Here is a 57,671-nt window from a genome sequence, read left to right as displayed (position 1 = left end):
CGTGGTCCCGTCTCGTCGGTGCCCGCGCACGGGCTCATCGTCCCGGCCCCGCACCGGTCGCGCCCGCGTCGGCGGCGAAGGCCCGCCGCGCCAGGCGGCGAGCGAGCACCCCCACCGCGTGGCGGCGGTAGTCGGCGCTCGAGCGGTGGTCCGTGATCGGTCGGCTGGCCGCGCCGACGTCGGCCGCGAAGCGCTCCAGCGCGGCGGGCGGCACCGACGTGTCGTCCCAGTCGACGGCCGACGCGAGGGCGCTCTCGGCCCCCTCGCAGCGCAGCACCGTCGGACCGACCGAGCCGAGCGCGATCGCGACACGTCTCGCCGGTGCGTCGACGACGAGGCACGCGCTGGCGACGGCGATGACCATCGCGTTGCGCACCCCCACCTTCGAGTAGCCCTGGAAGCCCTCGCGCACCGGGACGACGATCTCCGCGATCACCTCGCCCTCGGCGAGCGCCGTCCGCTTCGGACCGACCATGAACTCGCCGACCGCCAGGGTGCGCTCGGACGACCCCGAGACGAGGCGCACGGTGGAGTCCGTCGCGCGGAGAACGGGCAGGCCGTCACCGGCTGGGGAGCAGGTCCCCAGGTTCCCGCCGAGGGTCCCGGCGTTGCGGATCTGCGGCGAGCCGACGGTGCGCGACGCCTCGGCGAGGGCGGGGAGCAGCTCGGCGAGCGGCTCGGCCATCAGCTCGGTGTAGGTGACGCCCGCCCCGATCGTGACGGTGCCGGCGGCGGGGTCGTGGCGCCACGCGCGCAGGTCGCTGACGCGGTTCAGCGCGATGACCAGCTCACCGGGGCGACGGTGGCCGTCGTTGACCTCGACCATCGCGTCGGTGCCGCCCGCGAGCAGCGTCGCATCGGGGTCGTCGCGCAGCAGGCGGACGACCTCGTCGAGCGAGGTGGGAACGGCGACGGGCATCGCCCGGGAGTGTAGGAACGTCGGCTCGCGCTCGGGGACGACGTCGAGCAATTCACACGCCCGCAACGTGGCGCCACGTTGCGGGCCCCGGCGGATCCCGGCCGGATCGGGCCGCGACCGGTGGCCTCTCGCGACCTCGCGGCGCTAGACGAAGGGGCAGTGGCGGCAACCCGACTCGCAGCACGTGCCCCGGGCGGCGAGGACGTCGGCGGTGAACACCCGGTAGCCGGTGGCGGGGTCGGCGTAGGTCTGCTCACCGCTCTCCAGGGCCGCCGAGTGGCGAGCGAGGATCTCGTCGCGGCGCGCGACGCCCGGTCGCAACCGCTCGGGCGACGGCTCCCGGCGCCGATCGCGCCCCGTGGTGCCGTCCGCCATCGGGTGAGGATACGAGCGCCGTCCTCACGCCGGGCGGGCGGTGACGCCCGGCGGCACGGTCGAGGTGGTGCCGACGGCTCCGGGCGGTGTCCTCGAGCCGCCGGGCGCGGCTGGTACGGTCGCCGCCGATGGCGGTCCTGGAGCACGAACCGGCGACGATCGCGACGGCCCGGGCCCGGTCGGGAGCCGACGAGCACCCCGATCGACGGATCCGCCCCTCGGGGACCGATGTCGGCGCGTCGCTCGCGTGGTACCCGCACGGACGACGCGACCCGACCACCCGGCTGGAGCGCCACGGGCGCGGCGTCGCGTCCGGCGGGACCTTCGTGCGCGCCACGCTCACCCCCGAGGGGCCCGGAACGGTCCTCGTCCGATGGGGTGCGAGCGGTCGGCTCGACGTGGAGACGTGGGGCCCCGGGGGGGCGTGGCTGGAGGCCTCGGTCCCCGATCTCGTCGGCGCGCACGACCCCGGGGCGCCCGAGCTCGCCCGCGACACCCACCCGGTCGTCGCGGCGACCTGCCGGGCCGCGTCCGCGCTGCGCCACGGCCGGAGCTCGACGCTGTACCACGAGCTGCTCCCGACGATCATCGAGCAGCGGATCACCGGGATCGAGGCGAAGCGGCAGTGGGGCCGCCTGTGCGAGGCCCTCGGCGACCCCGCGCCCGGGCCCTTCGCCGACCTGCGGCTCCCTCCGCGACCCGAGGTCCTCAGCCGTCAGCCGAGCTGGTGGTTCCACCCCCTCGGCATCGAGCGCTCCCGCGCCCGGCCCCTGATCGAGGTCGCCCGCCACGCGTCGAAGCTGTGGGGCTGGGCGGACCTCCCGCCGGTGGAGGCGGGCGCGAAGCTGCGCCTGATCGGGGGGATCGGGGTGTGGACCGTCGGGTGCGTCCTCGGACCCGCTCTCGGCGACACCGACGCGGTGCCGGTCGGCGACTACCACGTGAAGAACGTCATCGGCTGGAACCTGGCGCGCGAGGCGCGCGCCACCGACGATCGGATGCTCGAGCTCCTCGAGCCCTACGCCGGGCAGCGCGGGCGCGTGGTGCGGGCCGTGTCCACCCACGGGGACGGCGCGCCGAAGTTTGGGCCCCGTCAGCGCATCCTGCCGATGTCGCGGTGGTGAGCCGGCCCGACGCCCGACCGACGCCGGGCGATGCCGCCCCCGTGCGCCGGCGCCCGCCTCACGACCCCCCGGGCGACGACCTCGGTGACGCCCGTGCGGACGAGCGCGTCGGAGCGGGCGCCGATCCGACGAACGCCACGACCGCCACGACCGCCACGACCGAGGGGTCGACCACCTGGCGCCGGGCGGTCGGCGTGGGGCTCGTGGCGTACGCCGTGTCGCGGTTGTGCGTGCTCTCCGGGGCGGCGGTGCGGGCGATGCAGGTCACGGTCGATCGCCGCGAGGACGGCGAGGTGGCGCAGGGCGCGGTCGAGATCATGACCGGCGTCTTCACCCAGTGGGACGGAGCCTGGTACCTCGAGCTCGCCCGACGGGGCTACCCCGAGTCCGTCCCCGCGGACATCACCTTCAACCAGCTCGAGGCCCGGGCCGCCTTCTTCCCCCTGTTCCCCAGCGCCGTGCGCGTGGTCGACGCCGTCCTGCCGGGAGGCGACACGATGGCGGCGCTCGGGCTGAACCTGGTCCTCGGCGCGGTGTCGGTGGTCCTGGTCGGGCTGCTCGCCGCTCGGGTGTTCGACGACGCGGTCGCGGCGCGGGCGATGGTCCTCTACGCCGTGTTCCCGGGCTCGTTCGTGCTCTCGTTCGCCTACTCCGAGGCCCTGTTCGTCGTGCTCGCGGCGGCCTGCCTGCTGTTCCTGCTCGACGAGCGATGGCTCCTCGCCGGCCTCGCCGCCGCCCTCGCCACCGCCACCCGTCCGAACGGCGTCGCGATCGCCGTCGCGTGCCTCGTCGCCGCGATCGTCGCGATCCGTCGGCGCCGGGACTGGTCGTCGTTGGTCGCGGTCGCGCTCGCCCCCCTCGGGTTCGTGCTCTTCCAACTCGACGTCGACCGGATCGCCGGGGAGCGCGGCATCTGGTTCCGGGTCCAGACCGAGGCGTGGTCGGAGGGCACGAGCTACGGCATGACCGCGATCGGCAACTCGGTCGGGTTCCTGACCAGCCCGTTCGACTCCCCCGCCGACGCGCTCACGGTGCTGTCGCTGGTCGCCCTCGCGATCATGGTCGTCGCGGCCGTGCGCCGTCCGCTGCCGTGGCCGTGGGTCGCCTTCAGCGCCGTCGTCGTCGTGCTGATGCTCCTCCCCGAGACCGTCACCGCACGTCCGCGCTTCGTGTTCACCGCCTTCCCCCTGTTCATCGCCGTCGCCGCGTGGTGGCCGCGCCCGCGAGTCGGGACCGACGGCGTCGGCTGGGCGCGCACGAGCTGGGACCTCGTGCTCGTGATGTGCGGTGCCGGCCTCGTCGTGCTCACCTCCGCCTACGCGGTCTTCGCCGCGATCCCCTGACGCCGTGCGCACCCTGGTGGTCGTCCCGACCCACAACGAGGCGGACAACATCGCCGAGCTGCTCGACCGGCTCGCGCGCACCGAGGCCGACGTCGACGTCCTGGTGGTCGACGACGCGTCCGGGGACGGGACCCCCGACGCCGTGCTCGCTCGCGTCGCCGACGATCCGCGCCTGCGCCTGGTCCAGCGAGCCGACAAGCGCGGGCTCGGCGACGCCTACCTCCACGCGTTCTCGATCGCGCTCCACGACGGCTACGACGCGGTCGTCCAGATCGACGCCGACCTGTCCCACGCCCCCGAGGTGCTGCCCACGATGCTCGACCTGACCGCACGCGGGATCGACGTGGTGATGGGGTCGCGCTACGTCCCCGGAGGGGCGGTCGTGGGCTGGCCGCGCCGGCGGACGTGGTTGTCGCGCTGGGGCAACCGCTACGCGGCGATCGCGCTCGGGCTCGCGCTCAACGACGCCACCGCGGGGTACCGGGTGTACCGGTCCGACGCGCTGCGTCGCATCGACCTCGGCTCGGTCCGTGCCGAGGGGTACGTGTTCCAGGTCGAGATGACCTACCGGGCGGTCCTGGCCGGGTGCAGCGTCGTCGAGGTCCCGATCACCTTCCGCGACCGGGTCGCGGGGTCGTCGAAGATGTCGGGCGGGATCGTCCGCGAGGCGTTCGCCCGGGTGACGTGGTGGTCGCTCACCGATGCCGTCTCGCTGCGCCGTCGCCGCCGCGCCTACCAGCGGCACCGACCGACGTGACGTCGCGACGCGATCCCACGCGCCGATCGTGCGCACGCCGCCGATGACGTCGATGGCCCGGCACCGGGCGAACGCTGGCATCCTGGGCGCCATGTCCGCTGCGCCGAGCACCCGGCAGGCGCTGTCGCGCTTCGCCGACGGTCTCCTCGCGGGCGATCTCCCCGGTCTCGACGACGCCCGGCGCGCCGCCACCGTCGACTTCGTCCTGCGGCGCGTCGAGGCGCTCCCCTCGGTGACGCGTGCCGGCGTCGTCGCGATCGGTGCAGCGGTCGACGTCACCGGCCGCGCCCTCGGCCACGAGCGCACCCGCGGCCTCGTGCTGCGCAGCCGGCTGCCGCTGCTGTCGGAGTACCCGCGCCTGGTGCGCTCCCTCGCCTACGCGCACGTCTGGGAGACGTGGCCCGACACGGAGGTCGACGGATCGTCGGCCGCCCTCGAGCCGGGACCCGGTACGGCCACGACCGGATCCGCAGCCCACGGTGGCGCACCGTGACCCGCCACGACTGCGACGTCCTGGTCGTCGGATCGGGAGCGGGGGGCGCGACGACCGCCGCGGTGCTCGCCGAGGCGGGGCACGACGTGATCGTCGTCGAGGAGGGTCCGTGGGTCGAGCAGGGCGAGGTCGTCCCCTTCTCGCTCGAGCAGATGGAGCGCCAGTACCGATCGGGCGGGGTCACGGTCGCGCTCGGGCTCCCCTCGATCGCGTACACCGAGGGCCGGTGCGCGGGCGGCGGCACGGAGGTCAACAGCGGTCTCTACTGGCGGCCGCCGGAGGAGACACTGGAGCGGTGGCGGGACCGCTACCGCATCCGCGACTTCGACAGCGCCGACCTGCTCGGGATCTGCGAGGAGGTCGAGGAGGTGCTCAGCGTGCAGCCGGTGCCCGGTGAGCACACCGAGGCCAGCCGGATCCTGCGTCGGGGCGCCGACCGCCTCGGATGGCGCAACGAGGAGATCCCGCGCTGGATGACCTACCCGGAGGGCGGCGGCGCGACCGAGGGACGACGCCAGAGCATGACGCGCACCTTCCTGCCCCGGGCGACCGCCGCGGGGGCGCGCGTGCTGTGCGAGCACCGCCTCAATCGGATCGTCCGCGACGGGCGGCGCGCGACGCGCGCCGAGCTCACCGTCGGGACGGAGGCGGTGACGATCGGGTTCCGCGACGTCGTGGTGTGCGGCGGAGCGATCCAGACCCCGGCGATCCTGCAGCGCGCCGGTCTGCGGCACCGCGTCGGGCGGACCCTCGCCGTCCACCCGACCGTCAAGCTGGCCGCCCGGTTCGATCCGGCGGCGGCCGGCGGCGTCCCGGTCAACACCCCCGACGACGTGTCGGTGTTCCAGGTGCGCCAGTTCGCGCCGAACATGTCCTTCGGCGGCTCCGCGAGCCACCCCGGCCTGGTGGCCCTCGCGCTCAGCGACAACTGGCGCCGGTTCGGCGACGCGGTCACCTCGTGGCCGGACCTCGCGATCTACTACGCGGCGATCACCAGCGAGGGTCGTGGCATCGTCCAGGCGATCCCCGGGGTCCGCGACCCGGTCGTCACGTACCGCCTGACCCGGCGCGACCGTGCCCTGCTCGGCCAGGCGCTCGGTCGGCTCGCGGTCGTGATGCTCGAGGCCGGCGCGATCGAGGTGTTCCCCTCGTTCCGCGACGCGCCGATCGTGCGCGACCGCGCCGACCTCGCGACCATGACGTCGTCGTTCTCCGCGTCGAAGGCGAGCGTGATGACGGTCCACCTGTGCTCGACCGCGCCGATGGGCGACGACGAGGCCCGCTGCGCGACGGACAGCCACGGCCGGGTCCACGGGACCGACAACGTGTTCGTCAACGACGCCGCCCTGCTGCCCGAGGCTCCCGGGGTCAACCCGCAGGCGACGGTGATGGCGGTCGCGATCCGCAACGCCCGCCGCTACTGCGACGAGCGGTCGGGGTGAGCGTGGGCGCGGCGCCGACGAGGCAGCGGCTCGACCCGCCGGCGACGACCGTGGTCACGGGCGCGACCGGGTGGCTCGGCACCGCCCTGGTGAGCACCCTGCTGGGCGACGGGCCGCACGCTCGCGCCGGGGCGGTGCGCGCCCTGGTGCGCCCCGGGGAGGCCGTCGATCGCCTCCCCGCGACGGTCGAGGTCGTGCGCGGCGACGTCACCGACCCCGCGTCCCTCGACGCCCTCTTCACCGGGGCTGCCGGGCCGATCGACGTGATCCACGCGGCGGGGGTGATCCACCCCGGCTCGGTCGCCGAGTTCGAGGCGGTGAACCACCTCGGCACGCTCGAGGTGATGGGCGCGTGCCGACGCCACGGCGCCCGGCGCGTCGTCCACGTCTCGTCCAACAGCCCGTTCGGCACCAACGCGGCCCGCGACGACCGCTTCGTCAACGACGAGCCCTACCGCCCCGCCCTCGGCTACGGGACCTCCAAGATGCGTGGCGAGCTCGCCGTCTTCGACGCCGTCGACGCGGGCCTCGACGCCGTGGTGGTCCGTCCGCCGTGGTTCTACGGCCCGCACCAACCGGCGCGCCAGACGACCTTCTTCACGCTGGTCCGGCGCGGGCGGTTCCCGATCGTCGGCGACGGCGGTCAGGTCCGCTCGATGACCTACGTCGACGACCTCGTGCAGGGCATCGTGCTTGCGGAGCTGGTGGTCACGCCGCCCGGTTCGGCGTGGTGGATCGCCGACGCCCGTCCGTACACCGTCGTCGAGATCGTCGAGACCGTCGGGGGTGCGCTGCGTGCCGAGGGCTACGAGGTCTCACCGAACCGGTTCCGTCTCCCGGCGGTGGCCGGCATCGTCGCCGAGCGGCTCGACGCCGCCGTCCAGCGGACGGGGCGATACGTGACCGGGCTCCACGTGCTCGGCGAGATGGGCGCGACGATCGCCGTCGACGTCTCCGCCGCTCGGCGCGACCTCGGTCACGAGCCCCGGGTCGGCCTCGCCGAGGGGATGCGCCGGAGCATCCGGTGGTGCCGCGACCAGGGGATCGAGCTGTGACCGCCTACCTGGTCACCGGCGGCAGCGGGTACTTCGGCTCGCTGGTCGTGCAGCGCCTCGCCGCCTCCGGGCACCGGGTGCGGGTCCTCGACCTGAACGACGCCGACGACCGCCCCGGCGGAGTCGAGCTCGTCGTCGGCGACGTGCGCGACCGGCGCGTGGTGCGCGAGGCGGTCGAGGGCATCGACGTCGTGCTCAACGACGTCGCCCAGGTCCCCCTCGCGAAGGACCCGGATCTGCTGCGATCGGTCAACGTGGACGGGACGGTCAACCTGCTGATCGCCGCGCACGAGGCGGGGGTCGCGAAGGTGGTGCACACCTCGTCGAGCGCGGTGTTCGGTGCGCCGGAGTCGAACCCGGTCCGTCCCGACACCGTCCCGGCGCCGATGGAGGCGTACGGCCACGCGAAGCTGGCGGCCGAGTGGGCCTGCCTCGCCGCGGTCCGCGACGGCCTCGACGTGTCGATCGTGCGACCGCGCACGATCCTCGGGCACGGGCGGCTGGGGATCTTCGGGATCCTCTTCGACTGGATCGCGGACGGCCGGGACCCGATCGTGCTCGGTGACGGCACGAACCGGTACCAGTTCGTGCACTCCGACGACCTCGCCGAGGTGTGCGTGCGCGCCGGCGACCGAGCGGGACCGTCGGTGCTCAACGTCGGGACCGACCGGTTCTCGACGATGCGCGAGACGCTCCAGGCCCTGTGCGACCACGCGGGGACCGGCGCCCGCGTGCGCTCCCTGCCGGTCGGCCCGGCGTCGCTCGCGATGGAGGTGGGGGCCCGGCTCGGGCTCGCGCCGTTCGCTCCGTACCACTGGAAGATGTACTCGAGGTCGATGTGGTTCGACGTCGAGCACCTCGACGAAGAGCTGGGCTTCACCCCGCGCTGGTCGACCGACGAGATGTTCGCGCAGAGCTACGACTGGTTCGTCGCCAACCGGGACCGCAGCACGGACGCCTCGGCGTCGCACCACCGGCGCAGCGCCGAGCAGGGTGCCCTGCGGGTGGCCAAGCGGCTCTCCGGGCTGCTGCCCGTCGCCCGGTGACGTGGCGGTGACGTGACGGCGATCGGACGGTTCCTCTCGGACCTGCGTCGCCACCGTGACCGCCAGGTCGCCGCGATCACCGTGGCGGTCCTCGCGGTGCTCGCCTACGCCCCGTCGCTGCGCTCGGCTCCGGGGCTCGTGCCCGCGGACTCGAAGCTGTACGTCTACCTCGACCCCGGTCGCTTCCTCGCCGACACCCTCACCACCTTCGACCCGCGCCAGTTCGGGGGGTGGGTCCCCCACCAGCACATCGCGTACCTGTGGCCGACGGGCCCGTGGTTCTGGGTGCTCGAGCGGACCGGCGTCGCCGACTGGGTCGCGCACCGCCTGTGGATCGGGAGCCTGCTGCTCGCCGCCGGGCTCGGGGTGCGCTGGTGCGCTCGCGTGCTGGGCTCCGGACCGCTGGCGGCCTTCGCCGCCGGGCTCGTGTACCAGCTCTCGCCCTACGTCCTGGCCTACCTGTCGCGCACCTCGGTCCTCCTGCTGCCGTGGGCCGGTCTCGGGTGGATCGTGGGGTGCACGATCCTCGCCGCGCAGCGTGGCAGGTGGCGCTACCCGGCGCTCGTCGCGCTGATCGTGGCGACGGTCGGGGCCGTCAACGCCACCGCCCTCGCGATGATCGTCCCCGCCCCCGTGCTGTGGCTGGTGCACGCGACGTGGGGCGGCGCGATCGGTGTCCGCCGGGCGCTGGCGACGGTGGCACGGATCGCGGCGCTGTGCGTCGCCGTGTCGCTGTGGTGGGTCGTGATGCTCGTGATCCAGGGGCGCCACGGGGCCGAGGTGCTCGCGTTCTCCGAGTCGCTCGCGGCCGTGTCGTTCACCTCGACCTCGACGGAGGTGGTGCGCGGCCTGGGCTACTGGCTGTTCTACGTCCGCGACGCCTGGGCACCGACGACCGCCGCGTCGTTCGAGCACCTCGTCCGGGTGCGCACCGTCGTGGAGAACCACCTCGTGATCCTCCTCGGGATGGTCGGGATCGTCGCCACCCGGTGGGAGCACCGTCGCTTCGCCGCGCTGCTCGTCGGGGCCGGGGTGGTCCTCGGGGTCGGGGTGCACCCGATCGACGATCCTTCGCCGCTGATGTCGCTCCTCGTCGGCGACGGCGAGGGCGGCGTCGCGCTCGCGCTGCGCAGCAGCACCCGTGCGGTCCCGGTGCTGCTCCTCGGCGCCGCCCTCGGGGTCGCCGCCCTCGTCGGCGCCGTACCGGCGGCGCGCCGGCCGGGTCGCACCGGCCGCGCGGGCGCTCCGTGGGCGCGCCTCGCCGCGGTGGCGGTGATCGCCGTGGTCGCGATCGACGGCCTGCCCGCGCTGCGCGGAGGGCGCTTCGTCGACCCGTTCCTGGTGCGCGATCAGGACCCGCCGGCGGCGTGGCTGAACGCCGCGGCCGACCTCGACGCCCGTCCGGACGGGTACCGCGTGCTGCAGGTGCCGGGGGCGGAGTTCGGCGCGTTCGGGTGGGGGTACACCGTCGACCAGCCGCTTCCGGCGCTCACCGAGCGGCCGCTGCTCACCCGCGACCTGCTCCCCCTCGGGTCCCCGGCGGCGATGGACCTCCTGTTCGCGCTCGACGACCGCATCCAGAGCGGCGCGATCGAGCCGGCCGCCGTGGCCGGGGTGTCGCGGTTCCTCGGCGTCGACACGGTGTGGATCGCGGGCGACGTCGACTTCGGGCGGTTCCGCCTCGCCCGACCCGAGGTCGTCACCGACGAGCTCACCTCGCCGGCGGCCGCCGCGGCGGGCCTGGTCGATCCCGTGGCGTACGGCGACCCGGCGGTGATGTCCTCGCGACTCCCCGTCGTCGACGCCGAGTCGGTGAGCGATCCGCGCGTCGGGGCCCCGGTCGCACCGGTCACCCTCGTCGACGTGGCGGACCCCGTCCCGATCGAGCGCGTCAAGGACACGCTCGTGGTCCTCGCCGGCAGCGGAGACGGGATCGTCGACGCGACCGCCGCGGGGGTGCTCGACGGGAGCGAGGCCGTGCTCTACTCGGCGACGGCGGCGGGGTCGGATCCGCCGCGCGCACCGGACCGGTTCGTCATCACCGACTCCAACCGCGACCGCGCCCACCACTGGCGCAGCTCCCAGGACGTCACCGGGTTCACCGAGTCCGGCGAGCCCGGATCCGACCTCGGGACCTTCGAGAGCGGGGATCAGCGCCTCGACGTGTTCGGGGACCGTTCGTCCGCCGAGCGCGGGGCCCGGGACCGCTCCGACAGCCAGACGGTCTCGATCCAGGAGGGCCCGGTCACGGCCCGTGCGAGCGGCTACGGCGAACCCTTCGCGTACCTCCCCGAGCATCGACCGGTGATGGCGATCGACGGCGACCCGGCGACGGCGTGGGTCGTCGCCGACCGCTCGGATCCCGTCGGGGAGTGGATCGAGCTCGACGTGGCCGAGGGCATCGACCACGTCGACCTGCTGCAGCCGACGGCGCCGGCCGGGGGGCGCTCGATCACCCGCGTCGCGCTCGGCGTCGGTGGTGCCGACCCCGTCGCGGTCGACCTCGACGGCGCGTCGCTCGACGGACCCGGCCAGCGGGTGCCGATCGAGCCGACGGCGGGGCCGACGACGATCCGGGTGACGATCCTCGACGTGTCCCGACCGCAGCCGCCGATCGGCGACGCGATCGGCGCCGTCGGGTTCTCCGAGATCGGCACCGGCCTCGCCCCGACGGTCGAGATCATCCGCGCCCCCGTCGACGGCGCGGAGGCGATGGCGAGCGCCGGGGCCGTCGACGTGGTGCTCACGCGCCTGCGCGCCGAGCCGACCGACCGGTGGCGCGACGACCCCGAACCCGTCCTGCGGCGGGAGTTCGCCCTCGCGTCCGATCGGGCCCTCGATCCCACGGTCACGCTCCGCCTCGACCGGCGACTCGACGGTGAGTCGCTCGCCGGTCTCCTCGACGAGCGGGCGGTCGCCACGGAGCACCTGACGGGCGCTCCGGCGGCGCGTGGCGCCGCCGCGGTCGACGACGACCCGGCGACCGCGTGGACGACCCCCTTCGATCGCGTCGTCGGCCAGTCGGTCGTCGTCGACGGCGAGGGGACGGCCGACGAGCTGACGGTGGTCCAGCCCGTGGGTGAGCACTCCCCCGTCACCGCGCTGCGCGTGGTCGACGAGGCGGGGCCCATCGAGATCGACCTCGAACCCGCGCCGGCCGGGTCCGACGTCGTCGTCGAGCTCCCCCGCACGATCTCGCTCGATCGGGTCGCCATCGAGATCGTCGCGATCAACCCGGTCGAGGTGCGCGAACGTCGCTTCGACGAACCGACCGTGCTCCCCGCAGCGATCGCCGAGCTCCGCTTCGACGGCCGCAGCCCGGCGATCCGCCCCGTCGAGCGGCTCGTCGCGACGTGTCGGGACGACCTGGTCTCGCTCGACGGGCGAGCGCTCCCCCTGTCGTGGGACGTCTCCACCGCCGACGCGCTGGCCGGGACGGCCGTCGACGCGACCCCCTGCGCGCCGACCGGGACCCTGGCAGCCGGCGACCACAGGATCGCGTCGTCGCCCGGCGCTGCGTTCGAGGTCGACCGGGTCGTCCTGTCGAGCGAGGCGGCCGACCCGTCATCGGGCTCGACCGTCGACCCCGGGGCGGTGGTCGTCACCGACGCGTCGCGCCGTCACCGCAGGATCGAGGTGCCGGCGTGCCCACGCGGCTGCTGGGTCATCCACGGGGAGGGCTGGAACGTCGCCTGGACGGCCTCGATCGACGGACGGAGCCTCGGCGAGCCCACCCTCGTCGACGGGAACGCCAACGGGTGGTGGATCGAGCCGTCGTCGGATCCGGTGGTCGTCGACGTCGACTGGCCGGTCCAGCGCAGCCTCGACCTCGCGCTGCTGGCGAGCGCGCTGGCCGTCCTGGCGTGCATCGGGCTCGTGGCGTGGGATCGCCGGCGCGACGGGGAGCGGCGACGCTCGGTCGCGACGGTCGCGGTGCCGACCGGCCGGCGCACGCTGATCGGGGCCGCCGCGGCGACGGTGGTCGGTGTCGCCGTGCTGGTCGACCCGCTGACGGCGGTGCCCGCGGCGCTGGCCTGGACCGCCGCGTGCGCTCTCGGGCGACCGCGGCTCGTCGGGTGGGTCGGCGTCGCGACGCTCGCCGTGACGGCGCTCGTGGTCGCCGAGGTCGTGCGGACCGACGAGCCGTTCCCGAACGCCGGTTGGCCCGTGCGCTTCGAGTACCTGCACCCGTGGTCGCTGCTCGGCGTCCTGCTGGTGACCGCGTCGTGCCTGGTCGGTCGCGAGCGCCCGATGCCCGACGGCGAGGGTGGCGGCGACGCACGGGGCGATCCGGCGGACGGGGTCGCCGTCGCACCGCGACCGACCGAGGCCACCTCGACGGCATCTCGATCCACGTCCGCGCGCTCGACGCCATCGACGTGAGCCCGGCGCGCCGCTGTCACGGTGTCGGGTCGATGTCGTCCAGGGTGTAGGCGACCGGCGGCTGCCCGTCGACGAACACGACGGTGCCGGGGTCCGCTCTGCGGGCCACCGCCTCGTCGTTCGCCCAGATCGTCAGCCGCTGCCTCTCGGTCCCGTCGCTGCGGCGACCGTCACCGAAGCGGCGGAACTGGATCTCCGACTCGAAGCGGAACTCGACGCCACGCTCGAGGAGCACGACGAGGGTCGGGTAGGTGTAGGGGTGCCCGAAGTACATGTTCGAGTCGTCGACGAGGACCGGCCCCGACAGCTCGACGTCGCGGAGCGCGTCGACGACCGCTGCGACCGATCCCGTGAGCTCGTCGTGGACGTCGGCGTCGCGCACCTGCGACGTCGCCGGCACGTTCGCGACCGCGAGCGCCACCAGGCCGGCTGCGAGGGTCGCGTCGACGACGTGGCGAGCCGCGCGCCCGCCGGCCCGCGTCGCGAGCGCGACGGCGGCGCACGCGGCCCCGAGCACCCCGAACGCGGCGGTCCCCCACAGCACCCGGTAGTTGCCGTCGAAGAGCCCGAAGCTGGAGCTGAGGGGGAGCGACGCCGCGTCGACCACCGCGGCGACCAGCGCGGTCGCAGCGACGAGCGACCCGGTCGCGGCACGCACGTGACCCCGCCACCAGGCCAGCACCGCCGACGCCACGGCGCCGGCGATCACGACGACGAGCAGCGCCACCCGGGCGTCGCCGCCGAGCGCGTCGGCCGGCACGTAGTCGGCGTACCCCGGCCGCAGGTACCCGCGCGGTGACACCACGACCCCGGCGACCAATCGCAGACCCGTGACGAACCCGGGGCTCTCGGGCCCCCCGCCGGAGGAGAGCACCCCGCCGAGGTTGCCCGATCCCGCCACCTGGTCGACGATGGTCTGCGCCCATAGCACGATCGCGACGGCCGACGCGACGACGATCGGGAGCCGCCACGACGACGCGTCGGTGGACGATCCCGCCGATGCCGTGGCACCGGAGCAGCGGCGCAGCGCGATCACCCCGACGACGGCGACGGGGACCGCCAGGGCCGCCACGGGGATCGGGTAGCTGAGGTGGGTCTGGGTCAGCAGGCTCCCCAGCACGACCACCGGGACGAGCGCCCACCGGATCCCCGTGATCGTGGCCCAGATCGCGACGAGCAGCCCGACCCAGGCGATCAGGAGGTACTGGTGCTGGGTCGGGGTGATCAGCAGTAGAGAGCCGAGCTGCCACGTCAGCAGGCTCACGGCCGCCATCGCGGGCAGCACGTGCGCGACGCCGGCGAGGCGTCGGATCAGCCAGGCGATCGTCACGATCACCGCGGCGTGGACGGCGACCGTCCCGATCGCCGTCCCCCCCATCGGCGCGATCCGGGTGAACGGCGCCAGCAGGTCGAGCTGCATCGGTCCGAGGTTGTTCACCGATCGACCGACGTCGAGCGACCCCGACGACCACGCGCCGAGGAGGGGGTGGTCCTCGGTGCCCACGTCGAGCGATCGCGCGGTGAAGTAGGCGGCGTCGCCGATCGGGACCCACGGGCCGAGCGCGGCGCGCACCCCCGCGACGACGACCGGGACGAGCGCGACGACGACCGGCACGACCACGCGCAGCCACCACGAGACGGTGCGCTCGGACCCGTCCGCGGCGTGCCGTCGGGCTCCGACCCTCGACCGCTCGTGCCCTGCCCGCCGACCCGCTGCCCGCCCGCGCCCCGGCGGCTCGTCCGCGGTGTCGTGGGCGGCGCCGTCGACCGCCGGGCCGACGTCGGGTCGATCCGGGCGCTCGGAGGTCAACGACGGGCCTCCGCGAGGAGCGCGACGGGCCGGGGCGACAGCAGCAGGTCCGCGCTCAGCGCCTGGGCCCTCTCCGAGATCCGCGGGTCGGACGTGACCGCGAAGAGGTTCTCGTCGACGGCCGCGACCAGGTCGTCGAGGCCGTCGGCGCGGAGGTCCGCGATCAACGCCGCCCGCCGCCCGTCGTCGATCGCCCGCTCCTCGGGTGATCGCACGTCGGCCGATGCCACCACCTCGACGTCCGCGTCCGCCCGGCCCCGTTCGACGAACACCCCGGTCACCAGCCGCAGCTCGCGCGCCGGAGCTCCTTCGGCGACGGTCAGGTCCGGGGTGATCGGCACCTCCCAGAACTCGTCCATCCGGGCGTCGAAGCCGGCTCGCCGCAGCTCGCTCACCAGCCCGAACGCCTGGCTCCCGAAGAACGAGGCGTCCTGGAAGCGGACGACGTGGGTGGCGCGCGGGTCCAGCGCGGCGGTCGCCTCGTCGAGGATCACGCCGACCGGCTCACCCAGGTGCGCCTCGGGGTGGTCCGTCGCCGGAGCGCGCGCGCACGACACGACCGTCACGACGCCGATCACGGCGACCGCCGCCGCGGACAGGCGCTCGGGAGCCAGCGCGGACGCCGCCGCCCCGCCCGATCCGCGCAGCGCCGCGACCGTCGTCCAGGCGATCGCGACCAGCACCAGCGTCGTGGTGATCCACGCCCACAGCGTGAGGTAGAACCAGCGGACCCCGAAGATCCGCGACATCGACACCACCGTCGCCCCGAGCGCGACGGCGAGCACGAGGTGCAGGTGGACGAGCGACCGGTGCCCGAGGCGGACAGCGACGACGAAGGAGGCGACGAACGCCACGAGGACCGCGATCGCGCTCCACACCGGGCCGTCGGAGTCGGACGACGCCTCCACGAACCGCCCTCCGCCGGTGAGGAGGGGGACGAACCCGGACGCGACGTCCAGGTGGCGCAGCGCGAGGCGCGCCCCCGCGACCCATCCGATGGCGTCCTCCGAGGGCGATCCGAAGTGGTCGAGGAGGCGGACGAGGTTGCCGTCGTCACCGCCCCGGATCTGCTCGACGACCGGAGCCGCCCACAGCGCGACGAAGGCGCCGGCGGTGACGATCGGCCACCGCCACGACGCTCCCCCGCCACGGCGGCCACCGTCGATCGCACCCGTCGCGCCGCCCTCGCCCGTCCGGTGCGCCCCGCGCGGGTCACCGCCGCGGATCCGGGCCGATCGCAGCCGGCGCACGACGGCGACGCACAGCGCGAGCACGCCGAGCCCGCCGGCCATCGACAGGTACGGGATGTGGGTGCCCGCCGCGTACGAGGCCGCGACGACGAGCGGGACGAGCATGGCGTCGTCGCCGTCGAGCACGGACCACGTCGACAGCAGCACGACCAGCCACGCGAGCAGCGGCAGGTACGGGTTCCACGGTTGGGTCAGCACCGACGCCCCGTAGCCGGCGACGGCGATGGCGACGACGGCGGCGACGACGAGGGCGCCCCCGAGCCCCGCCCGCCGACGCCCGATCCAGATCGCGACCGCCGCCCACCCGAGCGCCAGGACCACCGTCGAGGCCTCCATCGCCCAGGCCGACCCGCCGAGGAGGCGGTACCCGGGAGCGAGGGCCCAGAAGCTCAGCGGCCCGGGGTGGCTCCCCTGGTCGGGGAGCTCGCCGATCCGGCCCGGCAGCCCGACGAGCGGGGTCGACCCCGTCCCCACGTCGCGCAGGCGGATCTCGGTCATCGCGAGATCGAGCACCGGGTACCACCGGCGCTGCGCCAGGGCGACGACCGCGACGATCAGCGGGAGGGCGACCACGACGGCGAGCGCGCCGGTGGCGAGCGGAGCCGGGACCCGCCCGAGGCGGTCCCTCATCGGCGGGTGAGGCGTCGCGCTCGGTCGCCCAGGCCCCAGCGCGTGACCAGCAGCATCGACTCGACGATGATCCGGCCCGACATCTTGGAGCGGCCCTGGGTCCGGTCGCGGAAGATGATCGGCGTCTCCACGATCGTCGACCCCGCGACCGTCAGACGTCGGACCAGCTCGGTCATGAACGCGTACCCCTCGGCGGAGGTCGACGTGGGGTCGATCTCGGCGAGGGCCGTCGCGCGGTACGCCCGGTAGCCGCCGGTGCAGTCACGCGGCGCGACCCCGAGGATCCACCGGGTGTACGCGTTGCCCCACCGCGACAGGAGCTGGCGACGGATCGGCCAGTCGGTGGTCCCACCCCCGGTCACGTAGCGGGATCCGATCACGAGGTCCGCGCCGTCGTCGACGAGCTCGAGCATGTGGCCGATGCGCGTCGGGTCGTGGGAGAGGTCGGCGTCCATCGTGACGACCACGTCGTAGCCCTCGACGACGCGTGCGAACCCGTCGCGGTAGGCGCTTCCGAGACCGCTCTTGCCCGGTCGGCTGAGCACCTCGATCCCCCCGAGCTCCCGTCCCACGCGCTCGGCGATCAGCGCGGTCCCGTCGGGGCTCCCGTCGTCGACCACGAGCACGTCGGTCTCCGGGGCCGCGTCACGGACCCGGCGCAGGAAGGTCTCGATGTTCTCGGCCTCGTCATAGGTCGGGAGCACCACCACGCTGCGCATACGGCTCACGACGGTACCCGTCCGCCGCGATGGCGCCGAACCGCCTCGTGGAGCACCTCGATGACCCCCAGCGCCGAGGCGTCCCAGCTCATCGAGCTCGTCCGGCTCCGTGCCGCGTCGCCGAGCCGGCGCCGCAGCCCCTCGTCGCGCAGCACGCGCACGATCGCCGGCGCGAGCTCACCGGGGGGCGCCAGCAGCCCCGTGACGCCGTCGACGACCGAGCTGCGGTGACCGCGGATGTCGGTCGCGACGGCGGGGGTGGCGCAGCCGGCCGCCTCGGTCAGGCTGAGGCCCCACCCCTCGGCGAGCGAGGCGCTGGCGACCACCCACGCGCGCCGGTAGATCGCGACGAGCTCGTCGGCGTGGAGGCGACCGGTGAAGCGGATCCACCCCTGCGCTCCGAGCTCGGCGACGCGGGCCTCGAGCAGGGCTCGCTCCGGACCCTCGCCGACGACGGTGAGGGTGACGTCGTCGACCTCGGCGCGCACCCGGGCGACGGCGTCGAGCAGGAGCCCGAACCGCTTGACCGGAGCGAGTCGCCCGACCGCGACGATCGAGGGTCGAGGGCTGCGCTCGCCCCCCGGGGAGAAGCGGGGGTCGGTTCCGTTGGGGACGGCGCGCACGCGCGCCGGGTCGAACCCGATCTCGATCAGCTCCTGGCGCGTCGCCTCCGACGGGGTCGCCGTGAGGCCGCGTCGGTACACCCGCGGCGCGATCCGGCTCTCCAGCACCCGCCCGGCCGCGGCGATGGGCCCGGGGAGGATCTGGTCCCACATCGGGCCGTGCACGTGGTGCAGGAACAGCATCCGGGGGTGGCGGCACCACAGCGGGGTGAGGAACGGCACGGCGTTCATCACCTCGACGATCGCGTCGTGGGGGCCCATCCTCCCGGTGAGCTCGGACGCGATCGCCCGGGGGAACACCGAGTAGCGGCTGCCCCGACGCACGACGCGGTACCCCGCCCGCTCGGCGACCGGGGCGCGTCCCGCCGCCGCCGAGGTCCGGTGGGTCACCTCCAGCCCCGCGGCGGCGAACCGGCGCTCGAACTCGTCGGCGTGGACCTCGGACCCGCCGGCGTCGGGGTCGTCGAGGTCACGCCAGGCCAGCACGTGGACGCGACGCACGTCGGCGCGCACCAGGTCGTCGGCGCGACGCCGCAACTCGTCGATCTCGTCGGCGGACACCGGGGCGACGATACGCACCGCGGCCCCCGGACCGATGGACCGCCCCGGGACGACACGGCCACTACGATCCACCCGCTTGCAGGACGTGACCGACAGCCCGACGCGGCGGACCGACCCCGCTGCGTCGCACGACGCGACGACGCGCGCCGACGAGGTGACCCCGTTCGTGCTCGGCGGCGCCGTGCGCCCGTCGGTGCGTGGCGCCGTGGCGCTCGCCACCCTGCTCGCGTTCTGCGCCCTGCCGGTGCGCGGCCTCTACCGCGCCACCGGTTCGTCGATGGAGGAGGGCTTCATGCTCGTCTTCCCCCGCCTGGTGCAGCAGGGCCGGGTCCCGAACGTCGACTTCCTCCACCTGTACGGACCGGGCTCGCTCGACGTCCTGTCGGTCTGGTACCGGGTGTTCGGGTACACCCTGGAGGCGCAGCGGACGTTCGGCCTCGTGCAGAACCTCGGGATCGTGCTCGCCGCCTACGCCCTCGCCCGCGTCGCGGGTCGCACGGCCGCCGTCGGAGCCGGGGGTGTCGCGGCGCTGCTGATCATGACCCCGATCGGTCTCTCCGCGCTCGCGTGGCACGGGGGCGTGGCGCTCTCGATGTGGAGCGTCGTCGTCGCGCTGCGGGCGCGTCGCACCGGGCACCGGATCGACTGGGCGGGCGCGGGAGCGCTCGCGGGCTCGGCGCTGACCTTCCGACCCGATCTGACCGTCGCCGTCGCGCTGGCGCTCGCGTTCTGCGTGTGGGCCCACCGTCGCTCCGGGTGGCGACCCCTGGTGTGCGGGGCCGCGGTCGGCCTCGTGCCGATGTGGGTCCACCTCGTGGTCGCCGGCATCGGACCGTCGATCGACGGGATGGTGATCGACCCCGTCGTGCGGCTGCGGCCGGGCCGCGAGCTCCCCCGGCCGCCGTCGTGGGGCAACCTCGACGGCACCCTGCAGATCGTCGCCGAGACGTTCCCGCCGTGGTGGGGACTCCCGGCGCCGGCCGCCGAGAAGCAGATCTTCACCTGGTTCTTCCTCGTGTGCGCCGTCGCCGTCGGCGTCCCCGCGTGGGCGTGGATCCGTCGCCGTCGCGGCGATCGCTCGCCGGTGACGACCGTGCTCGTCGGAGCGGGCCTGCTCGGGCTCGGGATCCTCCCCCAGGCTCTCCAGCGGCCCGACTCCACCCACCTGGCCTGGGTCGCGGTGGCGTCGTGGCCGCTCGTCGTCGTCCTCCTCGCCGACGTCGTCGCACGGCGGCGGTCGGTCGACCGGGAGCGGGGCGGCGGCCGCCCGGACGGACCGAGCTGGTGGCCGGGCCTCGCGGGGACGCTCACCGTGGGCCTGGTGATGCTGGTCGTGTGCCCGTTCTTCACCTACCGCCACTACGTGCTGCACGCGCGCGTGTCGGCGGGCGACCTCCCGCTGCCGTTCCTGGTCGAACGAGACGGTCGTCGGTTCTGGTTCGGCGACCCCGTCGCAGCGGGGGCGCTCGGCGAGATGGTCGTCGAGCTCGACCGCCGCAGCGAACCCGGGGATCGACTGGTGGTGGGCCCGGCCGACCTCAGCCGGGCGGTGTACAGCGACGTCTCGGTCTACTACCTGTTCCCCGAGCTCGAACCCGCCACCTACTTCGTGGAGATGGACCCCGGTCTCGCCGACGTCGCCGGTTCGGGCCTCGCGCAGGACATCGCGTCGGCCGACTTCGTGGTGCTCACCAACCTGTGGACCGGGTGGCGCGAGCCGAACGCGTCGTCGGAGTTCCGGTCCCAGGAGCACAACCGCGCGGTCGCCGACGGGTTCTGCCTCGTCGGGCGGTACGCGGAGAACATGGTGCTGCTGTTCGAACGGTGCGAGGGTGGGGGTGGCGTCCTCCCCCAGGAGGTGCCCGGGCCCTACCCGCTGCCGGAGGACCCGCTGCCCGCCGCGCCCGACCCGCCCGAGCGCGACTCGCCCGAGGCGGGTGCGGCGAGCGGGGGTTCGCACGACGCACGGGACGACGAGGTCGCGACGATGGAGGAAGCGCCACGATGAGCCACGAGACGACGACCGAGACGGGTGCGACGGAGGTGCCGACCGGCAACACCTACGACAAGTACGCCTCGACGAACCCGGTCGAGCGGCGGATGATGGAGGGCTTCTTCTCGGCCTTCGACGCCGCCCTCGACGGCCCCGTGCCGACCAGCATCCTCGAGGTCGGCGTCGGCGAGGGGATCGTCACGGCGAGGGTGCACGAGCGGTTCCCCGATGCGTCGGTGGTGGGGATCGACCTCCCCGACGACGACCTCGCCGAGCACTGGCGCGAGGCGCACCTGGCGTGCGCGTTCGGCGACATCACCGCTCTGCCCCTCCCCGACGGCTGCGTCGACCTGGTGCTCGCGATCGAGGTCTTCGAGCACGTCGATGACCCGTCCGCTGCGCTCGACGAGGTCGCCCGGGTCTGCGGGGGCACCCTCGTCGCCTCGGTGCCGCGCGAGCCGATGTGGCGGATCGGCAACATGGCCCGCGGCCGCTACCTGCGCGACCTGGGCAACACCCCGGGGCACGTCAACCACTGGGGCCGGAGGACCTTCGAGCGCTTCGTCGACCAGCGCTTCGACGTGATGGACGTGGCCACCCCGCCGCCCTGGACGATGATCCGCGCCCGTGCGCGCTGATCCCCGGTGACCCCCGCCGACGGAACCGGATCGGCGCCGCCTCGCTCGGATCGGCGCCGCCACCGCGGGCGCGGACGGTGATCGACCGCCAGCGGCTCGTGTCGTTGCTCGGGCTGCTGATCGGCGTCGCCGGCGTCGCGTTCGTGGTGGCCAAGGTCGTGCGCGACCGCAACGAGTTCGCGGACGCCCTCGCGCAGGCGAACCCCGGGTGGACCCTGGCGGCGCTCGCGGCGGGCGCGGGTGCCATCTCGTCGATCGCGCTGAACTGGGTCGCGCTCCTGCGCCGGCACCACCCGGTCCCCCGGGCGCGGGCGGTGGGGTGGTTCTACGTCGGCCAGCTGGGCAAGTACGTCCCCGGTGGCATCTGGCCGGTGATCGGTCAGGCCGAGCTCGCCCGCCGCGGCGGGGTGGACCGCCCCGGAGCGTACGCGGCGACGGCGATCTCGATGATCGGCACCCTGCTCGGAGCCGTCACGGTCGCCGCGGCGACCGGCCTGGCCACGGAGGGTCGGCGGCTCCTCGGCGCCGCCCTCGCCGCCGGGATCCTCGCAGGGCTGCTCGTCGCCGCCGACGGCCGGATCCGCGCGGCGGTCGGATCGCTGCTGGCCCGGGTCGCGCGCCGCTCGATCGAGCTGCCGACCGCCCGTGTCCTCGCCCGCCAGGCGGCGCTCCACGTCCCGGTGTGGGTCGCGTTCTCCGCCTGCCACGTCGGCGTCGCCGTCGCCCTCGGATCCCGACCGGGCGCGTCCGCGATCTCCGAGCTGGCGTTCGCGACCTGCGTCGCGTGGGTCGCGGGCTTCGTGATCGTCGGCCTCCCGGGGGGCATCGGCGTGCGCGAGGCGGTCCTCGTGTCGCTGACCACGCCGCTGCTGGGCGCGGGGGCGGCGGTGTCGTTCGCCGTCGTGTCGCGCCTCGTCACGATCGCCGTCGACCTGCTGCTCGCGGCGGTCGCGGTCGTCGGATCACGATCCGGGCGATTCGTGGCCGCTGACGGCGGAGCGGGCTGAGCACGTCGGGCCAGTACGCTCCCCACCACATGTCCCGGCCGGTCAAGTTGGTCATCCAGATCCCGTGCTTCAACGAGGAGGAGACGCTGCCGATGACCGTCGCCGACCTCCCGCGCCGGGTCCCGGGGATCGACGTCGTCGAGTGGCTGGTCGTCGACGACGGGAGCACCGACCGGACCGTCGAGGTGGCGCGCGAGCTCGGGGTCGACCACGTCGTCTCGCACCAGCGCAACCGAGGGCTCGCCGCCGCGTTCACGACCGGTCTGGATGCCGCTCTGCGGGCGGGCGCGGACGTCATCGTCAACACCGACGCCGACAACCAGTACGACGGCCGCTCGATCCCCGACCTGGTGGCCCCGGTGGTCGACGGCACGGCCGACATGGTCGTCGGCGAGCGCCCGATCGAGGGGATCGACGACTTCTCCCGGTCGAAGAAGGCGCTGCAGCGCATCGGCAGCTCGGTCGTCCGCCGCTTCTCGGCGACGGGGGTGCGCGACGCCGCGAGCGGCTTCCGTGCCTACAGCCGCGACGCCGCGATGCGGGTGCAGGTCTTCGGCCGCTACTCCTACACGATGGAGACGATCATCCAGGCGGGGTGGAACTCGATGACGGTCGTCTCGGTCCCCGTCGGCGTCAACCCCAAGACGCGCGAATCGCGCCTCGTGCGCAGCGTCCCGCAGTACGTGTCGCGCTCGGGACAGTCGATCGTGCGCAGCTTCGCGCTGTACAAGCCGTTCCGCTTCTTCTTCGCGGTCGGCCTCGTCCCGTTCGTCGCCGGGGCCGCCCTGCTCCTGCGCTGGCTGGTGCTGTACGCCGTGAGCGACGTGTACACCAGCCGCCTCCCGAGCCTGCTCACCGGTCTCGGGCTGGTCCTCGTCGCCGTCCAGATCTGGAGCGTCGGGTTCCTCGCCGATCTCCAGGCGGCGAACCGTCGGGTCCTCGAGGAGCTGCGGGTGCGACAGCGGGCGGTCGACCTCGAGCGGCCGTCGGATCCGCCCCGCCACGAGCGCGACCGGGCGTGAGCGCCCTCCCGGGCTCCTCCGGGTCGCGTCGGGTCGACGGGCGTCGATGAGCGCCCACGTCGACCCGTCCGACGAGGCCGAGCACATCTCGCGCCGCGCCCGACTCGATGCGCTCGTCGAGCAGCACCCGATCGTCGACCGGCTGTTCCGCGCCGGCTGGCTCGCCCGGGGCGTGGTGTACACCACCGTCGGTCTGACGGCGATCCCCGTCGCCCTGCAGCAGGCGCCACGATCGTCGGACGCGTCGCCGACCGGCGCGCTCGGGCGGATCGCGGACCTCCCCGGCGGGCGGGTGCTGTTGGGTGCGCTGGTGGTGGGGATGGTCCTCTACGTGATGTTCCAGCTCATGAGCCTCGCCCTGATCCGCGGGACCGGGTTCTTCCGGTGGTGGCGGCGTGCCGGGCACCTGGTCGCCTCCGTGCTCTACTCGCTGTTCACCTGGAGCGCGGCGGAGGTGGCGCTCTCGGGGGATCGACCGAACCGGTCGAGCCTGCTCGAGCGCGTCTCGAGGGCGGTGCTGGAGAACACCGGTGGCCGGTGGCTCGTCGGCGTCGCCGGGCTGGTCACGATGGGCGTCGCCGGCTACTTCGCCCACCGCCACGTCGTGCAGCGCGGGTTCGCCGACGGCCTGTCCGACATCGAGAGCGCTCCGACCGACAACGGCGTGCGCGCCGGGACGATCGTGGTGCTCGGGATGGTGGGGTGGATCGGGCGGTCGACCGTGATCTCGCTGATCGGGTTCTTCGTGCTGCGCGCCGCGATGACGTTCGATCCCCGCGAGGCGCGCGGGTTCGACCGGGCGCTGCGCGCCACGGCGGGGTCGACCGTCGGGTCGATCCTGGTCCTGCTGGCGGCGCTGGGGTTGCTCGCGTACGGCGTGTTCTGCATCGTCAGCCACCGAGCCCGCACGATCCACGACATCGAGTCCGAGCTGGAGGCGGCGGAGTCCCCCTGAAGCGGCGGGGTCCCCGGGTCGACCGCGATCTGCCACGGCCGCAGCGGGCGCCCGCTCAGCGGCGAGGTCAGCGGTCGAGGCGTCGCCAGAGGGGGCCGGGCAGGGCGCGAAGCCCGGCGAACACGAAGCGCAGGATCCCCGGCGCCCACACCACGGAGCGGCGCGAGCGCAACCCCGCCACCACCGCGGCGGCGACGTCGTCGGGATCGCAGGCGAACGGCGCCTCCTCCATCCCCTCCGTTATCGAGGAGCGCACGAAGCCGGGGCGCACCGTGAGCACGCGCACCCCCGAGCCGTCGAGCGCGTGGCCGAGCCCGGTGGCGAACGCGTCCTGGCCGGCCTTGGTGGCGCCGTAGACGAAGTTCGACGGTCGGGTGCGGACCCCGGCGACGCTGGAGAGCACGACGAGCACGCCGTGGCCCTGCTGCCGCAGCCGGTCGGCGACGGCGATCCCCGAGCTGATCGCGCCGGCGACGTTCACGTCGACGAGGCGAGCGGCCGCGACCGGGTCGGATCCGGTCTCGGCGTCACCGAGCTGTCCGAACGCCTGGACGACCACGTCGAGGTCCCCGTGCTCCGCGGCGATCCGTTCGATGGTCTCCACGTGGGCGGAGTGGTCGGTGGCGTCGAAGTCGACCTCGGTGACCGTGACGCCGGCGGCGAGCCCGTCGACGGTCACCGGCGCTCCCCCGGAGCCGCCCCGGTGGGCGAGCACGACCGTGGTCAGCGCCGGCGAGCTCAGGGCACGGACGATCGCGTGCGCGATGTCGCTGCGCCCTCCGAGGACGAGGACGGTCTGGGGTTGGTCGAACGCGTTCATCATCGTGGGTCCCTCCGCGGGTGGGTCGTCGATCGCCTCGTCGTCGATCGCATCGGCGTGGCGTTCGTCGGGGTCGACGGTGCGCGGCCGGAGCCTCGTCCGGTCACAGCAGGTCGAGCCTCCTCGCCTGGTCGCTCGCCCACGCTCCGTCGGGGTCGACGGAGCGCCGCACGGCCTTCCACTCCTCGAGGCGCGGGTAGCCGCAGGCGACGACCTCGGGGGTGGCGAACGCGTCCTTGGCCAGGTAGTGGCGCCCGCCGACGCCGAGCACGAGGTCGTCGAGCTCGCCGAGCAGGCTCCCGAGGCCGTCGACCCCGGCGGGCAGGTCGAGCGTGAGCGTCCATCCGGGCCGGGGGAAGCTGAGCATCCCCCCGCTCTCGTCGCCGAACCGCTTGAGCACGGCGAGGAAGCTCGCGTGACCCTCGCCCGCGATGGTCTCGACGATGCGGCGCAGGGTGTCGACGGCGGAGAACGGGACGACGAACTGGTATTGGAGGAACCCGTGACGCCCGTACAGCCGGCTCCACTGGCCGACCATGTCGAGGGGGTGGAAGAACCCCGTGAGCGACTCGGTGCCGTGGTGCCGGCGGGGGGTCTTGCGGTACCAGAGCTCGTTGAACGCACGCACGGCGAGCCGGTTGAGCACGTTCGGGACGCCGGCGGGGACGTCGGGGAGCACGGGCGGGTCGAAGTCGAGGGGGGAGCTCAGCGCGGACGGGTCGAGCTCGGTCAGTTCGTCGAGGGTGGCGTGGTTCCCCATCGACAGCACCGAGCGGCCGAGGTGGCGTCCCGTCGCGACCAGGTCGATCCAGGCGACGCTGTAGCGGTACAGGTGGTCGCTCGCCTCCATCTTCTCGATCAGCGCGTCGAGGTTCGGGACCCGCTCGGTGTCGACCACGCAGTGCCGGCTCTCGATGGGGATCAGGTCGAAGGTGACCTCGGTGATCAGGCCGGTGAGGCCCATGCCACCAATCGTCGCCCACCACAGGTCGGGGTCGGACTCGGCCGTGATCGACCGCTGCGAGCCGTCGGCCATGAGCATCCCGAGTCGCCGGACGTGGGCTCCGAACGATCCGTCGGCGTGGTGGTTCTTGCCGTGGATGTCGCTCGCCACCGCCCCGCCGACCGTCACGAAGCGCGTGCCGGGGGTGACCGGCACGAACCAGCCGACCGGGACGATCGCACGCAGCAGCTGGTCGAAGCTGACGCCCGCATCGACGCTCGCCGTCCCCGCGACGGCGTCGACGCGGATCGGGTCGTCGCCGGGCTCCAGCTCGACCACCACCCCTCCCCCGTTCTGCGCCGGGTCCCCGTAGGAGCGGCCGAGGCCGCGCGCGATGGCGCCGCGGGAGTCGGTGAGCGCGTCGAGCCCGCCGGCGCTCAGCTCGTCGAGCGTCGCCGAGACGAGTGCGGAGACGCTGGGAGCCGTCCGGCCCCAGCCGGTCAGTGATCGCCGCTCGATCTCCACGAGCCATCGAGGCTACTGGTCGACCGGCATCGACACCCGGACCCCGCCGTTCGACCGGGTCCCCCGTCGCAGCCGGGGTCCGACCCCACGTGCGATGCCGAGGCGGGCGGCGGCGTCGGTCGCCGCCGGCGGGGCGCTCAGTACGGCCACTCGGGAGGGGTGCGACCGGTCCGCTCGAGCGCTCGGCCGAGGCCGAGGGTCAGCAGCACCTTGAGCCCGAGGTTGCGCGCGAACCACGGGATCTGGGCGAGCTGGCGCGCCGCGTTGCGTCCGCGGGCGGCGGCGCCGGGTTCGAGGTCGGCGCGGTAGATCGCCATCGACCGCGAGCGGCCGACGTAGCGGAACCGCCCGCCGAGCACCAGCGACCGGGCGATCGCGAGGGTGACGCCCACCGAGGAGAACGAGTCGTGGATCAGCAGCGTCCCGTCGTCGGCCACGCGATCCCCCCACGACTCGATGTCGGCGAGCGCCGGGCGGTAGCGGTGGGCGCCGTCGACGTACAGCACGTCCACCGCGCCGTCGACCGAGGCGTACGCGGTGTCGGAGAACTGGCGCAGGTGCCGCACCCGGTCGCGCACCCCCGCCGCCTCGAGGTTCGCGACGAACGCGGCGTGGTCGTCGGCCGCGGCGTCGACGAACCCCTCGATCTCGCCGGGGCCGCGGTCGTTGCCGGCGTGGGGATCGATCGCGACGATCTCGACGGTGGGGTCCGCCGCGGTGGCGAGCACGATCGTCGAGCGCCCGCGGAAGCTGCCGATCTCGACGATCCGGCCCCCCGGCGGGCACCGGCGCGCCGCCTCGTGGAGGGTGGCGCCCTGGCCGGGGCTCATCCACCCCTCCACGTCGTCGACGAGAGCGAGGGTCTCGGGGAGGTCGGGTCGGGTCATGAGGTGTACACCGCCAGCGCGTAGACGAAGATCCAGATGGCCCCGGACATCTGGAGCACGCGATCGCTCGCGAACACCTCCTCGGGGGCCGAGCCCTCTCCCCGCTCGAGCACCAGCAGGTACCGGAACAGGGCGACGATCATCGGTACCACCGACAGCTCGTAGAAGGGCAGCTCGAGGTCACCCACCGGGTCGAGCTCGCTCGTCTCGAACGCCCACACGCAGTAGCTGATCAACGCTCCGCCGAGGCTGACCGACAGCAGGATCCGGAGGAAACCGGGGGTGTACGTCTCGAGCGTGGCCCGGGTGCCGGCCGCCGTGCCGACCTCGTTCAGCTCGGCGTAGCGCTTCCCGATGACGATGAACAGCGAGCCGAAGGTCACGCACAGGACGAACCACCGCGACATCGGCACGTCGACGGCGACCGCTCCGGCGGCGGCGCGCAGCACGAAGCCCGACGCGACGGTGACGAGGTCGATCACCGCGACCTCCTTCAGGCGCACGGTGTAGGCGGTGGTGACGACGAGGTAGGTGGCGACGACGGCGACGGTCTGCCACCGCCCGGTGGCCGCGCACAGCAGGAGGGAGGCGACCGGCAGGGCGACGCCCGTGGCGCGGGCGACCCCGAGCGGCACCCGCCCCGCCGCGAACGGTCGGTTCCGCTTGGTCGGGTGCAGGCGGTCGGCCTCGATGTCGCGCAGGTCGTTCCAGACGTAGATGCCGCTCGCCGCGAGGCAGAACGCGACGAACGCGACGACGGTGCGCCACAGCGAGGACGGATCGTCGAGCACCCCGGCGGCACCGGGGGCGGCGAAGACGAGGACGTTCTTCAGCCACTGCTTGGGCCGCATGGCGGCCAGCATCGAGGCGATCACGACGCCCGCCCACGACGTCCGACCCAGTGCGCCACGTCGGCGTCCGCGAGCATCTCGCGGTCGCCGGCGGAGTCGCCGTACGCGACGAGGCTCACCCGCGAGCGATCCCCGTGGTGCCGCTCGATCCACTCGTGGAGGCGGCGGACCTTCTCGGGGCCGCGGCAGTTCGGCCCGTGCAGCGCCCCGGTCGCCACCCCGTCGCGGACCTCGAGTCGCGTGGCGAGGACCGCGTGGGCGCCGAGCAGCGTCGCGAGCGGACGCAGGTACAGCTCGAACGAGGCCGACACCAGCACCACCTCGTCGCCGTCGGCGACGTGGTCGCGCAGGTCCTCGACGGTGTCCGGGCGCAGCCACCCGTCGTGGACCTGCTCGGCGAACTCCCGCGCGAGGCGCTCGAGATCGTCGAGGCGGCGGCCGCGGAACGCCGCGGCCGCCGCCAGCGCCTTGAGCTGGTCCCGATCTCGTCGAACGACGACCGGACCGAGCCGGTGGGCGCCCGCACCGAGGCGCGACGCGATCGTGCGCGCCCCGCTCACCCGGCGCATGAACGGCACCACGCAGTCGCGGGTCGTGAGCGTCCCGTCGACGTCGAAGGCCGCGACGCGCACCGATCGCTCGTGGGCGATCGCCGACGTCGAGCCCGCCGGGCGACGGTTCACGCGACCGACGCCGGGATCGAGTCCAGCGCCTCCCAGAACCCCGGCCAGCTCTTGGTGACGACGCCGGGGTCGACGACCTCGATCCCGGGGACCGCCAGACCGAGCACGCCGAAGGCCATCGCGAGGCGGTGGTCGTGGTGGGTCTCGAGGCGTGCGCCGTGGAGCGGACGACCGCCCTCGATGGTCAGCCCGTCGTCGTCGACGGTGACCGCCGCACCGGTCTTGGCCAGCTCCGTCGCGAGGTCCCCGAGGCGGTCGCTCTCCTTGCCCCGGATGAACCCGACCCCGGTGATGCGCGTGGTGCCCTCGGCCGTCGCGGCCAGCACCGCGACGGTGGGCACGAGGTCGGACACGTCCGCCATGTCGACGTCGACCCCGCGCAGCGCCGCGTCGGCGCGTCGCATGACGACGGTGTCGGTCTCGGCGAGGGTCACCAGGCACCCCATCGCCTCGACGATCGAGCCGAACGCCGCGTCGCCCTGGAGCGACGATCGACCCAGGCCGGGGACCGCGACGGCTCCTCCGGCGATCGCCGCCGCGGCCAGCGGGTAGCTGGCCGACGACGCATCGGGCTCGACCTCGTACGCACGGGCCCGGTACCGCCCCTCGCCGACGTGGACGTGGCGCTGCGCGATGTCGACCTCGTCCGCGCCGAAGGCCCCCATCACCGCGCGCGTGATCTCGATGTAGGGCCGGCTGACGAGCTCGCTCGACAGCCCGAGACGGAGCCCGTCGCGGATCAGCGGGGCGACGAGCATCAGCGCAGTGACGAACTGGCTCGACACGTCGCCGGGCATCACGAGAGCGTCCGCGCCGCCGACCGGCCCCGAGACGGTGACCGGGAGGTGACCCCAGCTCCCCGCGGGTTCGATCCGGGCGCCGAGCGCGTGCAGCGAATCGTGCAGCGGCCCCATGGGGCGCGCCCGCAGCGGCGGATCGCCGTCGATCTCGTAGGGACCGGGGCCGAGCGCTGCGACGGCGGTCACGAAGCGCGAGGTCGTCCCCGCCAGGCGGGTGTCCAGTCGGATCGGCCCAGGAGCGAGCGCGCCGCCGGTCCCGGTCACGACCGCCGTCGTCGTGCCGTCGAGCGTCGAGATCTCGATCGGGGTGCCGAGCGCCTCCAGGCACTCGACCATCGCGACGGTGTCGTCGCCGGGGGCGATCCCGACGATCTCGGAGCGCCCCTCGGCGAGCGTCGCGCAGATCAGCGCACGGTTGGCGATGCTCTTCGACGGCGGGACGCGGACCCGTGCCACGACCGGCCCGTCCGCCGTCGTCACGGCCCGGACGTCGCTCACGCGAGCGCCTGGACCGAGGGACGGAACCCGCGTGCGATCAGCCCGCCGCGGAACAGCTCGCCGTGGGCCTGGTCCACGAGCACGACGGCGACGCCCCGGTTGGACTCCGCGACGTGGACGACCTCGAAGTTCGCGATGTTCACCCCGAGATCCGCGGCGAGGGTGAACAGCTCGGCGGCGGCCCCCGCCCGGTCGGGGATCGGGATCCGCACCTCGGCGATGCTGTCGGGGTGGACCACCCTGCTCGGCAGGTTCGCCCGCGCCTCGCGCGCCTCGGTCAGGCGGTCGAGGATCGTGGACCGGCTGCCGTCGTCGACGGCGTCGCGCAGGCTCGTGAGCTCCGCGACGAGGCGGTCGAGGGCGCCGACGATGGCGACCCGGTTCTCCTGGCAGATGTCGACCCAGATCCCGGGACGGCCGCTCGCGACCCGGGTCATGTCGCGGAAGCCTCCGGCCGCGAGGCGGAGCAGGGCCGCGTGCTCGATCGATCGCTCGGCGGCGAGGCCCATGAGGGTGGCGGCGGTCAGGTGGGGGACGTGGCTGACGACGGCGACGACCTCGTCGTGGCGCTCGGGGGTGAGCGCGACGACCTCGGCGCCGAGCCCGGTGATCACCGAGGTCAGCCGGGTGAACACCGCGTCGTCGGCGTCGTCGTCGGGTGTGAGGACCCAGATCGCGCTCTGGAACAGGTGGGGATCGGCCCCGTCGAGGCCCTCGCGCTCGCTGCCGGCCATGGGGTGGCCGCCGACGAACCGGCGATCGGTGACCGTCGCGCAGATGGGTGCCTTGACGCTGCCGACGTCGGTGACGATCCCGCTGGTGCCCGAGAGCGCCGTGCGCACCGCGTCGGCCCCGCGCAGCACGGGGACGGCGACGAAGGTGATCTCGGCGTCCCGCCGGAGGCCGACGTGGTCGACCACCCCACGGCGCAGCGCCTCGTCGGCGACCGACCCGTCGTCGTCGATCCCGGCCACCGACCACCCCCGCTCGGCGAGCGCGAGCGCGATCGAGCCACCGATCAACCCGAGGCCGACGACGTTCGCGCGCCGGGCCGCGGGCCCGTCAGCGTCGGGCACCGTCGCGCTGTCCACGGGCGGCGATGGTAGTTGCGACGGCGGCCACCACGGCATTGCGCTCCTCGGTGGTCCACTCCCTCCACTGCCCCGGCTGCAGCGTGCGGTCCGACAGCGGTCCGATGCGCGTCCGCACCAGCCGGCGGACCGGGTGCCCGATGGCGTCGCACATCCGACGCACCTGGCGGTTGCGACCCTCGTGGATCGTGATCCGCAGCACGCCGGGCTCGGGCTGGGACACCTTGGCGGGGGCGGTCGGGCCGTCGTCGAGCTCGATCCCCTCGCGCAGGCGGCGCACCGCTCCGGCGGACACCTTCCCCCCGGCCACCTCGGCGAGGTACTCCTTGTCGACGCCGTGGCGCGGGTGGGCGAGGCGGTTCGCGAGCTCGCCGTCGTTGGTCAGCACGAGCAGGCCCTCGGTGTCGAGATCGAGCCGTCCGACCGAGAACACCCGGGGCTCGCTCGGCACGAGGTCGACGACCGTCGCACGGCGGTGGGTGTCGGCGCTGGTCGTCACGACCCCTGCCGGCTTGTTCAGCAGGTAGTACACGAGACCGGGTCGGACCCCGATCGGCGCTCCGTCGACCTCGACGACGTCGACGTCGGGGTCGATCCGGCGGCCGAGCACGGCGACCTCGCCGTCGACGGTCACGCGGCCCGCGGCGATCAGCTCCTCGCACGTCCGGCGGCTGCCGAAGCCGACGGCGGCGAGCACCTTCTGCAACCGGTCGCCACCCCCGAGCGCGGCGCTCTCGCGGGCGCGCTGCTCCCACAGCGGCGGTTCAGGAGAGGACATCGCCGCCTCCCGTGCCGTCGGCCGGGCCGCGGCGTGCGTCGGAGCGCGTCTCGGAGCGCGCGGTCGAGACGTCGATCTCGGGGGTGACGCGCAGACCCTGCTCGAGCACCTCGACGACGTCGGGCCCGGGGATGTACTCGGCGATCGGCGGCAGATCGTCGATGGAGGCCAAACCGAGCTTCTCGAGGAAGCTGTCGGTCGTGCCGAACAGCACCGCCTGGCCGGGCCCGGGATCGCGACCGACCTCGTCGATGTAGCCACGCGCCTGGAGGGTGCGCAGCACCCCGTCGGGATCCACGCCGCGGATCGAGGCGACCTGCGATCGCGAGATCGGCTGCTTGTAGGCGACGATCGCGAGCGTCTCGAGCGCGGCCCCGGACAGGCGGGCTCGCTGGTCGTGGAGGAGGAACCGTTCGACGTAGGGCGTCAGGTCGCCGGCGGTCTGGTAGCGGACGCCGCCCGCCACCCGCACGAGCTCGAAGCCGCTGCGCTCGGCGCGGTACCGCTCGGCCAGCTCGTCGCACCACCGCTCGACGAGGGCGGTCGGCTGCTCCAGGAGCTGCGCCAGCAGCTCGGTCGGGACCGGGTCGTGGGCGACGAGCACGATCGCCTCGATCGCCCGCCGCTGCTCGGCGGCACGGTCCTGGGTGTCACGATCCTGGGTGTCACGGTCCTGGGTGTCACGGTCCTGGGTGTCACGGGTGTCGTCGTCCATGGGATCCATCGTCGGTGGGCAGCGGGAGCGTGCGGGGGGCGGGCGCCGAGGTCGCGTCAGCCGTCGTAGGCGTCGACGAGGACCGCGTCGCCGTCGACGTCGCCGTCCGCCGTCCACCGCACCTCGATGTCGCCGAATCGGGCGGGTTGGTCGAGCTCGACGAGGCCTTGCTTGAACAGCTCGAGCAGCGCCAGGAACCGCACGATCACCTCGATGCGGTCACCGAGGTCGGCGGTCAGTCGGCGGAACGAGATCTGCCGGGCGCGGGGCAGCTCGTCGAGCAGCTCCGCCACGGCGTCGGCGACCGTCACCCGGATGGGGTCGACGTGGAACAGGTCGACGACCGGGACGGGCCGTGGGGTGAGGGCGCGCACGGCGGCCCGACGGATCGCCTCCACCCCGGTTCCCTCCAGCATGTCGGGCATCGTCGCGGCGAATCGCTCGTCGGGGCCCACGACCCGGGGGAAGGAGCGGTCGGCCTCCTCGGCGAGGCCCGCCAGCACCCCGGCGACGTCCTTGAACGTCTTCGCCTCGAGCAGGCGGGCGAGCAGCAGGTCGCGCTCCTCCCAGAGCGCGAGCTCCTCGTCGAGGTCGGAGTCGGCCTGATCCGGCAGCAGCCGGCGTGCCTTGAGCTCGACCAACGTCGCCGCGATCAGCAGGAAGCCCGTGGTCACGTCGAGGTCCAGCGCCTCGGCGAGCTGCATCCGCTCGATCTCCTCGAGGTACGCGTCCACGATCATCGAGAGGTTGACCTCGTAGATGTCGACCTGGTCGCGGAGGATGAGCTGGAGGAGCAGGTCGAAGGGGCCCTCGTACACGGGCGTCGCGACGTCGACCATCGTGTGCGGATCCTACCGCGGTGCGATCGGCGCTCGACGGATAGCGTCGGCGCCCGTGACCGCGCACCCCACCACGACGTCGGCGGCCCGCGTGCTGTCGTGCATCCAGCCCACGGGCGAGATGCACCTCGGCAACTACCTGGGAGCGCTGAGGGCCTGGGAGCGCGACCAGCGCAGCAGCGACGCGTTCCACGGGATCGTCGACCTCCACGCGCTGACGGTGATCGAGGAACCCGGCGTCGTCGGCGAGGCGACGCTGTCGCTCGCGGCGATGCTGTTCGCGATCGGTCTCGATCCCGAGGTGGCCACCGTGTTCGTCCAGAGCCACGTCCCCGAGCACAGCGAGCTCGGGTGGATCATGCAGTGCAACGTCTCCCACGGCGAGCTGAGCCGGATGACCCAGTTCAAGGACAAGACGTCGAAGCGGGAGGGTCGCTTCGTCTCGGCGGGGCTGTTCACCTACCCCGCGCTGCAGGCCGCCGACATCCTGCTGTACGACACCGACCAGGTCCCCGTCGGCGACGACCAGCGCCAGCACGTCGAGATCACCCGTGACATCGCGATCCGGTTCAACAACCGCTTCGGCGACACCCTGGTGCTCCCCGAGGCGGTCACCCCGACCGCGGGGGCTCGGGTGATGAGCCTGCAGGATCCGATGTCGAAGATGTCGAAGTCCGACGAGTCGGGTGCCGGGTGCGTGTTCCTCACCGATGACCCGGCGACGGTGACGAAGAAGTTCAAGCGAGCGGTCACCGACTCCGACACCGGCCCGGACGCGGTCCGCTACGACCGCGGCGCCAAGCCGGGGGTCGCCAACCTGCTCGAGATCAACGCCGCAGCGACCGATCGGACCCCGCAGGCGGTCGCCGAGGACTACTCGCGCTACGGGCCGCTGAAGGCGGACACGGCCGAGGCCGTCGTCGCCGTGCTCGACCCGATCCGTGCACGCTACGGCGAGCTCCTGGCCGATCCCGGCGAGCTGGAGCGCCTGCTGCGGGTGGGCTCGGACAAGGCGCGCCACGTCGCATCGACGACCCTCGCGCGCGTCCACCGCGCCATCGGCATCGTCGCGCGTTGAGCCGGTCGGGCCCCGACCGGCGCGACGAGCGCGTCGCCGCCCTCGACCGTCGGATCCTGTCGCTGGCCGTTCCGGCGTTCGGCGCGCTCGCCGCCGAGCCGCTCTACCGGCTCGTCGACACCGCGATCGTGGGCCGCATCGGCACCGACGAGCTGGGCGGCGTCGCGATCGCCGTGGCGGTGCTGTCCCTGGTCGTCGGCGGGTCGAACTTCCTTGCCTACGGGACGACGCAGCGCGTCGCGAACCGACTCGGAGCCGGCGACGCGACCGGGGCGGCCGACGTGGGCGTCCAGGCGACCTGGCTGGCGATCGTCATCGGGCTCACCGCCGTGCCGGTGCTGGTGGTGTCCGCACGTCCCCTCGCCAGTCTGATCGGGGCGGACGGCGAGGTGCTCGAGTTCGCTGTCACCTACCTGCGGATCTCCGCGATCGGCGTCCCGTTCACCCTGGTCGCGCTCGCCTCGGAGGGGACCCAGCGCGGAGCGAGCGACTACCGCTCCCCTCTCGTCGTCCTCGTCGCGGCGAACATCGTCAACGCGGTGGTGGAGATCGTGCTGGTGTTCGGCCTCGACCTGGGGGTCGCCGGATCGGCGTGGTCGACCGTCGTGGCCCAGGTGCTCGCCGGGACCGCGCTGTGGGTCCGCACCCGCTCGATCACCGCCACGGCCTCGAGCGCTCGACCCCGCTGGTCGCAGATGCGACCCCTCGTCGCCGCCGGTCGGCACCTCCTGCTGCGCGTCGGCGCGATGCTGGCCGTGTTCACCGGCGCGACGTCGATCGCGGCGCGGATCGACCCGCCGACGCTCGCCGCCCACGAGATCGCGCTCACCGTGTTCCTCTTCCTCGCGTTGACGCTCGACGCGCTCGCGGTGCCGGCCCAGACCCTGGTGGCCGAGGAGCTCGGCCGCTCCGGGATCGGAGCCGGGACGGTGAACCGCCGCGTGGTGCGCTCCTCCACTCGCGTCGGGATCGTCCTCGCCGTGGTGCTCGCCGCGGCATCGCCCCTGGTCAGCCGGGTGTTCACGACCGACCCGGCGGTCATCTCGCGCGCGACCGTCGCGCTGGTGCTCCTCGCGATCGTCCTCGTCCCGGGCTCGATCGCGTTCGCCACGGACGGGTCGCTGATCGGGGCCGGCGACTACCGCTTCCTCGGACGGGCGGCGGGTGGGCTACCTCGCCGCGGTCGTCCCGATCGCGGCGGCCGTGGTGCTGTCACCGTCGTCGGGGATCGTCGGCATCTGGCTCGGCCTGCTCACGTGGATGACGCTGCGCGCCGTGGTGAACACCCGGCGGGCCTCGACGGTGCTCCCCGCGAAACCCGCTTGATCGCCCTCCACCGGGTGGGCGAAGGTAGCTCCACGCACGGACAGCACCCACGGACAGCACCCACGGAGAGGAGGACGACGCAGATGAACCGGACGAACGAGACGAACCACGTGCGCCACGAGGAGTCGCTCGCGGCGACGGACGTCATCGACGCGGCGTCGCCCTCCGCCCCGGCTGCCGGCTCCGAGCGCTGAGCTCCGCTCGGCACCGGACCCGCTCTCCCCCGCCACTCGCGAGCCGTCCCCCGGTCCGCGCCGCTCCCCTCGGCCCGCGCGCGCTCACGGCACCGGTGGACGCGGCGTCGGGGTCGGATGCGTCGCATCCGTCGCTGGCACGCCCCCGGTGCCGAGCCGACCGAGCCGTGCTCGGACCGGTCGACGCACCGTCCGGGCGCCCCCAGCCCGCCGTCCGCTCGCGCCGGACGGCCATCGATCCCCACCCATGACCAGCAGAAGGACAGAACCATGTTGCAGAGCATCCACCCCGAGTACCAGTTGGCCGAGATCCGGGAGCGCCACGCCCGGATCCGAGCCGATGTCGAGCGGTCGAGAGCCTTCCGACAGGCCGGCGGACGCCACCGGTTCCGGTCGCGTCGTCGACATCGACCCAGTTGAACCACCGGTCCGCTCCGGCGCCACGGGCGTCGAAGCGGACCGAACCACCCCGTGACCTCGAACCGCCCGTCGCCGGGCGTCGACGCGACGCTCGGCGCCGAGCGTCAGTGGTCGCAGCGCTCGAGGTCGTCGTAGGCCGGGCCCTCGGCGGCGATCAGCGCCACGGTCGCCGGGTCCGAGCCGCCGAGCGCAGCCATGCGAGCCCCGATCTCCTCGTGCAGGTGGTACGAGCGGAAGCGCCGCGTGCGCGGACCCACCAGCGTCGCGACGACCCGCTCGAAGGTGCCGAGCTCGCAGTCGATCTTGCCGACGTCGTGGAGCAGAGCACCGGCCACCTCGGCACGCGTCGCCGACGGCCGGCCCTCGGCGAAGCAGCGGGCGACGCCGACGCTGTGCCGGCGGTCCTGGTTCGAGAGTCGGATCCACAGCGAGCGCTCCGGGGTCGAGAGGACGTCCTCGACCCAGTTCTCGTCGTCGATCGTCGGAGGAGCCGCGGACAGCGACGTGAAGAACCGCGCGACGAGGTGCCCGGGGCTCTCGCGGACGTCCTTCCACGTGCTCACCCTCGAAGTCTGCCCCGTCGCCGAGCGCATCGCTCGTCGGGGCCGAGACGTGCCGGATCGTCGACGTCGACCCCCGCTCACGACCCGGCGGGCCACAGACCGATCACGGTGCGCCCGACGTCGGCGAACCCCACGGCGTCGGCCACCCGGGCGCTGCCGACGTTGTCGTGAGCGTGGAGGTAGGTCGGCACGGCACCGTCGTCGAGGACGCGGCGCGCGGCGGTCGCCACCAGTCGCCGGGCGATCCCTCGACCGCGTGCACGTTCCTCCGTGACGACCGCCAGCTCGTGGCCGAGGGAGTCGTGGACCTTGATGCCGACCGCACCGAGAACGGACCCGTCCCCGCCACGGGCGACCAGGCGGGGCCCGTTGAACGGCTCCAACCACGCGGGGAGCTCGCTGGACTGCCGGTCGAACCACTCCCCGAGGTCGTCGACGTCCGACGCGACGACGGCGGTCGACCGGAACACGCCCCGGCCCACCACGGCGGGCCCGACGCCGAGGATCTCGCCGAGCTCGTCGCCGAGACCCTCGCGCTCGAGATCGTCGCGGACCGCGCGCGCGACGAGGTCCGCTGCGGCCGGGGGAACCGCGACGACCGCCCCCGTCCCCTCCCCCACACCCCGGAGAGGTCGCACCGAACCGTCCCACGTCGGCGACGAGCGCGCCGCGTCGCCCACGACGCGCACCCCGCGACTCGGAGCGGGCCACGCGCCGACCCAGCGCCGGAGGTGCTCGGCGAGCAGCGGGTGGTCGGCGGTCGCGCTCACCGGACCGGGTGGCGAACGGCGATGCCGCCGGTCGGACCGGTCACGGGACGTGCGGTCACGGCGCGCCGTCAAGTCCGGGCTCGGTGCTCGGATCGATGAAGCGGGCGGTGAAGGTCACCGAGCCGGGCTCCAGGTCACGGGTCAGCTCGTCGCTCACGGCGTGGGCGAGGAACAGGCCGCGACCGGTGATGTCGGTCTGCGCCGCGAGCTCGGGCGGCCAGGAGAACTCGCCGATGAACGGCCCCGTCGACTGGACGGTGAGCTCGAGCGAGGACTCGTCCGGCGACACCACCTCGACCCCCAACCGGTCACCGGTGCCGTAGCTGATCGCGTTGGTCACGAGCTCGGTCACGCACAGCTCGATGTCGGGCGCACGCTCACGACACCACGGCGGCTCGTCGATCAGCTGTCGACACCACGAGCGGCTGGCGTGGATCGAACCGAGCTCGGCGGCGAAGGAGCGCCGGTTTCGGCCGAGGGTCACGGCGTGTCCAGACGAGGCATCGGCGGGAGCACTACCCACCGCTGATGCGTTCCGAACTCACCGGGCCGTCGCGGCCCACGGCGGCGACCCGACCGTTCGTCGGCGCCGTCACCGCTCGACCGACGCACGCGGGTGCGCCGACCGGTACACCTCGAACAGCCGCTCCTGGCTCACGCGGGTGTAGAGCTGGGTCGTCGAGATCGAGACGTGTCCGAGCATCTCCTGCACGACGCGCAGGTCGGCGCCGTGGTCGAGGAGGTGGGTGGCGCAGGAGTGGCGCAGCACGTGGGGCGAGACCTCCGAGCCGAGCCCGGCCGTCCGGGCGTGCTTCTTGACGACGAGCCAGGCGGCCTGGCGGGTCAGGCGGCCCCCGCGCTGGTTGAGGAACACCGCATCGGCGTCGTCGCGTCGCCCCCACCTGGCCGGGATCAGTCGGACCCGTCCTCGTGGCGAGAACCAGTCCTCGAGCGCCCCCGCCGCCGAGGAACCGAACGGCACGATCCGCTCCTTGGACCCCTTGCCGTAGAGGCGCACGAGCCGCTGGTCGACGTCGAGGTCGCCGATCGACAGACCGACCGCCTCGGAGATCCGCGCCCCGGTCGCGTACAGCAGCTCGAGCAGCGCACGGTCCCGGTGGTCGAGGGGCTCGGCGCCGGTGACGGCATCGAGCAGGGCGTCGACCTGCGTCTCGGTCAACGGGTGCGGGATCCCGGCGGGGACGCGCACCCCCTCGACCTCGGCGGCGGGGTCGTCGGGCCGCTCCCCCTCGATCGCGAGGAACCGGTGGAGCATGCGGATGGCCGCCAGCCGGCGTGCGATCGTGGCCGGGGCCGCACCTCCACGTCGCTGGTCGTTGACGAACCGCACGAGGGCATCGCGATCGACGTCGAGCACCGTGGTGCCGTCGTCGGCCAACCACGAGCAGTACCGACGAAGGTCGCGCCGGTACGCGGCGAGCGTGTTGGGGGCACGCCCCTTCTCCGACAGGAGCCAGGCGAGGAACTCCTCCACCTCGAGGGGCAGCTCCGGGCGAGCCATCGCGGGCGTCGAGCTCAGCGACCGTCGGCCGCGGCGAGGCGGCGGGCGGTCAGCAGCAGCCCCGTCACCGTCTTCGCATCGACGATCTCGCCCCGGTCGACCATCGCGAGCGCTTCGTCGAGGGGGACGTGGAGGAGCTCCATGAACTCCTCCTCCGGTCCCTGGCGGTCGTGGGGCACCGTCGTGCAGCCCGTCGCGAGGTAGATCGTCGTCACCGAGTCGGTCATCCCCGGCGAGGGGTAGATCTCGCCGAGTCGCGACAGCTCGCCGGCGCGCAGGCCCGCCTCCTCGATCAGCTCGCGACGCGCGACCTCGGCGGTGTCCTCGCCGTCGACGTCGCGCATCCCGGCGGGGATCTCGATGACCTCGCGCTCGTAGGGCGGTCGGTACTGCGAGACCAGGACGACCGAGGGGTTCCCCTCGGCGTCGAACACCAGCGGGACCACCCCGACCGCGCCGGGCGAGCGCACGACGTCGCGCTCGAAGGGCCGGCCGTCGGGGTCCTCGTAGCGGGCGGTCGCCAGGTGCCAGACGTGGCCGGTGTGGACGATCTCCTCCGAGATGCGTCGGAACCCGCTCACGGCGCCGCGATGCCGGCGTGCTGCGCACCGGCGCCGGCGCTGCGCCGCTGCAGCGACGCTCCGACGAGATCGCGGAACAACGGGTGGGGGCGGTCGGGACGGCTCTTGAACTCGGGGTGGGCCTGGGTCGCCACCCAGAACGGGTGGCCCGGGAGCTCGACGAACTCGACCAGCTTGTTGTCGGGCGAGGTGCCCGAGCACCACAAGCCCTCCGACTCGAGCTGCACCCGGTAGCGATCGTTGAACTCGTAGCGGTGGCGGTGGCGCTCCGACACCACGGGCTCGCCGTAGGTCCGTGCCACCTGGGACTCGTTCGCGAGGACGGCGTAGTGGGCCCCGAGCCGCATCGTGCCGCCCTTGTCCTCGATCCCGCGCTGCTCGAGCATCAGGTCGATCACCGGATGGGGCGTCAACGGATCGAACTCGGTGGAGTGGGCCGCCGACAGGCCGGCGACGTTGCGGGCGAAGTCGATGACCATCGCCTGCAGACCGAGGCAGATGCCCAGGCACGGCATCGCGTGGTCGCGCGCGTAGCGGGCCGCGGCGATCTTGCCCTCCACACCGCGGTGCCCGAACCCACCCGGGATCACCATCCCGTCCAGATGCCCGAGCTGACCCTCCGCGAGCAGGCCCTCGACGCTCTCCGACTGGATCCACTCGATCTCGACGGCCGCTCCGTGGTGGAAGCCGGCGTGCTTCAACGCCTCCACGACGGAGAGGTAGGCGTCGGGGAGCTCGATGTACTTGCCGATCAGGCCGATGACGACCGGCTCGGTCGCCGCCTCCACGAGCGACACCACCCGCTGCCACGACGACAGGTCGACCTCGGCGGCGAGTCGCAGGACGTCGCACACCACCTCGTCGAGCCCCTCGTCGTGGAAGATCAGCGGGAGCTCGTAGATGTTCCCCGCGTCGGCGGCGTTGACGACCGCACGGCGCTCGACGTCGCACATGTTCGAGATCTTCGTCTTGAGGTCGTCCGACAGCGGCTCCTCGGAGCGGCAGACGATGACGTCGGGCTGGATCCCGCGCGAGCGCAGCTCGGTGACCGAGTGCTGCGTCGGCTTCGTCTTCTGCTCACCCGATGGCCCGATGTAGGGCACCAGCGTCACGTGGATGTAGCACACGTTGTCGCGCCCGACGATGTTGCGGAACTGGCGGATCGCCTCGAGGAACGGGAGGATCTCGATGTCGCCGACCGTGCCGCCGACCTCGGTGATCACCACGTCGACGTCCTGCTGGGCGACGCGCTCGACCCGGCGGCGGATCTCGTCGGTGATGTGGGGGATCACCTGCACGGTCTTGCCGAGGTAGTCGCCGCGGCGCTCGGCGGCCATCACCGACTGGTAGATCGACCCGGTGGTCGCGTTGGAGTTGCGCGACAGGTTCTCGTCGATGAAGCGCTCGTAGTGGCCGAGGTCGAGATCGGTCTCGCCGCCGTCGTCGGTGACGAACACCTCGCCGTGCTCGAACGGGTTCATCGTGCCCGGGTCGATGTTGATGTAGGGGTCGAGCTTCTGCAGCGTCACGCGCAGACCGCGCAGCTTCAGCAGGCGGCCGAGGGAGGAGGCGGTGAGGCCCTTGCCGAGGGAGCTGGCGACACCACCCGTCACGAAGATGTGCTTGGGCATGGGGACCTCCGTCTCGACGTCACGACGGAAGTGCAATGTACCGCGCCGAGGGGGCCCCGGTGACGGTCTGCTCGTCGCTCGTGGGGTGGAGCGCGCCCGGGTCGCCGTCGCTCACCGCAGCAGCTCCGCCGCGTGGCGGCGCGCGCCGCTCGTCGCCGACCCCGACAACATGCGTGCGATCTCCTCGACGCGATCGTCGCCGTCGACCCGTCGCGCGGTCGCGAACGTCGCGCCGTCGTGCACCGCCTTGGACACCGACACCTGGGAGTCCGCGACGGCGGCGACCTGCGCGAGGTGGGTCACGACCAGGATCTGGTGGTGCCGAGCGAGGTCGGCCAGGGCGTCGCCGACCGCCTGCGCCGCCTCGCCTCCGATGCCGGCGTCGACCTCGTCGAAGACGAGGGTGACGCTCGACACCCCGTCCCCGCCGGCTCCCGACATCACGAGGCGGAGGGCGAGCATGGTGCGGGCGAGCTCGCCTCCCGACGCGACGCGGGTGAGCGGCAGCAGCGGCGCGCCCGGGTTCGCGGCGAGCAGGAACCGCACCCGGTCGCCGGGGTGGTCGGCGTCGTGCTCACCCACCTCGATCGCGACCGAGGCGGCGGGCATCGCGAGCGTTCGCAGCCGCGCCTCGACCGCCTCGGCGAGCGGGCCGGCCGCCGCCCGCCGGGTCCGGCCGACCGCGCGGGCGGCGACCTGCTCGCGCTCGAGCGCCTCGGCGCGGCGGGCGTCGAGCTCGGCGGCGCGCTCCTCGTACGACTCGAGCTCGCGCAGCCGGTCCTCCGCCTCGGCGTGGAACGCCATCACGGCGGCGAGGTCGTCGCCGTACTTGCGACGCAGGTCGGCCAGCAGCTGGCGTCGGCCGCGGACCTCGTCGAGGCGCGTCGGCGACTCGTCGATCGACTCGCCGATCGCCTCGACGGAGGTCGCGAGGTCGTCGAGCTCCGCGAGGACGTCGTGGAGGCGCCCGACGGCGTCCGTGAACGGGCGGCGGTCGCGCAGCGCCGCGAGAGCGGCGCCGATCGCGTCGCGCGCACCCGCCTCGCCGGCGAGCTGCTCGTGAGCGGCCGATCCGGCTTCGCGGTGGGCGACGGCGTCGGCGAGCAGGGATTCCTCGGCGTCGAGGCGCACGTCCTCGTCGGGGTCGTCGACGTCGGCGGCGTCGAGCTCGGCGACCTGGAAGCGCAGCAGGTCGATCTCCCGCGCGCGCACGCGATCGTCGCCTCCGAGGGTGGCCGCCTCGGCGTCGATCTCGGTCAGGCGGGCGCGAGCGGCGCGCAGCGGAGCGAGGTCGACCTCGCCGTGGCGGTCGAGCGCCTCTCGCTGGGTGGCGACCGAGAGCAGCGCCTGGTGCGCGTGCTGACCGTGGAGATCGACCAGGTCGGTCGCGACCTCGGCGAGCGACGCGACGGTGGCGAGCCGACCGTCGACGTAGGCGCGCGAGCGCCCCTGCGCGGGGACCGCGCGACCCAGGACCCGCTCCTCGCCGTGACGGTCGACGAAGCGCCCCTCGACGCGGGCCTCGTCGGCCCCGTGGCGAACGACGGTGGCATCGGCGCGAGCGCCGACGAGCAGCTCGATCGCCTCGACCAGCATCGTCTTGCCCGCTCCGGTCTCGCCGGTGAGCGCGGTCAGACCGGGCCCGACGACCAGGTCGAGCCGTTCGATCACCCCGAGGTTCTCGATGTGCAGTTCGCTCAGCATCGCCGCCCATCCAACCAGCGGGGTGTCGCGGGCACGCGCCGTCGACCCGAGCGCGGGCGACGGTCGCCGTCGGGCGCGCGCGCCGTCACCGGCCCCCGAGCAGCCGGCGCACGCGCGACAGCGCCGTCGCGGCGAGCGATCCGGGGCGGTCCTCCTCGTCGGGCGCCTCGCCCCGGGCGTCGAGCCACACCGACTTGATCGCGCCGACGAGGGGTGTCGCGACCAGTGCCCCCGGGACGCCGATCGCGGCTCCGCCGACGAGCGCCGCGAGCATCGTCGTGGGCGGGGTGAGGTCGACGGCGCGCCCGATCACGGTCGGTTGGATCACGTTGTTCTCGAACTGCTGGTACCCCAGGAACACCACGAGCGCGATGGCCCCGGGCACCGCCCCCTCCGTGACCGCGAGGAGGACGAAGAACGACCCGCCGAGGAGCCCCCCGATCTGGGGGATGAGGTTCGTGATCGCCGCCCAGATCCCCGCCAGGGGGGCCAGCGGGATCCCCAGCAGCAGCCCGACGGTCAGGATCACGAAGCCGTTGAGGATCGCGACGCTCACCGATCCGGCGAAGTAGCGGGCGAGGGACCGGTACACGATCCGGCCGACCTCGTCGGCCCGCTCCCGGCGCTCCTCGGGGAGCGTTCGACGCACGCGCGCGACCAGCGCCTCACCGTCGAGCATCACGGCCACGGCGGTGACGAGCACGAGCAGCGCGGTGCCGAGGCCGCTCAGCAGGCGGTCGGCCGCCGCACCGATCGCGTCGGCGTCCACCCGGTTCGGCAGGTCGTCGACGTAGGCCGCGGCCGAGCCGGCGGCGTCCGCGTCGCGGAGTCGGTCGCCGACGACGGGCCAGTCGTAGAAGCTCTCCACGGTCTCGGGGATCTCGTCGGAGAACTCCTGCGCCTGCTCGGCCGCCTGGGGGCCGAGGACCGCGACGACGCCGAAGAGGACGACGGCGAGCGCGGAACCGACGACGAGCGTCCCGGTCGAGCGGCTGCACCGGAACCGCCGCTGGGTCGCGCGCAGCACCGGGTCGAGGGCGAGGGCGAACAGCACGCCCACCCCGAGGGCGGTCAGCGCTGCGGAGGCCGCACGGGCGATGGCGAGCACGGCGAGCGCGACGAGCACGCCGGCCGCGACGACCCCGGCGGCGACCAGGTCCCGACGCAGGGGCGCGGCGACGTGGGTGCGCTCCCGCACGGGTGCCGACGGGTCGGACCCGTCCTCGCCGTCCCCCGGTCGCTCGGCCACGAACGGCTACCCTACGCGTCCATGGCCACCCCGGCGCCCGACCCGCTCGGGCGGGTGGCCGACACCGCCGATCGACCCGCGTGGCGGACCGTGCTGCTGGTGGCGGCGGGCATCCTCGCCGTCGTCGCGGCGCGGGCGGTGTTCACCTCCGCCCACCAGGTGATCGGGTGGGCGGTCGCGGCGACGACCGTCGCCGTCCTGCTCGCGCCGGCGGTGCGCCTGGCCGACCGGCTCCTCCCGCACGGGCTCGCGATCGCGGTCACGTTCGTCGCGGTGATCGCCCTCGCCGCGGGGCTCACCTGGCTGTACTCCGCCGGCGTCCTCGAGCAGGTCGACCTGATCCGCTCGAGCGGCCCCCAGGTCGCCGCGTCGATCGAGGAGCGCGACGATCGCGTCGGCCAGCTCGCCCGCGACGTGGGACTCGTCGATCGGATCGAGGAGGCGACCGAGCGTCTCGTCGAGGGGACCGGATCTCGCGGGGACGCGCTGCGCGCCGTCGCCCTGTCGGCTCCGCCCTTCTTCGTCACGATGATCCTGACCGTGTTCCTCCTGCTGTTCGGTCCGCGGATGGTCGCCGGGGGTTTCGCCCAGCTCGGCGGGTCCCGCCCCGCCCGGCTCGAGGCGGCGCTGCGCGACGGGGTGCGGCGCGCCCAGATCCAGGCCTGGGCGTCGATCGCCCAGGGCGTCGTCAACGGGCTCGCCGTGTGGGTCGCCGCCGTCGCGATCGGCGTCCCCGGCGCCCGGCTCGTCGCGTTGTTCGCCGGCCTCGCGTCGCTGGTGCCCTACCTGGGGATCGCCCTCGGGTGGCTCCCGGTGATCGTCGCCGGCCTGGGGACCACCGGGCTGGTCGGCGTGGCGGTCGTGGCGGTCGTCGCGATCGCGCTCCAGCTCGTCGAGGCTCGCTGGTGGCGTCGGGTGGTCGACGTCCGCTCGCTGCACGTCGGACCGGCGGTCGTGGTCTTCGTGGCGGTCGTCGGCCACGCGGTGTACGGCGTCGGCGGCGCGCTGTTCTCCGTGGCGCTCGCGGTCCTCGCGCTCGCCGTCTCGGATCAGCTGGCGGTCGGCGACACGCCGATCCCGACGCCGATCGACGATTCGACGTTCGAGACGGGACCCGACTGAGCCCCGTGGCGACCCCGGCGGGTCGGTCGGGGAGCACGCGGACGGACGTCGCTCAAGTCCGACGACGGGCGTGCCGAATGGATCGTCACGGAGCGCACATGATCGGACCACGAACGCAGCGGGCCGAACCCGCACCCTGGACCGACGGTCGACCCGTCCGTGGGCGCGGCTCGCGCCCGGTCCTGCCGAGGGTCAGCCCCCCGTCGACCGACGAGGCACCCGCCGCCGCCCGGTACTGGATCGAGTCCGCGCGCCACCGGTTCAGCTCGGTCGCCAGCTTCCACCGGACCGGGTCGTCGCTGGTCGCGATCGGCGCCCCGAGCGAGCTCGTCGACCGCGTCCTGAGCGCCGCCGACGACGAGCACCACCACACCGAGATCTGCCCGGCGCTGGCGCGCCGCAGCGGCGCCCACGACCCCCGGGTCGTGGCCGACGTGGGCGACCTCACGCGCCATCGCCGGCGGGTGGACGGTCTCGTCGACACCGCGATCGGTGCGTTGATCGACGGCGTCCTCGGAGAGGGCTGGGCGGCCGCTCGCTGCGAGTCGGCCGCTCGACGCTCACCCGAGCTGGCCGCCGCGCTCGGTCGCCTCGCGACCGACGAGGCCCGCCACGCCGAGCTCGCGGCCGACATCGTCGGCTGGTGCACCTCGGTGCGCCCGTGGATCGACGCCGACCTGCGATTCGCCCTCGGGCTCGTCCCCGCCGAGGCGCCTCGGCCCCCCTTCGTCGAGGAGCTGACCGACGACGTGCGCGCCCGACACGGGATCTGCACCCGCCCCGACCGCGACGAGACCTGGGCGATCGCGCTCGAGGGCGCGCAGCGGCTCGTCGCCGGCGTCCGCGTCGCGGCGGGCTGAGCGCGCACCCCCGGCCGCCCTCAGCGGTCGCTGAGGCCGAACTTGGTCTTCAGGATCTGGTGGTACCGGTACGCGCCGAAGCGGACGAAGTTCGCGGTCTCCACCGAGGGGCTGCAGCGCACGACGTCACCCGACCGCAGCAGCCCCCCCGGTTGGCCGTCGAGCGCGAGCTCGGCGCGCCAGCGGCCCGCCACCTCGATCTCGACCACCTCGGACGGCGACAGCACCAGGGTGCGGTCGAAGAGCATGTGCGGCGAGACCGGGGTCAGCAGGGTGGCGCGGTGCTGCGGCGACACGATCGGGCCGCGGGCGGACAGGGAGTACGCGGTCGACCCCGTCGGGGTCGCCACGATCAGCCCATCGGCTTCGTAGTGGGTGAACGGGTCACCGTCGATCCGCGCGAGGAGGCGCACCGTGTGGCCGGACTGGTTCTTCTCGACCACCGCCTCGTTGAGCGCCCGCCCGACGAGCTCGCCGTTGACCGCGACGTCGAGCATCATCCGCTCGTCGAGGTGCCACTCCCCCGCCACCGGACCGAGGGCGAAGCGGTCGAGGGCGTCGGTGAGCGACTCCGGCTCGACCTCGGTGAGGTAGCCGAGGGTGCCGAGGTTGACGCCGATCAGCGGGACCGCCGCTCCGGCGAGCAGAGCGACGCTGCGGAGCATGGTGCCGTCGCCTCCCAGGCTCAGCACGACGTCGGCGTCGCTCGGCGACCGGTCGCTGCCCGGGCCGTCCATCTCGAGCTGGTGGGCGTCGAACTCGGGCATCCAGAACTCGACGTCGTGCTCAGCGCACCACCGCGAGACGCGCTCCGCCTGCGTGCGCGCCGATCGCCGCTGGTGGTGGGCGACGACCACGAGCCTCCGCGGCTTCATCGGTCCGCCTCCTCGACGGGGGTGCGGGCGTGCACGAGGAACTCGACGTTGCCGCGAGCGCCGGTGATCGGCGACGTCGTCCACCCGAGCACCGCACACCCCTGGTCGGCGAGCGCCTCGCCCACCTCGGCGCGCACCCGGGCGTGGATCTCGGGGTCCGTGACGACGCCGCGACCACGCCCGACCTCCGAGCGGCCTGCCTCGAACTGCGGTTTGACCAGCAGGACCATCGGACCCCCAGGTTCGCACACCGAGATCAACGGCGCGACGACGAGGCGCAGGGAGATGAACGACAGGTCGGCGACGACGCCGTCGATCGGGCCTCCCACCACCTCCGGGGTGATCGAGCGGACGTTGAGCCGCTCGAGGTTGACCACCCGGGGATCGGCTCGGAGGCGCTCGTGGAGCTGGCCGTGTCCGACGTCGACGGCCACGACCTCGTGCGCGCCGCGCTGCAGCACGCAATCGGTGAACCCCCCGGTCGACGCTCCGGCGTCGAGGATCCGCATCCCCGTGACGTCGAGGCCGAAGGCGTCGAGGGCGTGATCGAGCTTCTCGGCGCCTCGGCCCACGAAGCGCGACGCCGGGCCGGTGACGACGATCGCGTCTCCTGGCGCGACCTGGCGTGACGACTTGGCGGCGACCGCGCCGTCGACGAGGACCCGGTCGTCGTCGATCAGGCGACGGGCCTCGGTTCGACTCGCCACCAGATCGCGACGGACGAGCTCGGCGTCGAGTCGTCGTCGAGGGGCCATCGATCCTCCCCTCAGGCCCGCGGCGACCCGGTCGACGAGGACGGGGCCGACGCTCCGCCGCTCGGGTGCCCGCCGCCGAGGGCGTCGGCCACCGCGGCCAGGTCGTCGGCGCGCAGCTCGACGGGGACGTCGACGTCGACCTCGTCGCCGGGTCCGGTGACCCCGGTCTCGACGAGCGCGAAGCGGCACCCGATCCGTCGGGCGAAGAGGCCGTCGGTGGAGGGACGGTCCCCCACCATCAGCACCTCGGAGGGGTCGGCGACGAGGTCGCGGATCAGGTCCGCCATCGGCTGGTGGGGCTTGCCGGCGATCACCGCCTCGACGCCGCCCACCGCGGCGACCGCTGCGACGAGCGACCCGCCGCCGGGCTCGAGACCGTCGGGGGTGGGGTAGGTCGTGTCGCCGTTCGTCCCGATCAGGCGCGCCCCGCCCAGCACCGCCCTCCCGGCGACGCGCAGGCGTGCGTAGTCGAAGTCGCGGTGCAGCCCGACCACCACGGCGTCCACGGCCTCGGGGGGCTCGCGACCGTCGGAGGCGACCGCGACCGCACCGGCCGACTCCACGGCCTCGCCCACCCCCGGGCCGCCGGCCACGAGGACGCGCTCGCCCTCGACGACGAGGGTCGCCGCCGCCATCGACGACGACACGACGTCACCGGCCGCCTCGATGCCGATCTCGCGCAGAGACCCCTCGTGCTCGGCCACGAGAGCCGCGGAGTTGTTGGTCACGAACAGGACGCGCCGGCCCGAGGCGCGGATCCGCTCGATCGCGGCGACGGATCCGTCGATCGGCTCGTGGGACAGCCACACCACCCCGTCGAGGTCGCACAGCACGGTGGAGACGTCGTCGATCATCGCCCCGATCGTTGCACCGCCGGACGGCGGTGGGTGGCATCCTGGTCCCGTGCCCCGGTTCACGCCCTTCCCCGCCCTGCGCTACGCCGCGCGCGACGTCGACGACCTGGTCGCCCCGCCCTACGACGTGCTGTCAGCCACCGACCTGGACGAGCTCAACGAGCGCAGCGAGCTCAACATCACCCACGTCGACGTGCCGCGCGAATCGGAGGGTCCCGGTCGCTACGAGCGCGCCGGGTCGACGCTGCGGCGGTGGATCGACGCCGGGGTGATGGAGTTCGACCCCGAACCGACGTTCACGCTGTACCGGATGAGCTTCCGCGACTCGACCGGGGCCCAGCGCGACGTGGTGGGGGTGCTCGGCGGCCTCGAGGTCGGTCCCTACGGTGAGTGCGGCGTCCTCCCCCACGAGCGGATCACGCCCAAGGCGTCCACCGACCGCCTCGATCTCACCCGCGCGACCCGGGCGAACATGTCGCCGGTGTGGGGCCTGTCGCTGGCCGACGGCCTCACCGAGCTGCTGACCGAGCCGGCCGAGGAGATCGCGACGGTCACCGTCGACGGGGTGCGCCACCGCGTCGAGCGCGTCGTCGACCCCGACCGCATCGCCGCGATCGCGGCGCGGATCGGCTCCGACGACGTGCTGATCGCCGACGGCCACCACCGCTACGGCGTCGCCCAGCGGTTCCACGAGGAGATGACCGCCCCGGGCTCGTCCACCGCCGCCGCCGACCCGGGCGGCTCGGACGGCTCGGCTCACCTGCCGGCCGCGGCCGACGGGTCCGCCGAGACGCTGGCGTTCGTCAGCGAGCTCGTCGAGGACCAGCTCAGCGTCGAGGCCATCCACCGCCTCTACCGCGAGGTCGATGTCGACGAGCTCGTCGCCGCGCTCGACGCGGGGTTCGAGCGCTCCCCCGCCGAGGCACCGACCGAGTCGACGCTCGCCACGATGGACGAGCGCGGCGTGCTGTGCCTGCTCCACGCCGACGGCACCGCCGAGTGGCTCACGCCGCGTCCGGGCGCCTTCGACGGGGTGCGCGCCCTCGACGGTGCGTGGCTCGAGCACCTGCTCAGCGGCGTCGACCACACCGTCACCTACCAGCACGGGGTCGAGCGCGTCGTCGAGGAGGTCGCCGGCGGCGATGCCCGGGCGGGGGTGCTGATCCGGCCGGTGTCCGTCAACGAGATCGAGCGGACGGCGCGCGAGGGAGTCGTGATGCCCCCGAAGTCCACCTTCTTCACGCCGAAGCTGCTGACCGGTCTCGTCGTCCGTCCGCTCGCGTGAGCGGTGACGACGCCACCCTGGTCATCGGAGCGGGTTCGGGGGGCCTGACGGTCGCGATCGGGCTGTCCCGACTCGGTCGCGACGTCGTCCTCGTGGAGGAGGGACCCGTCGGAGGCGATTGCACCAACGTCGGCTGCGTGCCGTCCAAGTCGCTGCTCCACGCGGCGGCCGCCGGCCTCGACGACCCGTTCTCCCACGTGCGCGCCAAGCGCGACCGCCTCGCCGTCGAGGAGGAGCGCGAGATCGTCGAGGACGAGCGGATCGAGCTGGTCCACGGTCGCGCGCGCCTCACCGGTCGCCGCGATCCCCACGTGGTCGAGGTGACCGCCGCCGACGGCACCGTCACCGAGCGACGGGCCGCGAACGTGGTGATCTGCACCGGCTCGGCTCCCGTCGAGCTCGCGATCGACGGTCTGGACCCGTCGAAGGTCGTCACCAACGAGACGCTCTTCGAGCTCACCTCGGTCCCCTCCACGATCCTCCTGATCGGCGGCGGTCCCATCTCGCTCGAGATGGCGACCGCGTTCCACGACCTGGGCAGCGCCGTCCACCTCGTCGAGGCGGCCGATCGCCTCCTCGCGCAGGAGGACCCGATCGTGTCCGACGCGATCCGGCGCGCCCTCGACGAGATGGGGGTGATCGTCCACACCGGCACGGTCGTCGATCGCTTCGACGGCGATGTCGCCCACCTCGCCGACTCCCGCACCGTGCGGGGCGTCGACACCGTCCTGGTCGCGATCGGGCGGCGCCCGGTCCTCGAGGGGCTCGGGCTGGAGGGGGCGGGCGTCACGACGTCGGAGCGCGGGATCGAGGCCGACTCCTGGGGCCGGACCTCGGTCGACGGGATCTGGGCGGTGGGCGACGTCACCGGGAGCACCGCCACCACCCACGGCGCGATGTCGATCGCCCGGCGCTGCCTGCGCGCCATCGCGCTCCCCCTGCCCACCCTCGGCGACCCTCGGGCCCAGCCGGCGGTGGTGTACAGCCGCCCCCAGGTCGCATCGGTCGGCATGAGCGTCGAGGAGGTCGAGGCCTTCCCGGCGACCGCCCGCCGACGGCACACCGTGCAGATCCCCGACATCGATCGCGGCTACACCGACGACGTCTCCGTCGGTCTGGTGGTCGTCGACGTCGAGCGGTTCACCGGGCGGATCCTGCGCGCCGCGATCGTCGGGCCCGCCGCCGCGGAGATCATCGGGATCCTCACCCTTGCGATCGACCGGGGGATCGGCCTGCGCAAGCTGTTCGGGATGGTCCACCCGTACCCGTCGTACGCGATGGCGATCGGCGAGCTGGCCGACGAGTTCTCGATGGCGACGTTCGAGTCGATCCCCCGGGAGTGGTGGGCGATGGTCCGGGGGCGGGTCGCCAGCCGACGACGACGCTGAGCGGCGGACGGCGGTGGGCCCCGGCTCGGCGCCTCGCGCCCGTCGGCTACGGTCGGAGGGTGTCGAGTCCGCGCCACCTCCACGGTGTCCCGAACGAGCCCGATGCCGCCGCCTCGATCCTCGACCTGCTGTCCGAGCGCGTCAACCGCTTCCGCGTGTCCGACCACGTCATCACCTACTGCAACGCCGCCTGGTCCTCCCAGTACGGGGTGGACCGCAGCGAGGTGATCGGTCGACGCCTCGACGAGTTCCTGTCGCCCGACGAGCTCGAGGGGCTCCACTCCCAGCTCGCCGCGCTCGGTCCCCACCAGCCCGTCCTCACCGACGACGTCGCACGTGCGGTGCCCGGGGAGTCGAACCGGTGGCTGCAGTGGGTCGACCGCTACGTCGTCACCGACAACGGGCCCGAGGTCCTCTCCGTCGGACGCGACGTCACCGATCGCCACCTCGCGGAGCTCCGCCTGGCCGAGAGCGAGGCGCGGTTCCGGAGCCTCGCCGACAACGCCTCGGACGTCGTGTGGCGGATCCGCACCACCCCCGAGGTGCACGTCGACTACATGAGCCCCTCGGTCGAGGCGGTCCTGGGGTACCCGCCGTCGTTCTTCCTCAACGACTTCCGTCGCGTCCTGGAGATCGCGGAGCCCGACACCCGATCGCTGCTCGTCGAGGCCATCGGCGGGGGCCGCGTCCCCGCTCGCTTCGATCTCCGGTTCCGCCACACGAACGGCTCCGTCGTGGTCGGCGAGACGACGACGACGATCGATCGCAGCATCGTCCAGGGGGTGGTGCGCGACGTCACCGAGCTGCGGCACCTGCAGGCGGCGCAGTCCGCCGAGGCGCTCGTCGACCCGCTCACCGGCGTCTCCAACCGTCGCCAGTTCGACCGGCTCCTCGCCTCCGAGCTCGAGCGCACCGCCGCGAGCGGGGCGGCTCTCGCCGTCGTCTACGTGGACGTCGACCACTTCAAGCAGGTCAACGACGCGTTCGGCCACCAGTCGGGCGACATCGTGCTGCAGGAGACGGCACGTCGGCTCCAGCGCGTCGTCGCCGACCGTCGGATGGCGGCCCGGCTCGGAGGCGACGAGTTCGCGGTGATCTTCGATCCCGATCTGGACCCGCCCGCCGAGCTGATCGCACGGATCGCGGCGCTCGTGCGCGCCCCCATCGTCGTCACCGACGTCCTGTCGCTGCGGTGCACCGCCAGCATCGGCGTCGGAAGCACCACGCTCGACGGCCGGCGAGCGGCCGACCTCCTCGCCGCCGCCGACCGCGCGATGTACGCCGCCAAGCGCGAGGGGTCCGGCTCGGCGCCTCCGGAGCGGGTGGCGGTCGACGACTCGCGGGGCGGCCGACCCCGACGCCGGCGGACGGACGATCCGGGCTGATGTCGGAGATCCGACGCCAGATCGGCGAGCTGCCCCTCGAAGCGCAGATCGAGCTGCTGTCGGGCCGGGACTTCTGGTCGACGCCACCGGTGCCCGACCTGGGGATCCCGTCGATGACGCTCGCCGACGGTCCCCACGGGATCCGGCGGCAGCGCGGGGACGCCGACCACCTCGGGATCGGCGACTCCGTCCCGGCGACCTGCTTCCCCACCGCATCGTGCCTCGCGGCGTCGTGGGACGTCGATCTGCTCCGCGAGGTGGGCGTCGCGCTCGGTCGAGAGGCGCGCGCCGCCGGGGTCGGCGTCCTGCTCGGCCCGGGGATGAACATCAAGCGCCACCCCGCCGGCGGCCGCGACTTCGAGTACCTGTCCGAGGACCCCTGGTTGTCGGGGAACCTCGCGGCGGCCTACGTCGAGGGGGTGCAGTCCGAGGGGGTGGCCGCGTGCCCCAAGCACCTCGTCGCGAACAACCACGAGACGTACCGGATGGTCAGCGACGTGATCGTCGACGAGCGCACCCTGCGCGAGATCTACCTGCGTGGCTTCGAGATCGTGGTGCGGACCGCTCGGCCCTGGGCGATCATGACCTCGTACAACCTCGTCAACGGGACGTACACCTCCGACGACGAGCGGCTCGTCGGGGAGATCCTGCGCGGCGAGTGGGGCCACGACGGCCTCGTCGTGACCGACTGGGGCGCCGTGAACGACCGGGTCGCCGCCGTGCGGGCGGGGACCGACCTGGAGATGCCCTCGAGCGGCGGAGCCCACGACGGCCTCGTGGCCGATGCGGTCGACGACGGCGAGCTCGACCCGACCGCCGTCACCGACTGCGCGACGCGGGTCGCCGAGCTCGCCCGCCGCACCCACGACGAGGCCCGTCGACGCCGCGACGGGGGTGTCGGCGGCGACGGGGGCGTCGACGAGGTGGCCCACCACCGCCTCGCCCGGCGAGCGGCGGCCGCTGGTTCGGTCCTGCTGACCAACGACGGCACCCTGCCGCTCGACCCCGGGACCGACGTGGCGATCATCGGCGCGTTCGCCGACACCCCGCGCTACCAGGGCGCCGGGAGCTCGCAGGTCGTGCCGACGCGACTCGACGTCGCGCGCCGCAGCCTGGAGGACGCGCTGACCGGCCGGGTCCGATCGACCCCGGGCTACGACGCCGGCACCGGCGAGGCCACCACCGAGCAGATCCGGCAGGCCACCGATCTCGCCCGTGAGGCCGAGGTGCCGATCGTCTTCGTCGGCCTGCCGGCGAGCCACGAGGCGGAGGGCATCGACCGCGGCGACCTCGCCCTCCCCCGCTCCCACGACGATCTCGTGTCGGCGGTGTGCGCGGCCAACCCGCGCACCGTCGTGGTGCTGTGCAACGGCGCTCCGGTGATGATCTCCTGGGCGGATCGGCCCGCCGCGATCCTCGAGGCGTACCTCGGCGGGCAGGCCGGCGGCTCGGCGATCGCGGACGTCCTGCTCGGTCGCTCCGAACCGGGCGGGCGGCTCGCCGAGAGCTTCCCGGCGTCGATGGTGTTCCCCTCGGAGGAGAACTTCGGCGAGAGGTCACGCCAGGTCCAGTACCGAGAGGGCCTCCACGTCGGCTACCGGTTCCACACGACCGCCGCCGTGGCCGCGCGCTTCGCGTTCGGCCACGGGCTGTCGTACACGACGTTCGAGTGGGACGAGCCTCGGCTCGAGGGGTCGGGTACCGATCTCACCGTCTCGGTCACGGTGCGCAACACCGGCGAGCGCCCCGGCTCCGACCTCGTGCAGCTCTACGTGCGCGACGTCGTCTCGAGCGTCCATCGTCCCGAGCGCGAGCTGGCCGGCTTCGCCAAGGTCCACCTCGAGCCGGGCGACGCCGAGACGGTGACCATGGCGCTCGACGAGCGCTCGTTCGCGTCCTACGACGTCGACGAGGCGCGCTGGCGGGTGGAGGAGGGCGAGTTCGACCTGATCGTCGCACGCTCGTCGGCCGACGAGCGCTCCACGCTCACCGTCGAGGTCCCCGGCGAGATGATCCAGCGGGCGCCACGTGGAGCACGGGGCCCCGGGCGCGACCGCTTCGTGGCGACGACCGCGGAGTTCGAGTCGATGCTCGGCCATCCCGTGCCCCCGGTGACCCCGGTCCTGCCGTTCACCATCAACACCGTCGTCGAGGAGCTCGACGCCACCCGCCTCGGTCGCATCGCCGAGCGCGCCTTCCGGGCCATCGCTCGCCGCCAGATGGAGGCGATGCTCGGAGCGGATCCCGATCCCGTGCTGGTGCGGCTGAGCGAGCGGATGATCTCCGAGGCTCCGCTGCGGTTCCTCGTGTCGATGTCGGGCGGCTCGGGGTCGCTCGCCGCCTTCGAGGGGCTGACCACCCTGCTCAGCACGCTGCGGATCACCGGCCGCCGGTCGTGACCGCCCCCGTTCTCACGGGGTCGGGTCGATCGACGACGACGTGGCCGAGTCGGCGGCCTTCACGAACGGACCGACCAGGAGGACGACGAACGCGGTCATCTCGACCCGCCCGGCGAGCATGAGGGTGCTGAGGGTGAGCTTGGTCGTCGCGTCGAGCGTCTCGGCGGTGAGCCCCGACGACAGCCCGACACCGGATCCGGCGGAGAACGCCTCGAACAGGACGTCGGAGATGGCGAGGTTCGGGTTGTGCGCCGCCATCACCACCGTGCCGATCGAGACGATCATCAGCCAGGTGACGACGATCGCCGCGGCCCCCATGATCCGGTGGCGCGCGTCGTCGCGCCCGACGTCGCCGCCGTCCCAGCGGTAGGTCACGTCGTCGTCGAGGTCGGAGCGACCGGGAAGCCACCGGGCGGCGGCCTTGGTCAGCCAGGCGAGCCGGGCGGCCTTGATGCCCCCGGCGGTCGACCCCGCGGCGCCGCCGATGAACATCGAGACCATCGCGACGCCGGAGAGGGCCTGGACGGAGCTGTAGCTCGATCCGACCGAGAAGCCGCCGGTCGTCGAGGCCGAGATCGAGTTGAACACGACGTCGCCCGCCGGCGAGCCGTCGCGGACGAGGAGGGCGACGGCGACGCAGATCACGGTCGCCCCGAACCCGTAGCGGACCTGGGTGCGGCGCCACAGCGGGAGCCCGACGCGACGCGCGCGGTCCCACAGCGTGCCGAAGGCCATCGCCGACACGACGAGGGTCGCCGCCAGGATCACGCGCACCGCGGGCCCGGAGTCCCCTGCGCTGTTCGTCGCGACCGAGAACCCGCCGGTGGCGGCGGCGGTCATCCCGTGGTTGACGGCCCGCCACACGGGTTCGCCGACCACGATCATCGCGACGACGCTGAGGGCGGTGATCACCGCCAGGATCCCGACCAGGCGGCGGGCGGTCTCGAGCGCGTCGCCGCCCGGTGCCTCGCCCCAGTCGGATCCGATCAGGGTGTCGTGGTCACCCGAGGGCTCGGCGACGGTCACCGCGAACAGGACCACGCCGAACGCGCCGACCCACTGCAGGACGGTTCGCCACCACTGCAACCACTCCTCGATCACCCCGGAGTCGTCGACCACGGTCAACCCCGTGGTCGAGAGCCCCGAGATCGACTCGAACAGCGCCGAGAGCGGGTCGCGCAGGGCCGGGGCGCCCGCGCTCGCGGGCGACATCAGGATCGCTGTCCAGGTGACAGCGCTGGTGACCAGGGCGACGGCGATCCACGTCGCGGCCACGAGCCCGAGCCGCACGGGCTCGGGCCGCTCGCCGTCCGACGACGACCAGCGGTGCGCCAGGTACGCGATCGCCCCGAGCACGACCGCGGCGCCGAAGAACACCGCGGACACGACGCCCCGGCCCGTCGCCCCCGCGATCGGGACGACCGTGAGCGCGGCGGCGGCCGGGACGGCCATCGCGAGCAGGACGGTCCGGATCATCGATCGTCCCGGTCCGTCGCGGCGTGGGTCGGCCTCACGATCGCGGAGCCGGTTCGTGGACGACGACGGTCCGCTGATCGTCGGGTCCGTCGTCGCCGTCCCACCGCACCACCGCCCGGCCGACGACGACACCGGCGAGAGCGCTCAGGGCGACGTCGCTCGGTCGGTGCACGCGCAGCAGGAGGCGGCTCGCGGCGGCGACACCGGCCAGCGCGAACGCCACGAGGCCGGTGCCCCGGCCCCGGGCCAGCAGCGAGGCGGCGAGGAAGGGGCTCGAGGTGTGGCCGCTGGGCATGCTGCTCGACGACGGACCGATGTTCGCCGGACGCTCCCCACGCCGGGCCGGGCGGTTCCGGTCCACGACGGGTCCCATCCCGTGCACCACCAGCCGCTCGAACGCGACCGGGGCCAGCAGGCGGCGCATCGAGCGCGCCGTCCGGCGTCGGATGGCCTCGACGGCGAGCGCCCCGAGGAGGGCGACCTCGCACGCCGTGCCGACGGTCCAGATCACCGCACCGAAGGTGGTCTCGTCCTGCAGCGGTCGGACGACCCGGTCGACCGCGTCGTCGAACCCGTGGATCAACTCGAGCGGAGTCGCGGAGGCGGCCATCGGATCAGTCTCGCACCCGATGGAGGGGAACGACTTCACACGATGGGGT

At 73.8% G+C, this 57,671-nt stretch carries 51 protein-coding genes (1 of these 51 only partly in view); 21 read left to right on the top strand and 30 right to left on the bottom strand.

The window, feature by feature from the left end:
- The 3 genes from ACOOHC_RS09390 to ACOOHC_RS09380 form a co-directional block, all read right to left on the bottom strand.
- Positions 1-30, bottom strand: the start of a protein-coding gene (locus ACOOHC_RS09390) for a (2Fe-2S)-binding protein (protein ID WP_420453728.1). 486 nt of this gene lie to the left of the window's left edge; the window shows 30 of its 516 coding nt (coding positions 1-30); its start codon is at positions 28-30; its stop codon lies off the left edge, out of view.
- Positions 31-34: 4 nt separating this feature from the next.
- A complete protein-coding gene (locus ACOOHC_RS09385) occupies positions 35-919 on the bottom strand; it encodes an FAD binding domain-containing protein (RefSeq protein ID WP_420453727.1) in 885 nt (294 codons plus the stop codon).
- Positions 920-1,063: 144 nt separating this feature from the next.
- On the bottom strand, positions 1,064-1,294 hold the full coding sequence (locus ACOOHC_RS09380; RefSeq protein WP_420453726.1) for a DUF5522 domain-containing protein: 231 nt from the start codon (positions 1,292-1,294) through the stop codon (positions 1,064-1,066).
- Between the two features lie 128 nt (positions 1,295-1,422).
- On the opposite strand from ACOOHC_RS09380, the gene ACOOHC_RS09375 reads away from it, so the two are divergent.
- The 8 genes from ACOOHC_RS09375 to ACOOHC_RS09340 all read left to right on the top strand — a co-directional run bounded on the left by ACOOHC_RS09375 (position 1,423) and on the right by ACOOHC_RS09340 (position 12,937).
- Entirely contained in the window at positions 1,423-2,418 is a 996-nt protein-coding gene (locus ACOOHC_RS09375; RefSeq protein ID WP_420453725.1) for a DNA-3-methyladenine glycosylase family protein, read from the top strand.
- Positions 2,415-3,761: a glycosyltransferase family 39 protein gene (locus tag ACOOHC_RS09370; RefSeq protein WP_420453724.1), complete on the top strand. Its 1,347-nt coding sequence runs from the start codon at positions 2,415-2,417 to the stop codon at positions 3,759-3,761. The genes ACOOHC_RS09375 and ACOOHC_RS09370 overlap by 4 nt, the downstream gene beginning before the upstream one ends.
- A 4-nt stretch (positions 3,762-3,765) precedes the next feature.
- Entirely contained in the window at positions 3,766-4,518 is a 753-nt protein-coding gene (locus tag ACOOHC_RS09365) for a polyprenol monophosphomannose synthase (RefSeq protein ID WP_420453723.1), read from the top strand.
- A gap of 91 nt (positions 4,519-4,609) precedes the next feature.
- Positions 4,610-5,011, top strand: a complete 402-nt coding sequence (locus ACOOHC_RS09360) for a hypothetical protein (RefSeq protein ID WP_420453722.1) — start codon at positions 4,610-4,612, stop codon at positions 5,009-5,011.
- The gene (locus tag ACOOHC_RS09355) at positions 5,008-6,453 is read left to right on the top strand and encodes an FAD-dependent oxidoreductase (protein WP_420453721.1); all 1,446 of its coding nucleotides are present in this window, start codon (positions 5,008-5,010) and stop codon (positions 6,451-6,453) included. The genes ACOOHC_RS09360 and ACOOHC_RS09355 overlap by 4 nt, the downstream gene beginning before the upstream one ends.
- A complete protein-coding gene (locus ACOOHC_RS09350; protein ID WP_420453720.1) occupies positions 6,450-7,508 on the top strand; it encodes an NAD-dependent epimerase/dehydratase family protein in 1,059 nt (352 codons plus the stop codon). The genes ACOOHC_RS09355 and ACOOHC_RS09350 overlap by 4 nt, the downstream gene beginning before the upstream one ends.
- Positions 7,505-8,554 carry an NAD-dependent epimerase/dehydratase family protein gene (locus ACOOHC_RS09345; protein WP_420453719.1) on the top strand — a complete coding sequence of 350 codons (1,050 nt, stop codon included), beginning with the start codon at positions 7,505-7,507 and terminating at the stop codon, positions 8,552-8,554. Before ACOOHC_RS09350 ends, ACOOHC_RS09345 begins: the two co-directional genes overlap by 4 nt.
- A gap of 12 nt (positions 8,555-8,566) precedes the next feature.
- Positions 8,567-12,937 carry an alpha-(1->3)-arabinofuranosyltransferase domain-containing protein gene (locus ACOOHC_RS09340; RefSeq protein ID WP_420453718.1) on the top strand — a complete coding sequence of 1,457 codons (4,371 nt, stop codon included), beginning with the start codon at positions 8,567-8,569 and terminating at the stop codon, positions 12,935-12,937.
- Between the two features lie 16 nt (positions 12,938-12,953).
- On the opposite strand, the gene ACOOHC_RS09335 is transcribed toward ACOOHC_RS09340, so the two are convergent.
- From ACOOHC_RS09335 to ACOOHC_RS09320, 4 genes are read right to left on the bottom strand one after another with little or no spacing between them, the layout of a single operon-like run.
- Entirely contained in the window at positions 12,954-14,747 is a 1,794-nt protein-coding gene (locus ACOOHC_RS09335; RefSeq protein WP_420453717.1) for a hypothetical protein, read from the bottom strand.
- A complete protein-coding gene (locus ACOOHC_RS09330; RefSeq protein WP_420453716.1) occupies positions 14,744-16,627 on the bottom strand; it encodes a hypothetical protein in 1,884 nt (627 codons plus the stop codon). Before ACOOHC_RS09330 ends, ACOOHC_RS09335 begins: the two co-directional genes overlap by 4 nt.
- A complete protein-coding gene (locus tag ACOOHC_RS09325; protein ID WP_420453781.1) occupies positions 16,624-17,346 on the bottom strand; it encodes a polyprenol monophosphomannose synthase in 723 nt (240 codons plus the stop codon). Before ACOOHC_RS09325 ends, ACOOHC_RS09330 begins: the two co-directional genes overlap by 4 nt.
- Positions 17,347-17,351: 5 nt before the next feature.
- Positions 17,352-18,530 (bottom strand): glycosyltransferase family 4 protein, encoded by a 1,179-nt coding sequence (locus ACOOHC_RS09320; RefSeq protein WP_420453715.1) that lies wholly within the window; start codon positions 18,528-18,530, stop codon positions 17,352-17,354.
- 76 nt (positions 18,531-18,606) lie between these two features.
- Here ACOOHC_RS09320 and ACOOHC_RS09315 point away from each other — a divergent pair, with 76 nt between their 5' ends.
- From ACOOHC_RS09315 to ACOOHC_RS09295, 5 genes are all read left to right on the top strand, one after another.
- Positions 18,607-20,538, top strand: coding sequence for a hypothetical protein (locus tag ACOOHC_RS09315; protein WP_420453714.1), 1,932 nt, complete (start codon positions 18,607-18,609; stop codon positions 20,536-20,538).
- Complete coding sequence (locus ACOOHC_RS09310; RefSeq protein ID WP_420453713.1) at positions 20,535-21,161, top strand: class I SAM-dependent methyltransferase; 627 nt, start codon at positions 20,535-20,537, stop codon at positions 21,159-21,161. The genes ACOOHC_RS09315 and ACOOHC_RS09310 overlap by 4 nt, the downstream gene beginning before the upstream one ends.
- 77 nt (positions 21,162-21,238) lie before the next feature.
- Positions 21,239-22,168: a lysylphosphatidylglycerol synthase domain-containing protein gene (locus ACOOHC_RS09305; RefSeq protein WP_420453712.1), complete on the top strand. Its 930-nt coding sequence runs from the start codon at positions 21,239-21,241 to the stop codon at positions 22,166-22,168.
- A gap of 29 nt (positions 22,169-22,197) precedes the next feature.
- Complete coding sequence (locus ACOOHC_RS09300; RefSeq protein WP_420453711.1) at positions 22,198-23,190, top strand: glycosyltransferase family 2 protein; 993 nt, start codon at positions 22,198-22,200, stop codon at positions 23,188-23,190.
- 46 nt (positions 23,191-23,236) lie between these two features.
- The gene (locus tag ACOOHC_RS09295) at positions 23,237-24,145 is read left to right on the top strand and encodes a DUF1206 domain-containing protein (protein WP_420453710.1); all 909 of its coding nucleotides are present in this window, start codon (positions 23,237-23,239) and stop codon (positions 24,143-24,145) included.
- Positions 24,146-24,212: 67 nt separating this feature from the next.
- Here the strand turns inward: ACOOHC_RS09295 and ACOOHC_RS09290 are convergent, their stop codons facing one another.
- From ACOOHC_RS09290 to ACOOHC_RS09245, 10 genes are all read right to left on the bottom strand, one after another.
- Positions 24,213-24,968 carry an SDR family NAD(P)-dependent oxidoreductase gene (locus tag ACOOHC_RS09290; protein ID WP_420453709.1) on the bottom strand — a complete coding sequence of 252 codons (756 nt, stop codon included), beginning with the start codon at positions 24,966-24,968 and terminating at the stop codon, positions 24,213-24,215.
- A gap of 100 nt (positions 24,969-25,068) precedes the next feature.
- Positions 25,069-26,433: an FAD-binding protein gene (locus tag ACOOHC_RS09285; RefSeq protein ID WP_420453708.1), complete on the bottom strand. Its 1,365-nt coding sequence runs from the start codon at positions 26,431-26,433 to the stop codon at positions 25,069-25,071.
- A 137-nt stretch (positions 26,434-26,570) separates the two neighbouring features.
- Positions 26,571-27,320 (bottom strand): class I SAM-dependent methyltransferase, encoded by a 750-nt coding sequence (locus ACOOHC_RS09280; RefSeq protein ID WP_420453707.1) that lies wholly within the window; start codon positions 27,318-27,320, stop codon positions 26,571-26,573.
- Positions 27,317-28,171 (bottom strand): decaprenyl-phosphate phosphoribosyltransferase, encoded by an 855-nt coding sequence (locus tag ACOOHC_RS09275; protein ID WP_420453706.1) that lies wholly within the window; start codon positions 28,169-28,171, stop codon positions 27,317-27,319. The genes ACOOHC_RS09280 and ACOOHC_RS09275 overlap by 4 nt, the downstream gene beginning before the upstream one ends.
- Before the next feature lie 20 nt (positions 28,172-28,191).
- The gene (locus ACOOHC_RS09270) at positions 28,192-28,803 is read right to left on the bottom strand and encodes an HAD-IB family hydrolase (protein ID WP_420453705.1); all 612 of its coding nucleotides are present in this window, start codon (positions 28,801-28,803) and stop codon (positions 28,192-28,194) included.
- Positions 28,804-28,850: 47 nt separating this feature from the next.
- Positions 28,851-30,152, bottom strand: coding sequence for a 3-phosphoshikimate 1-carboxyvinyltransferase (aroA, locus tag ACOOHC_RS09265; protein ID WP_420453704.1), 1,302 nt, complete (start codon positions 30,150-30,152; stop codon positions 28,851-28,853).
- Positions 30,149-31,243, bottom strand: coding sequence for a prephenate dehydrogenase (locus ACOOHC_RS09260; protein ID WP_420453703.1), 1,095 nt, complete (start codon positions 31,241-31,243; stop codon positions 30,149-30,151). Before ACOOHC_RS09260 ends, aroA begins: the two co-directional genes overlap by 4 nt.
- Positions 31,215-32,021 carry a pseudouridine synthase gene (locus tag ACOOHC_RS09255; RefSeq protein ID WP_420453702.1) on the bottom strand — a complete coding sequence of 269 codons (807 nt, stop codon included), beginning with the start codon at positions 32,019-32,021 and terminating at the stop codon, positions 31,215-31,217. The genes ACOOHC_RS09260 and ACOOHC_RS09255 overlap by 29 nt, the downstream gene beginning before the upstream one ends.
- On the bottom strand, positions 32,008-32,736 hold the full coding sequence (scpB, locus tag ACOOHC_RS09250; protein WP_420453701.1) for an SMC-Scp complex subunit ScpB: 729 nt from the start codon (positions 32,734-32,736) through the stop codon (positions 32,008-32,010). Before scpB ends, ACOOHC_RS09255 begins: the two co-directional genes overlap by 14 nt.
- A gap of 56 nt (positions 32,737-32,792) precedes the next feature.
- Complete coding sequence (locus ACOOHC_RS09245) at positions 32,793-33,575, bottom strand: segregation and condensation protein A (protein ID WP_420453700.1); 783 nt, start codon at positions 33,573-33,575, stop codon at positions 32,793-32,795.
- Between the two features lie 55 nt (positions 33,576-33,630).
- On the opposite strand from ACOOHC_RS09245, the gene trpS reads away from it, so the two are divergent.
- Positions 33,631-34,653: a tryptophan--tRNA ligase gene (trpS, locus tag ACOOHC_RS09240; RefSeq protein ID WP_420453699.1), complete on the top strand. Its 1,023-nt coding sequence runs from the start codon at positions 33,631-33,633 to the stop codon at positions 34,651-34,653.
- Positions 34,650-36,173, top strand: a complete 1,524-nt coding sequence (locus ACOOHC_RS09235; protein WP_420453698.1) for an MATE family efflux transporter — start codon at positions 34,650-34,652, stop codon at positions 36,171-36,173. Before trpS ends, ACOOHC_RS09235 begins: the two co-directional genes overlap by 4 nt.
- A 524-nt stretch (positions 36,174-36,697) precedes the next feature.
- Here ACOOHC_RS09235 and ACOOHC_RS09230 read toward each other — a convergent pair.
- From ACOOHC_RS09230 to ACOOHC_RS09195, 8 genes are all read right to left on the bottom strand, one after another.
- Positions 36,698-37,156 carry a hypothetical protein gene (locus tag ACOOHC_RS09230; RefSeq protein WP_420453697.1) on the bottom strand — a complete coding sequence of 153 codons (459 nt, stop codon included), beginning with the start codon at positions 37,154-37,156 and terminating at the stop codon, positions 36,698-36,700.
- A 77-nt stretch (positions 37,157-37,233) separates the two neighbouring features.
- On the bottom strand, positions 37,234-37,926 hold the full coding sequence (locus tag ACOOHC_RS09225) for a GNAT family N-acetyltransferase (RefSeq protein ID WP_420453696.1): 693 nt from the start codon (positions 37,924-37,926) through the stop codon (positions 37,234-37,236).
- A 55-nt stretch (positions 37,927-37,981) separates the two neighbouring features.
- Positions 37,982-38,410 (bottom strand): ATP-binding protein, encoded by a 429-nt coding sequence (locus ACOOHC_RS09220; RefSeq protein ID WP_420453695.1) that lies wholly within the window; start codon positions 38,408-38,410, stop codon positions 37,982-37,984.
- Positions 38,411-38,518: 108 nt separating this feature from the next.
- Entirely contained in the window at positions 38,519-39,448 is a 930-nt protein-coding gene (gene xerD, locus ACOOHC_RS09215) for a site-specific tyrosine recombinase XerD (protein ID WP_420453694.1), read from the bottom strand.
- A gap of 14 nt (positions 39,449-39,462) precedes the next feature.
- On the bottom strand, positions 39,463-40,029 hold the full coding sequence (locus tag ACOOHC_RS09210; protein WP_420453693.1) for an NUDIX hydrolase: 567 nt from the start codon (positions 40,027-40,029) through the stop codon (positions 39,463-39,465).
- Positions 40,026-41,660 carry a CTP synthase gene (locus ACOOHC_RS09205; RefSeq protein WP_420453692.1) on the bottom strand — a complete coding sequence of 545 codons (1,635 nt, stop codon included), beginning with the start codon at positions 41,658-41,660 and terminating at the stop codon, positions 40,026-40,028. Before ACOOHC_RS09205 ends, ACOOHC_RS09210 begins: the two co-directional genes overlap by 4 nt.
- Positions 41,661-41,771: 111 nt before the next feature.
- Positions 41,772-43,364 carry a DNA repair protein RecN gene (gene recN, locus ACOOHC_RS09200; RefSeq protein ID WP_420453691.1) on the bottom strand — a complete coding sequence of 531 codons (1,593 nt, stop codon included), beginning with the start codon at positions 43,362-43,364 and terminating at the stop codon, positions 41,772-41,774.
- A gap of 85 nt (positions 43,365-43,449) precedes the next feature.
- The gene (locus tag ACOOHC_RS09195) at positions 43,450-44,613 is read right to left on the bottom strand and encodes an AI-2E family transporter (RefSeq protein WP_420453690.1); all 1,164 of its coding nucleotides are present in this window, start codon (positions 44,611-44,613) and stop codon (positions 43,450-43,452) included.
- A 21-nt stretch (positions 44,614-44,634) separates the two neighbouring features.
- Between ACOOHC_RS09195 and ACOOHC_RS09190 the strand changes: the two genes are divergently transcribed.
- Positions 44,635-45,735 (top strand): AI-2E family transporter, encoded by a 1,101-nt coding sequence (locus ACOOHC_RS09190; protein WP_420453689.1) that lies wholly within the window; start codon positions 44,635-44,637, stop codon positions 45,733-45,735.
- A gap of 98 nt (positions 45,736-45,833) precedes the next feature.
- Complete coding sequence (locus ACOOHC_RS09185; RefSeq protein WP_420453688.1) at positions 45,834-46,595, top strand: hypothetical protein; 762 nt, start codon at positions 45,834-45,836, stop codon at positions 46,593-46,595.
- Between the two features lie 20 nt (positions 46,596-46,615).
- Here ACOOHC_RS09185 and ACOOHC_RS09180 read toward each other — a convergent pair whose 3' ends face one another.
- From ACOOHC_RS09180 to ACOOHC_RS09170, 3 genes are read right to left on the bottom strand one after another with little or no spacing between them, the layout of a single operon-like run.
- Positions 46,616-47,470: an NAD(+)/NADH kinase gene (locus ACOOHC_RS09180; RefSeq protein WP_420453687.1), complete on the bottom strand. Its 855-nt coding sequence runs from the start codon at positions 47,468-47,470 to the stop codon at positions 46,616-46,618.
- Positions 47,467-48,225: a TlyA family RNA methyltransferase gene (locus ACOOHC_RS09175; protein WP_420453686.1), complete on the bottom strand. Its 759-nt coding sequence runs from the start codon at positions 48,223-48,225 to the stop codon at positions 47,467-47,469. Before ACOOHC_RS09175 ends, ACOOHC_RS09180 begins: the two co-directional genes overlap by 4 nt.
- Before the next feature lie 11 nt (positions 48,226-48,236).
- The gene (locus ACOOHC_RS09170; RefSeq protein WP_420453685.1) at positions 48,237-49,079 is read right to left on the bottom strand and encodes an HAD-IIA family hydrolase; all 843 of its coding nucleotides are present in this window, start codon (positions 49,077-49,079) and stop codon (positions 48,237-48,239) included.
- 49 nt (positions 49,080-49,128) lie between these two features.
- Between ACOOHC_RS09170 and ACOOHC_RS09165 the strand changes: the two genes are divergently transcribed.
- Genes ACOOHC_RS09165 through ACOOHC_RS09150 form a run of 4 tightly spaced genes read left to right on the top strand, consistent with a single transcriptional unit; the run spans position 49,129 to position 55,536 of the window.
- Positions 49,129-50,364 (top strand): DUF1015 family protein, encoded by a 1,236-nt coding sequence (locus ACOOHC_RS09165; RefSeq protein WP_420453684.1) that lies wholly within the window; start codon positions 49,129-49,131, stop codon positions 50,362-50,364.
- Entirely contained in the window at positions 50,361-51,752 is a 1,392-nt protein-coding gene (locus ACOOHC_RS09160; RefSeq protein WP_420453683.1) for a dihydrolipoyl dehydrogenase family protein, read from the top strand. Before ACOOHC_RS09165 ends, ACOOHC_RS09160 begins: the two co-directional genes overlap by 4 nt.
- Before the next feature lie 59 nt (positions 51,753-51,811).
- Entirely contained in the window at positions 51,812-53,137 is a 1,326-nt protein-coding gene (locus tag ACOOHC_RS09155; RefSeq protein ID WP_420453682.1) for a sensor domain-containing diguanylate cyclase, read from the top strand.
- Positions 53,137-55,536: a beta-glucosidase gene (locus ACOOHC_RS09150; protein WP_420453681.1), complete on the top strand. Its 2,400-nt coding sequence runs from the start codon at positions 53,137-53,139 to the stop codon at positions 55,534-55,536. Before ACOOHC_RS09155 ends, ACOOHC_RS09150 begins: the two co-directional genes overlap by 1 nt.
- Positions 55,537-55,548: 12 nt before the next feature.
- Here the strand turns inward: ACOOHC_RS09150 and ACOOHC_RS09145 are convergent, their stop codons facing one another.
- Positions 55,549-57,012, bottom strand: a complete 1,464-nt coding sequence (locus tag ACOOHC_RS09145; protein ID WP_420453680.1) for a potassium transporter TrkG — start codon at positions 57,010-57,012, stop codon at positions 55,549-55,551.
- Positions 57,013-57,046: 34 nt separating this feature from the next.
- Positions 57,047-57,622: a phosphatase PAP2 family protein gene (locus tag ACOOHC_RS09140; protein WP_420453679.1), complete on the bottom strand. Its 576-nt coding sequence runs from the start codon at positions 57,620-57,622 to the stop codon at positions 57,047-57,049.
- Between the last annotated feature and the right edge of the window lie 49 nt (positions 57,623-57,671).

It is taken from the genome of Ilumatobacter sp. (assembly GCF_965215205.1).
Taxonomy (GTDB): Bacteria; Actinomycetota; Acidimicrobiia; order Acidimicrobiales; family Ilumatobacteraceae; genus Ilumatobacter_A.
This window is presented reverse-complemented; position numbering and strand designations above follow the sequence as displayed.

Excerpts from the sequence above, each read along its gene's own strand:
- ACOOHC_RS09385 (WP_420453727.1), bottom strand. The coding sequence starts at position 919 with ATGCCCGTCGCCGTTCCCACCTCGCTCGACGAGGTCGTCCGCCTGCTG.
- ACOOHC_RS09380 (WP_420453726.1), bottom strand. The coding sequence starts at position 1,294 with ATGGCGGACGGCACCACGGGGCGCGATCGGCGCCGGGAGCCGTCGCCC.
- ACOOHC_RS09375 (WP_420453725.1), top strand. The coding sequence starts at position 1,423 with ATGGCGGTCCTGGAGCACGAACCGGCGACGATCGCGACGGCCCGGGCC.
- ACOOHC_RS09360 (WP_420453722.1), top strand. The coding sequence starts at position 4,610 with ATGTCCGCTGCGCCGAGCACCCGGCAGGCGCTGTCGCGCTTCGCCGAC.
- ACOOHC_RS09330 (WP_420453716.1), bottom strand. The coding sequence starts at position 16,627 with ATGAGGGACCGCCTCGGGCGGGTCCCGGCTCCGCTCGCCACCGGCGCG.
- ACOOHC_RS09325 (WP_420453781.1), bottom strand. The coding sequence starts at position 17,346 with ATGCGCAGCGTGGTGGTGCTCCCGACCTATGACGAGGCCGAGAACATC.
- ACOOHC_RS09310 (WP_420453713.1), top strand. The coding sequence starts at position 20,535 with ATGAGCCACGAGACGACGACCGAGACGGGTGCGACGGAGGTGCCGACC.
- ACOOHC_RS09300 (WP_420453711.1), top strand. The coding sequence starts at position 22,198 with ATGTCCCGGCCGGTCAAGTTGGTCATCCAGATCCCGTGCTTCAACGAG.
- ACOOHC_RS09295 (WP_420453710.1), top strand. The coding sequence starts at position 23,237 with ATGAGCGCCCACGTCGACCCGTCCGACGAGGCCGAGCACATCTCGCGC.
- ACOOHC_RS09290 (WP_420453709.1), bottom strand. The coding sequence starts at position 24,968 with ATGATGAACGCGTTCGACCAACCCCAGACCGTCCTCGTCCTCGGAGGG.
- ACOOHC_RS09280 (WP_420453707.1), bottom strand. The coding sequence starts at position 27,320 with ATGACCCGACCCGACCTCCCCGAGACCCTCGCTCTCGTCGACGACGTG.
- ACOOHC_RS09275 (WP_420453706.1), bottom strand. The coding sequence starts at position 28,171 with ATGCGGCCCAAGCAGTGGCTGAAGAACGTCCTCGTCTTCGCCGCCCCC.
- ACOOHC_RS09255 (WP_420453702.1), bottom strand. The coding sequence starts at position 32,021 with ATGTCCTCTCCTGAACCGCCGCTGTGGGAGCAGCGCGCCCGCGAGAGC.
- scpB (WP_420453701.1), bottom strand. The coding sequence starts at position 32,736 with ATGGACGACGACACCCGTGACACCCAGGACCGTGACACCCAGGACCGT.
- ACOOHC_RS09245 (WP_420453700.1), bottom strand. The coding sequence starts at position 33,575 with ATGGTCGACGTCGCGACGCCCGTGTACGAGGGCCCCTTCGACCTGCTC.
- xerD (WP_420453694.1), bottom strand. The coding sequence starts at position 39,448 with ATGGCTCGCCCGGAGCTGCCCCTCGAGGTGGAGGAGTTCCTCGCCTGG.
- ACOOHC_RS09205 (WP_420453692.1), bottom strand. The coding sequence starts at position 41,660 with ATGCCCAAGCACATCTTCGTGACGGGTGGTGTCGCCAGCTCCCTCGGC.
- recN (WP_420453691.1), bottom strand. The coding sequence starts at position 43,364 with ATGCTGAGCGAACTGCACATCGAGAACCTCGGGGTGATCGAACGGCTC.
- ACOOHC_RS09190 (WP_420453689.1), top strand. The coding sequence starts at position 44,635 with ATGGCCACCCCGGCGCCCGACCCGCTCGGGCGGGTGGCCGACACCGCC.
- ACOOHC_RS09185 (WP_420453688.1), top strand. The coding sequence starts at position 45,834 with ATGATCGGACCACGAACGCAGCGGGCCGAACCCGCACCCTGGACCGAC.
- ACOOHC_RS09180 (WP_420453687.1), bottom strand. The coding sequence starts at position 47,470 with ATGAAGCCGCGGAGGCTCGTGGTCGTCGCCCACCACCAGCGGCGATCG.
- ACOOHC_RS09175 (WP_420453686.1), bottom strand. The coding sequence starts at position 48,225 with ATGGCCCCTCGACGACGACTCGACGCCGAGCTCGTCCGTCGCGATCTG.
- ACOOHC_RS09170 (WP_420453685.1), bottom strand. The coding sequence starts at position 49,079 with ATGATCGACGACGTCTCCACCGTGCTGTGCGACCTCGACGGGGTGGTG.
- ACOOHC_RS09150 (WP_420453681.1), top strand. The coding sequence starts at position 53,137 with ATGTCGGAGATCCGACGCCAGATCGGCGAGCTGCCCCTCGAAGCGCAG.
- ACOOHC_RS09145 (WP_420453680.1), bottom strand. The coding sequence starts at position 57,012 with ATGATCCGGACCGTCCTGCTCGCGATGGCCGTCCCGGCCGCCGCCGCG.
- ACOOHC_RS09140 (WP_420453679.1), bottom strand. The coding sequence starts at position 57,622 with ATGGCCGCCTCCGCGACTCCGCTCGAGTTGATCCACGGGTTCGACGAC.